Genomic DNA, 57,170 nt, shown 5'->3' on the forward strand with positions numbered 1-57,170 from the left:
ATGGCCCAGTTGGCACGGCACTCCCGGGCCGCCGAACAGCCGGTGGCACTGGACCGCATCACCGACCGGGAGCGGGAGGTTCTCCAGCTTGTGGGTGAAGGGTTGAACAATGCGGAAATTGCCGAGCGGCTGTTCATCACTCCACTCACGGCAAAGACGCACGTTTCGCGGATCATGGCGAAGCTTGTGGTCAGGGACAGGGTGCAGTTGGTGGTGCTGGCGTACGAATCCGGCCTGGTCCGGCCAGGCTGGACGGGCTGAGGCCGGTTACCGGGTGCAGCCGCCGGACTACCGGAGGAGTACGTGGCCCCGCACAGGTGACTCCCGCCGCCGGACGCGCCGGCAGGCGTCCCGGACGAGACTCGATACAAGGCCGAAACCACGGCCGGTCAAAGAGTCGGGAGATTGAACATGTTGCCTTCGCTTACCACCGCAATGTCCGCCGCAGCCTTGTCCGCGGCCGCGCAGGTGCCGGCCGATACGGTCGTCTACGGACCGTGGCACGGTGCCTTTTCCCCATGGTTCCTTTTGTTCCCTCTGTTCTGGCTCCTGGTCATCGCGCTGGTCATCTTCCTGGCCCGCAGGAGCTGGCGCAGGAACCAGCACTGGGCAGCCGGCCAGGGCGCCGAGGGAGTGCTGCGCGAGCGTTATGCCCGCGGCGAGGTGGACGAAACCGAGTTCCGGCAGCGCCTGGAGGTCTTGCGCAGCGGAGACCGACGGCAGAAGTGACCGGGCCGCTCCTGGGCTGTTCGCCGGGGGTGGAAGGGAGCCGGCGAAGGCCGCATCGTTTGAGACAATGGACGCATGCGATCTCTGGGTAACCCTTCCACTCCGTCCGCCCGCACCAGGGGCGGCTTTTCGATGTTCCGCATCAGCGGGCCGGGCCTGATGGTCCTGGTGACGGCGTTCGTCGTGGCCGTCCTCTTTGCGGCAAACCAGAACGACGTCGTGGGCTGGGTTGTTGCGGTCATCGCCGGCTTCTGGCTGGCGCTGGCTGCATTCGTGGTCTTCAGCATCCAAAGGGCCGCCAAGAAGGCCGGGGCGAAGTTTTCCGAGGCACAGAGCGCCTTCAACACGGCCACCGGCCGCGCCCCGGCGCCGGCGTCCGCTGATCATGGCGGAACCCGCGTGATCCACGAACGCTCCGAGGCGGATGAAGTGCGCGACCTCAAGCTCGACCACTCCTTCAAGATTGTCCAGGTGCAGGTCCGGGTGGTGGAGGAGGAGCGCGCCAAGGGTGCCGCCGCCAACCAGGACACCATCAACCGCGCCCTGGAGACCATCGAGATCACAGCCACCAATGCCCGGGACATGATCAAGTCCTCGGGCGGCAGCGGAGAGCCGGTCGCCGGAACCATCATCGACTAGAGTGGAGCGGGTGAGCTCGGCATTGAAGAAGGACCACCTTCGCATCGCATCCGTCAACGTGAACGGCCTTCGGGCTGCCTACAAAAACGGCATGGCCGCGTGGCTTGAGCCGCGGGAAGTGGACATTCTCTGCCTGCAGGAGGTGCGCGCCCCTGACGCGATCGTCCGGCAGCTGCTCGGGGATGACTGGCATATCCTGCACGCCGAGGCGGAAGCAAAGGGCCGTGCCGGCGTCGCCATCGCGTCCCGCCAGGAGCCCCTGGCCACCAGGAACGGCATTGGCGACGACTACTTTGCCACGGCCGGCCGCTGGGTTGAAGCCGACTTCCGTTTCCCGGACGCCGCCGGCAACCCCGTCCAACTCACGGTAGCCAGTGCGTATGTGCACTCGGGCGAGGTGGGGACGCCAAAGCAGGACGACAAGTTCCGTTTCCTCGACGCCATGAGCACCCGGCTCCCGGAGCTGACCAAGCACAGCGACCATGCCCTGGTGGTGGGAGACCTGAACGTCGCCCACACTCCGTTCGATATCCGCAACGCCAAGGGCAACGTGAAGAAGGCCGGTTTCCTGCCGGCGGAACGCGAACACTTCGATCGCTTCCTGGGTGAGGAGATCGGCTGGCACGACGTCCACCGCAACCTGGCCGGCGAGATGCACGGGCCCTACACCTGGTGGTCCCAGCGCGGAAAAGCCTTCGACAACGACACCGGTTGGCGCATCGACTACCACTTGGCCACCCCCGGGCTGGCGGCCGGCGCCCTGTCCGCCGTCGTTGACCGCGCAGCCTCCTGGGACACCCGCTTCTCCGATCACGCACCGCTGGTAGTGGACTACCAGCTCTAAGCCCGAAAGTTTTTCCATGACCAGCCAGACTTCCCAGACCGCCAAGAAGCGCATTCTCTCCGGAGCCAAGCCAACCGCCGATTCCCTGCACCTGGGCAACTACATCGGAGCCGTGCGCAACTGGGTGGACATGCAGGCAGAGTACGACGCCGTATTCTTCGTCCCGGACCTGCACGCCATCACGGTGGACTTCGAGCCCGGGGAACTCGCCAAGCGGACCCGCATTGTCGCGGCGCAGTACATCGCGGCCGGCATCGACCCGGACAAGAGCATCTTCTTTGTCCAGTCCCACGTCCCCGAGCACGCCCAGCTTGCCTGGGCACTGAACTGCATCACCGGCTTTGGTGAGGCATCGCGGATGACCCAGTTCAAGGACAAGACCCAGAAGTCCGGAGCAGATTCCGCCACGCTGGGCCTGTTCGCCTACCCCACCCTGATGGCCGCGGACATCCTGCTCTACCAGAGCGACCTCGTACCCGTGGGGGAGGACCAGCGTCAGCACCTTGAGTTGACCCGGAACCTGGCCCAGCGTTTCAACACGCGGTTTGGCCAGACCTTCACGGTGCCCGAGGCAACAATCGTCAAGGAGAGCGCCAAGATCTACGACCTCCAGAACCCCAGCGCCAAGATGTCCAAGACGGGGGAGTCGCCCAACGGCGCCATCCAGCTGCTGGAAGATCCCAAGATGGCGGCCAAGCGCATCAAGTCTGCGGTCACCGACGCCGGCACGGATATCCGTTTTGACGCCGAGGAAAAGCCCGGGGTGTCCAACCTGCTGACCATCTATTCCGCCCTCACCGGCAAGTCGGTCGCCGAGCTGGAAGCCGAGTACCAGGGAAAGATGTACGGCCACCTCAAGGTGGACCTCGCTGAGGTGGTGGTGGACTTCATCACCCCGATCCGCAACCGTACCAACGAGCTCATGGCTGATCCCGCCGAGCTCGACCGGTTGCTGGCCCTGGGCGCTGACCGTGCCCGCGAGATCGCGTCCGTCACCCTCGCGCGGGTGTACGAGCGCATGGGCTTCCTGCCCTCCCTCAGCCTCGCTGGAGTCCGCTAGCGCCATGTCTTCGAGAAACGCTACCGCCAGGGGAGGCGCGTCCTCCGCCAGCGAGGCGGAGCGGACCCTGGGTAACCGTTACGAAGACCAGTCGGGCCAGGACGCGGTGGCGGAGGACGACGCGGTCCGCACCGAAGACGTCAGCGTGGGCGTCATCCTGGGTTTCCCGGCCGAGATTGCCTCGGAGCTGCAGCGGTGGCGGGCGTCGTTCGGGGACCCGATGGCGGGAGTGATACCGGCACACATCACGCTGATCACCACCACGCCCACCCAGGATTGGGAGGCAACCCGCCGGCACGTCCGCGAGGTTGCCCGGTGCCAGAGGCCATTCATGGTCACTATCGCCGGGACGGGCACCTTCCGCCCGGTCTCGCCTGTTGTCTTCATCAAGGTCGAGGACGGGTTCGAGCACTGCGTGGATTTGCACCGCAAACTGCAGCAGGGTCCCCTGCACCGTGAGTTGCCCTTCTCCTACCATCCCCACGTCACGATTGCCCACGACGTCGCCCCGGAGAGCCTGGACGAGGCCGAAACGGCACTGAAAAACTATAAGGCAACCTTCCCCGTGGTTAGCATGGGACTCTATGAGCATGATGCCGACGGCATCTGGCAGCTACGGGAAGAGCTGGATTTTGGGACCGAAACTAACAACGACGCCGGCACCCCCTTCACGGACGCCGCCGCGGACACCGCAACGGACGCCGGCTGACCAGCAGCCCCTGCCTACCGAATCCGCCCGGCTGAAGCTGGACGTGATCCAGAAGCGCACGGAGTGGCACAAGGCGCGCCGATCCGGCGGCAAGGTCCCGGCCCTGCTGGCCTGGGTACAGTTGTTCACTGCCCGGCTGAACGTCCTGCGGCCCATGCGGGCGTTCAGGCACTACGGCCTCCATTACGGGCCGCTGATGAGCGCCGGCATCGGCTTCAACATGTTCTTCTCCATCACCGGCCTGCTGGCTACCGGCTTTTCCGTTGCGGGCCTGGTCCTCCGCGGCCAGCCGGTATTGCTGGACACCATCATCAGCAGCGTGGCCAGGAGCGCCCCGGGCCTGCTGAAGGTCAACGGCGGCGAAGGCCTGGTGGACCCCAAGGACCTGCTTGACCCCAGCGGACTCGGCTGGACGGCCGTGATCAGCGCCGTGGTCACGGTGGTTACCTCGCTCGGCTGGATCAACGGCCTCCGGGACGGACTCCGCGGCATCGTCGAGTTGCCTCCGCTGGTGGTCAATCCCATCCTGCTCAAGCTGCGGGACGCCGGGACCCTCCTGCTGCTGGGCGTAGCCCTGGTGATCAGTGCAGGCGCGTCGCTGGTGTTCGGCACCGCCGCCGGCTGGGTCGCGGATTTCCTGCATCTCAGCGATGCCCTCGCCGGCCCGCTGACCACGTCCGTCAAGATCGTGGTGCCGTTGGTCCTGAACTGGGTCACGGCGATGATCATGTTCCGGTTGGCTGCCGGGTTGAAGCTTTCCCGCCAGGCCCTACTCGAGGGCACCATCCTTGCTGCCGTGGGCACCACCGTCCTGCAGATCTTCAGCACGGAACTGCTGGGCGGTGCCAGCCGCAACCCCATCCTGGCACCGTTTGCCATCATCATCGGCCTGCTCATCTGGTTCAACCTGGTCAGCCAGGTCTATCTCGTTTCCGCGGGATGGTCAGCGGTGCGCGAGGCCGACCTCGCCTCCGATGGCAAACCCCGCAAGACGATCCTTGGCGCCCGCCGCGCGACACCCCAAACCTGACCCCGGCAAACGGGCTGCTAGGGCGACGCCAGCAGTCCTTCCCACCGCACCGTCCAGCCGGGCGGGAATCCGGGGGAGCGCCGGTCCGGCCCGTTGTCCCATCCGGCGGCCATCAATGCGGTGGCGGCGAGGAGGCCACCGTTGCCGGGCAGGTACAGCGGCAGGGAGTCAGTCTGGCGGTTGTGCCCGTTGGCCAGCACGGTATTCTTGCCCGCGTCCTGCAAAAGGGCGTCCACAGCGGCTTCCGGATCACCCAGGCGGGCAGCGGCCATGGCCATGACCGGGTAGTCCCAGCCCCAGGTGCTGTCCCAGTCCCAGCCAGCCAGGACATCGGCCAGCGTGGCCCGCATGGTGTCTGCATCAATGAGGTCCGTCCGGGGCAGGACCCCCAACGCACACAGCATTGATGGGTGGTCAGTCCTTATGGTGAACGGCTCCACGTCGATGGCGGCGTAGACGCCGTCCATCACCCGAGGCGGGACGAGTCCTCCGGCCACGTCCCGCCATGCCGCCACGGGTTCCAGGCCCAGCCGTTCCCGCCACGCGGCGGCAGTCCGGAGGCCCCACTGCCAGTACGCCAGCTCAAAGGTGGGATTGGTGACGGCCGCCCGGAGCGGGCCGTAGCTTTCCTGCGCCGGAATGAGGGGCGGCCCCAGTTCGAAGCCCCGCGCGGTGGGGTGGGCGAAGCTGGCCATGAACGCGGCCGACTCGAACACGATCTCCGCGAACTCCTCAAGGACGTCCTTGCAGGGATTGGCGCGGTAGACGAGTTCTGCCAGGTAGATGGGGTGCGGCTGCTGCCAGATCAGGAAGGTGCCGATCGGACTGGGGCTCTCCCGCCCGTCCGGGCCCACCTGCTTGGGCCAGCGGACGCCGTCGAACCCTTGCGCCCTCGCAGTCCGCCGCGATGTCTCCAGGATGGTGGCGTACCACCGCAGGGACGGCAGGAGGAGTTCGGCACGGTTCCAGAGGGCGAAGTGCGCAGCGTGCCACCAGTGCATCTCCAAATGGAACCGTCCGCGCCACGAATTGCAGACAAGTCCTGTTTCCTGGGGCGGGAGGGAACCCGCACAGTTGACGGCGGTCAGGTACTGGGAGAGGACAATGCGGCGCTCAAGCTCCTTGGCCCGGGCGTCCGCGGTCGCGTCCAGTTCCATGACCCCGCCCGTGGTCCAAAACCCTTCCCAATGGGTTGCAGAGGCAGCGGCGATGTTGCTGCCGGGGCCGTTGGCTCCCGGGAAAGGCCCGACGGCGGCACCGGCCTTTGCGTCTCCGTCCGGCAATTCAGCCGCCGGGAAAGCGACGTCCCGCGGGATGCAGTCACCGTCATCTGCCGGGATAAAGGCCACAGCCGCGTCAAGCGCAGCGGGACCTCCGGGGAGCGCGCTGATCCGGATGCGGTGCCTGCCCGTTTGTTCCACGACGAGTCCGCGGCCGGTGACCACCATCCGGTACCGGGAGTGGTCGAGTTCGCGGTGGACGGTCCAACTCGTCGAGCCGGGATGGATCACTGACGGGACAGCCTCCCCGAGGACGGTGGTGTGGGCCTCCGGACGGCTCCAGTCGGCGGCGTCGTGCCATGCCTCGGACCCGTAGGGAAAGTCAACGCAGATCACCAGCCCGTCGTGGAGGGCTGGTGATTCCACGTGGAAGCCCAGTTCATCGCGCCGCGGATGGCACGCGGTGAGGACGTTGACCGGCCGGCCGCCCAGGGTGAAGGCGCTGTGGACGGTGCCGGTCCACAAGTCGAGGGTCTGCCCGGTGCCGGCCACGTCCGCTCCGCTGATGGCCCGTTCGGTTGAGCCTGTTGCCAGCATGAAGCCGATGCGTCCCAGGTCCAGCCGGTGCGGGTTCGCCCGCAGCCATGTTTCGCCGGCGGAGGTGCCTGTCTCGCGGTCATTGACGATGTCTCCCACCATGTCCACATACGGCACCGGCCCGCGAGGGGAATCATAGGTAACGGTGGAGCCGGCGAGTCCGTAGGTTTCCTCTGTGGGGGTGGAATGCCAGCCCCATTGGGACTGGGTACCGAGGAGTGTCCCCGGAGGGAGGGCGTCGTCGCGTGCCCCCACCGGATACTCCGCCGGAAGAGACTGCACGCCGGTCAGGTCCATCGTGAAGGCAAACTCGCCGTTGCCTACTGACACCGGACTTCGCGGGTCCAGGGTCTGCTGGCTGACATTGTGCCGCCTGACCAGGGCCTTCCTGTCGATGGGCGCGTTGCTGCCTTGCGGGGCATCGGCCGGAACCGGGCGGGCGGTGCTGCCTTGGCTGTGCACGCTGAACGGCCTCCTGATGATTGGTGGATTGAAGCACGGGTGCAGGAAAAACCGCCTGGCCGGGAAGTTTCCGGAGCGGAAATTGCGCCGTGCAAGAAAGCGTTTTCCCACCCATTATCCTCTGGGTGCGGCGGCCCGCTGTCAACCGCCCTTTTGCATTCCGCGCTGCCAAAAACTATCGGAGCTGTAAGGAAACGCTGTGTTGAACATGTCCTGTGATGATGGGCTCTTGACGTCGGAAGCAGGGCTTTGATACGTTTCACGAAACCGCTTTCCCATCTCGGAAGAAGCTTGCCCAATGACGCGAAAAGTTATCCGAAGTCTTCGTAAATCAACTGCCATCCTGGCGGCCGTGGCACTCCTGGGTCTCACCTCCGCATGCTCCAGCACCCCATCGAACAAGGCCGAGGACGGGCCTGTTGAAATCCGGTTTTCCTGGTGGGGCAACGCGGGCCGTGCCGACCTGACCAACAAGGCCATTGCCGAATTCGAGAAGGCCAACCCGAACATCAAGGTCAAGCCGGAGTACGGGGACATCGGCGGATACTTCGACAAGCTCGCCACCCAGGTAGCCGCCAACGATGCTCCCGATGTCATCACCATGGGTGGCGCCTATCCGGCGGAGTACGCCAACCGGGGTGCCTTGCTGGATTTGTCCACGGTGAACGGCCCGCTGGATCTGTCCAGGATGGACCAGGGCGCATTGGAAAACGGCCAGGTCAAAGGCAAGCAATACGGGGTGTCCACCGGCGCCAACGCCCTGGCCATCGTCGTCAATCCGGCGGTGTTCGCAGCTGCGGGAGTGCCGCTGCCGGATGACGGCACCTGGAGCTGGGACGACTTCGCGAAAATCGCGGCGGATGTCACGGCACACAGTCCGAAGGGAACCTATGGAACCGCAACGGTGCTCACCCACGACTCCCTGGACGCCTTCGCCCGCCAGCGGGGTGAATCGCTGTACACCCAGGACGGGCAGTTGGGGCTGGGCAAGGAAACTGTCCAGGACTACTTTGACTACTCGCTGAAATTGAGCGGGACCGGGGCGGCTCCAAGCGCCTCCGAGACCGTCGAGAAGCTCAACGTCAGCACCGAGCAAACGCTCATGGGCATGGGTAAAGCTGCCATGATGCTCACCTGGAGCAACTCACTGTCCGCCCTCAGCAAGGCCTCCGGCGCCGACCTCAAGCTGCTCAAGCTCCCGGGCGAAACACCCACGCCCGGGATCTGGCTCCAGTCCTCGCAGTTCTACACCATCTCGGCCCGCAGCAAGCACACGGACGCTGCGGCAAAGCTTGTCAGCTTCCTGGTCAACGACCAATCGGCGGCCAAAATCATCCAGAGCGACAGGGGCGTTCCCAGCAACGCCGACATGCGCAGCGCCATCAAGGACATGCTCACACCACAGGGCAAGGTGGAGGCCGACTACATCAACCGGATCGGCAAGATGGACTTCGCCCCCACCTACATCGGACCCACAGGCTCAACCGCCGTCTCCGAGATCACTGCCCGGATCAACACCGATGTCCTGTTCAAGCGGCTGGCGCCGGACAAGGCGGCAGAGCAGTGGATCAGCGAGAGCAAGGCTGCCATCGGCAAGTAGAAGCAGGGCTGCCGGGGGTACGCCCTGGAACGGGGTGCGTTTCAGGCGTCGAGGTACTGATCGGCCCAGGCCGCGATGATCCGGGCCGCGCGGGCTGCCTGCCCCTTGCCGGTCAGCAGGTGGTCGCTTCCCTCGAGGGAGACAAAATTGCGGGGGTGCCGGGCGGTCTGGAAGATCGTGCTGGCGTTCTCAATCCCCACCGTGTTGTCGGTGGGGGAGTGCAGCACCATCAGCGGCTTGTGCAACTGGCGGATGCAGTCAGTCAGGTCGGCGTTCTCCAGGTCCTCCACGAAGTGACGGCGGATCTCCACCCGCTTCCCGCCCAGGTCTACCTCCGCGCTGCCCTCGCTGAGGATCCTGTCGAGGGCGGTATCAAAAACGTGTGCCACGTGCTTGGGGGAGAAGGGCGCGCCGACTGTCGCCACGGCGTCGAGCTCGGGAATCTCCCGCGCGGCCGCCAGCACGGCGGCACCGCCAAAGGAATGTCCCACCAGCAGCGAGATCTCTCTTCCCTCCGCGCGCATGAACTCCGCGGCCTTCACCGTATCAGCCACTTTGTGGCTGAACGAGCCTGCGGACCACTCGCCGCCGGAGCCGCCCAGGCCCAGGTTGTCGAACCGCAGCATACCGATGCCGCTGTCGGCCAGTGCCTTGCACATCCGGGAAGCGGAGGGGCTGTCCTTGCCCAGGGTGAAACCGTGCGAGAAAACTCCCCAGCCCTTGACGTCGCCCTCCGGGACGTCGATGATTCCGGACAGCGTCTCGCCGGTTGAGCCTGCAAAGGATACTTTTTCGGAGCGGGACAAGAAGATCCCCTTTCGTGCGTGCGGGCCTGGTTGCTGCGGTGATGATACGACGACGACGGCGCCCCCACCACGGATGGTGAGCGGCGCCGTCGGCTGTTACAAATGGTGCTGGACGTACCCTAGATCTTGCGGGCGAGGATGGCCTGCTTGACCTCGGCGATGGCCTGGGTGACCTGGATGCCGCGGGGGCACGCCTCGGAGCAGTTGAAGGTGGTGCGGCAGCGCCACACGCCTTCCTTGTCATTGAGGATCTCCAGGCGCATGTCGCCGGCGTCATCACGGGAATCAAAGATGAAGCGGTGGGCATTGACGATCGCGGCAGGGCCGAAGTACTGCCCGTCCGTCCAGAACACCGGGCAGGAGGACGTGCACGCAGCACACAGGATGCACTTTGTGGTGTCGTCAAAGCGCTCACGGTCCTCCGCGGACTGCAGTCGCTCCCGGGTGGGCTCGTGGCCCTTGTTGATCAGGAAGGGCATGACCTCGCGGTAGGACTGGAAGAAGGGCTCCATGTCCACGATCAGGTCCTTCTCCACCGGCAGGCCCTTGATGGGCTCCACCGTGATGGGCTTTGACGTGTCCAGGTCCTTCAGCAGCGTCTTGCACGCGAGGCGGTTGCGGCCGTTGATGCGCATGGCATCGGAGCCGCACACGCCGTGGGCGCAGGAGCGACGGAAGGAAAGGGTTCCGTCCGTCTCCCACTTCACCTTGTGGAGGGCGTCCAGGACACGGTCCGTGCCGTACATGGTGAGGTGGAAGTCGTCCCAGGTGGCTTCCTCGGAAACCTCCGGGTTGTACCGGCGGACCCGCAGGTGGACATCGAACGTGGGGATTTCCCCGCCTCCGCCTACGCCGGCGGGCAGTTCAACCTTTGAGGCTGGCTCAGCGATTTCAGCGGTCATCTTAGTACTTCCTCACCATCGGCTCGTAGCGGGTAAAGACAACCGGCTTGGTGGCGAGGCGGATGCCGGCGATTGATTCCGCCGATCCGTCGGCCGGCGCATGGTCATCCTTGTACGCCATGGAGTGCTTCATGAATTTCTCGTCGTCACGCTCGGGGAAGTCCTCGCGGAAGTGCCCGCCGCGGGATTCCTCGCGGTGCAGGGCGGCCACGGTCATGACCTTGGCCAGTTCCAGCAGGAAGCCGAGTTCAACGGCCTCGAGCAGGTCCAGATTAAAGCGCTTGCCCTTGTCCTGGACGTTGATGTGCTTGTACCGCTCCTCGAAGGAAGCGATGTCGCGCAACACCTGGTTCAGGGTATCCGCCGTGCGGAACACCTGCATGTTGGCGTCCATGGTGTCCTGCAGTTCCTTGCGGATCTGGGCCACCTTTTCCTCGCCGGTGCCGTTGCGGGCAATGTCCAGCAGTTCGGTGGTGTAGGCCAGCGGGTTCTCCGGCAGTTCCACGAAATCGGCGGTCTTGGCGTACTCTGCGGCGGCCACGCCGGCGCGCTTGCCGAACACGTTGATGTCCAGCAGGGAGTTGGTGCCCAGGCGGTTGGAGCCGTGGACGGACACGCAGGCCACTTCACCGGCAGCGTAGAGGCCCGGCACCACGGTGTCGTTGTCCTGCAGGACCTCTGTGGTGATGTTGGTGGGGATGCCGCCCATGGCGTAGTGGGCGGTGGGGAACACGGGAACGGGTTCCGTGTAGGGCTCCACGCCCAGGTAGGTCCGGGCGAACTCTGTGATGTCCGGGAGCTTGGCGTCGATGTGCGCCGGCTCCAGGTGGGTCAGGTCCAGGAGGACGTAATCCTTGTTCGGACCGCAGCCGCGGCCTTCACGGACCTCGTTGGCCATGGAGCGGGCCACGATGTCACGGGGAGCCAGGTCCTTGATAGTGGGAGCGTAACGCTCCATGAAGCGCTCACCCTCGGAGTTGCGCAGGATGGCACCTTCGCCACGGGCGGCTTCAGAGAGCAGGATGCCCAGGCCGGCAAGGCCGGTGGGGTGGAACTGGAAGAATTCCATGTCCTCCAGCGGGATGCCGCGGCGGAAGGCGATGCCCATGCCGTCGCCCGTGAGGGTGTGTGCATTGGAGGTGGTCTTGAAGACCTTGCCGGCGCCGCCGGAGGCGAACACCACGGACTTTGCCTGGAAGACGTGCAGTTCACCGGAGGCGAGATCGTAGGACACGACGCCGGCCACGCGCTTCTGCTTGAAGGGCGTGCCGTCCTCGCGGACAGCGTCCTCTTCGACCGTCAGCAGGTCCAGGACGTAGTACTCGTTGTAGAACTCAACGTTGTGCTTGACACAGTTTTGGTACAGGGTCTGCAGGATCATGTGGCCGGTGCGGTCTGCGGCGTAGCAGGCACGGCGGACAGGAGCCTTGCCGTGGTCGCGGGTGTGGCCGCCGAAGCGCCGCTGGTCGATGCGTCCCTCGGGCGTGCGGTTGAAGGGCAGGCCCATCTTCTCGAGGTCCAGCACAGCGTCGATGGCTTCCTTGGCCATGACCTCGGCAGCGTCCTGGTCAACCAGGTAGTCGCCGCCCTTGACGGTGTCGAACGTGTGCCATTCCCAGTTGTCTTCCTCGACATTGGCAAGGGCTGCACACATGCCACCCTGTGCCGCACCCGTGTGCGAGCGGGTGGGGTAGAGCTTGGTCAGTACTGCTGTGCGCGCGCGCTGACCGGACTCGATCGCGGCGCGCATGCCAGCGCCACCGGCACCGACGATGACGACGTCGTACTTATGGACCTGCATACCAGACGCTCTTTCTCTCAAAATTCGCTATCAAACAACGGGGCGGCTTTGCCTGCTCCGCAAAACAGGGCCCGCGGGTAAGCCCGCGGGCCCGGGGTTGTGCCTGAACTAGGCAGGGCAGAATCCGCCCGGAAGCGCAACGCCGTCCACCACGGGGCACGGGTTGAAGGTGAAGATCACCAAGGTGCCCAGGAGGATGATGACGACGGCGGCCGCGTACAGGACGGTCTTCAGCCAGCGGCGGGTCCCCGTCTTTTCGGCGTAGTCGTTAATGATGGTCCGCACACCGTTGGTGCCGTGCAGCATTGCCAGCCACAGCATCGCCAGGTCCCAGACCTGCCAGAACGGATCCGCCCACTTGCCGGCCACGAAACCGAAGTCGATGGCGTGGATGCCTTCGCCGACCATGAGGTTAACGAACAGGTGCCCGAAGATGAGGACCACCAGCACCACACCGGAAAGGCGCATGAACAGCCAGGCGATCATCTCGAAGTTGCCGCGCGAACCGCCGCTCCGGCGGTATTGGGGAGCTACCCGACCGCTGCGGGGGCTCTCGATCGTTGCAGTCATGGCTTAGTGACCTCCGAGGGCGAGGGACAGGTGGCGGATGGAGAACGCAAGCATGGTCACGATCCAGAGAGCCAGGACTGCCCACAGCATCTGGCGCTGGTACTTGGCGCCCTTCTTCCAGAAGTCGACCGCAATGATCCGCAGGCCGTTGAAGGCGTGGAACACGATGGCGGCGACAAGGCCGGTCTCGCCCAGCGCCATCAGCGGGTTCTTGTAGGCGCCGATCACTGCGGTGTAGGCCTCCGGCGACACACGCACCAACGAGGTGTCCAGGACGTGGACCAACAAGAAGAAAAAGATCACTACACCGGTAATGCGGTGTCCTACCCAGGACCACATGCCTTCACGGCCGCGGTACAAGGTGCCAGCTGGTTTTGTCGGCACTGATAAACCTCCCTGCACACAGCGGCGCTGGCATGAGATCCATGCGGGGGGAACGCCTGCTGCGAGAGCACTCGTAGCTCAGGCCTAAATCTAGGCTTCGCTTACAGCTTATTCAATTTAGGAGATTCTTGGAGACCAGCACTGGAGCGGTTTTTTGGCGAGAATGAGACGAACGCCACACGGATGCAGTCTATTGGGCTCTGCGATGACGGGCTGCAGCGGTGAACGGCTCATGACGGGGCGCAGCTGCCGGCCGCGGCCTGTCAGCTAAAGTAGCCGTGATGAGTACAGACAAAGTGACAAGCCCGGCCTCACCCCTTGACCGCTTCATTGCGGTGATTCCGGCAGGCGGAGTGGGGACCCGCCTCTGGCCCCTGTCACGAGCAGCAGCTCCAAAGTTCCTTCACGATCTCACCGGATCGGGCAGCACCTTGTTGCGCGCCACCTACGACCGGCTGCATCCGCTCGCGGGCCGCCGGGTGCTGGTGGTCACGGGCAAGGCGCACCGCGAAGCCGTGTGCCGCCAGCTTCCCGAGGTCCAGGACGCCGACCTCATCCTGGAATCGGAGCCCAAGGACTCGGCCGCGGCGATCGGCCTTGCCGCCGCCATCCTGCACGAGCGCGACCCCGACACCATCATGGGATCCTTCGCCGCCGACCAGGTCATCAGCCCCGACCACCTCTTCCAGGAAGCCGTCCGGGAGGCAATCCACACCGCCGCCGCCGGCAAGATCGTGACCATCGGCATCAAGCCCACGCACCCGTCAACCGGATTCGGCTACATCCGCTCCGGCAAGTCGCTGCACATCGACGGAGCGCCCAGCGCCCACGATGTGGTGGAGTTCGTCGAAAAGCCCGACGAAGTGGTGGCCCAGCAGTACGTGGACAGCGGTGACTACGTGTGGAACGCCGGCATGTTCGTGGCACCCGTGGCACTCATGCTCAAGCACCTTGAGGCCAACCAGCCGGAGCTGTTCAAGGGCCTGCAGGAAATCGCGCAAGCCTGGGACACGCCCGAGCGTGACGAAGTCACTGCCCGGATCTGGCCCACCCTGCCCAAGATCGCCATCGACTACGCAGTGGCCGAGCCCGCCGCCGAAGCCGGGGATGTCGCCGTCGTGCCCGGGACCTTCCGGTGGGACGACGTTGGCGACTTCGCCTCCGTTGGCCGCCTCAACAGCGCGAAGGAAGTGGACGACGTCACCGTCCTGGGCGAAGGCGCGCGGGTATTCACCGAGAACTCAAGCGGTGTTGTGGTCACGGATACCAAGCGCGTCATCGCGCTGATCGGCATCCAGGATGTTGTCATCGTGGACACGCCCGACGCCCTGCTGGTCACCACCATGGCCAATTCCCAGCGGGTCAAGGCAGCGGTCGATGCCCTCAAAGCCAGCGGCGACACGGACGTCCTGTGAGCGCTTCACCTGCCGGCGCATCGCGCGCCGGCAGGAGCACGTTGTAACGGGGCGTCAGTGAATGGCCCTTATCGGGGCCGCGATCGCTAGAGTAAAACAGTGCGCAATTACACTACTGAAGCCGAGCCCACCGCCCTGGTGGCTCCGTGGCTTGAACCGCTCCTGCCGGAACTGATCGAATTCCGGCGGGACCTGCATGCGCACCCGGAGCTGTCCTTCAAGGAGTTCCGCACCACCGACAAACTGGCTGAACGGCTCGAAGCCGCCGGGCTGAGCCCGCGCCGCCTGGAAGGCACCGGCCTCACCGTGGACGTCGGCGAAGGCCCCATCGCCACCGCGCTGCGCGGCGACATAGATGCGCTGCCCATCATCGAGGAGACCGGCCTGGCGTTCGCGTCCAGGAACCACGGTGTCACCCACGCCTGCGGCCACGACGTGCACACCACCACCATGCTTGGCATTGCCCTGGTATTGCAGCGGATGCACCAGGAATCGCCGCTTGGCGCAACAGTGCGGATCATCTTCCAGCCCGCCGAGGAAACCATGCCCGGCGGCGCACATGCGTGCATCGAGCAGGGCGTGCTGGAGGGCGTCCCGAGGATCCTTGCGCTGCATTGCGATCCCCGCATCGAGGTGGGCAAGGTCGGAACCCGGATCGGGGCCATCACGTCGGCCTCGGACACCATCAGGATTGAACTTTCCGGCCGCGGCGGCCACACGTCACGCCCGCACCTCACCGAGGACCTCGTCTTCGCCCTGGCCCAGATCGCCGTCAACGTGCCGGCTGTCCTGTCCCGCCGGGTTGATGTCCGCAGCGGAGTGTCCGTGGTGTGGGGCCAGATCACCGCCGGCTCGGCGCCCAACGCCATTCCCGGCTCGGGGTACATGGCAGGAACCATGCGCTGCCTGGACCGCGACGCCTGGCACGCCGCCGGCGAACTCCTCGACGAAGTGGTCCACCAGGTGGCGGCACCCTACGGAGTGGATGTCCACCTGGAGCACACCAGGGGAGTGCCGCCCGTGGTGAATTCCGAGCATGAAACGGCCATCATCGAGGCGGCCGCGCGGGCAGAGATCGGCGAGAGCGCCGTGGTGCTGACCCCGCAATCCATGGGCGGCGAGGACTTCGCCTGGTTCCTGGCGGAACTTCCCGGGGCCATGATGCGCCTGGGCACCAAGACGCCCGGTGGCGAGGACTATGACCTCCACCGCGGCGACTACATCCTGGACGAACGCTCGCTCGGCCTGGGTATCCGGGTGCTCACTGCGGCAGCGTTGAGGACCATCAGGGACCTCGAGCAGCCGCCCGCAGTGTAGCCGCCCGGCGGGCCGGCCACACCGGGGCGTCCAAGCCCTGCGGGCTGTCCATGCCGGGCCGCTACACCCTGCGGGCTGTCCATGCCCGCCGCCGGAAACGTTCCACGATCACGACGACGGCCAACGTGAGGGTGCTTTGGCTCCAGTTAAGTTGTGCACAATTGAATTGTGAGCTATGGTTTTGTCATGACCGAAGCTCCTCGCCTGGACCGCCAAGTGTGCTTTGCCTTGTATTCGGCCTCCCGGGCCGCCACCGCCGTGTACCGGCCCGTGCTGGACGAGCTGGGGCTCACCTACCCGCAGTATTTGGTGATGCTGGTGCTGTGGGAAAGCGAGCCACGCGGCGTCAAGGAACTGGGCGGGGAACTCGGACTCGACTCGGGGACCCTGTCGCCCCTGCTCAAGCGGCTGGAAGCACTGGGGCTCGTGGAACGCCGGCGGTCCGGCGAGGATGAACGCCGCGTGGCAATCCACCTCACACCGGCAGGGCGCGACCTCAGCGGCCCGGCCCGGGCCATCCCGCAGCGGCTGGCCGACGCCGCAGGGCTCTCGAACGGGGAGCTCGAACAACTGCGCGCCACCCTGGGCAAGCTCACGGCCGCACTGCACCAGTCGCTCTAAGCGGCGACACACTGCACCATCCCACCAACAGGACGGACACCTTTTCGTGAAGACCCTCTACACCGCTGAGGCGCTTGCCTCGGGCGAAGGCCGTGACGGCACAGCACGCAGCAACGACGGCAAGCTGGCAGTGGACCTGGCCAGCCCCGTGGAGCTGGGCGGCAGCGGCCGCGGCACCAACCCTGAACAGCTGTTCGCTGCCGGCTACGCCGCCTGCTTCCACTCCGCACTGCGCCTGGTAGGCCGCAAGGCAGGCGCCGACCTCACCGATTCGGCAGTGGCAGCGAAGGTCCACCTGGGACAGCTGGACGGCGGAACCGGCTTCGGGCTTGCCGCCGAACTGGAAATCGCCCTGCCGGCGCTGGACCTTTCCACCGCCGAAGAACTGGTGGCCAAAGCGCATGAAGTCTGCCCCTACTCGAACGCCACCCGGGGCAACATCAACGTTGACATCAAGATTTTGGAGTACGCAGCATGAGCACAGCACTTGCCACCACCACCCGTGAAATCCGGCTGGCCTCGCGCCCCGTGGGACGTCCCTCCAGCGACAACTTCGAACTCGCAGGGTCCCCGCTTCCCGCCCTTGAGGACGGCCAGATCCTGGTCCGGAACCTCTTCATGTCGGTGGACCCCTACATGCGGGGCCGGATGAATGACGTGAAGTCCTACTCCGCGCCGTTCGCCGTTGGCAAAGCGCTCGACGGCGGTGCGGTGGGCGAGGTGATCGCGTCCCGTTCGTCGGCACACAAGGAGGGTGACGTCGTCGTGCATTCCCTCGGCTGGCGGGAGCACGCCGTCGTTGACGGTGCTGCCACCACCCCGGCCCGCACGGACCTGGCACCGGCCTCCGCCTTCCTTGGCGCCCTGGGCATGACCGGGCTGACGGCGTACTCCGGCCTCTTGAAGGTCGCCGAATTCAAGCCGGGGGACGCTGTGTTCGTCTCCGGTGCCGCCGGTGCCGTGGGTTCCCTGGTGGGGCAGATCGCCAAGGCCATGGGGGCCTCCCGCGTGATCGGCTCGGCCGGCTCGCCTGCCAAGGTGGCACGGCTCCTCGAGCTTGGCTTTGACGCAGCCTTCGACTACCACGACGGTCCGGTGGTCGAGCAGCTGCAGAAGGCCGCAGGCCCCGCCGGCATCGACGTCTACTTCGACAATGTCGGCGGCGAACACCTCGAGGCCGCCCTGGCAGTCCTCAATGTGGGTGGCCGGGTGGCAATGTGCGGCGCCATCGCGCAGTACAACTCCACCGAACCCACCCCTGCGCCGCACAACCTGATGCAGGCCATCGGCAAGCAACTGACCCTGCGCGGTTTCCTGGTGGGCGGACAGCGGCAGCACGCGGCGGAGTTCGCGGAGAAAATGGCAGGCTGGCTGGCAGACGGTACCGTGCGCTACGACAAGACGATCGTGGACGGACTGGAGAACGCGCCGCAGGCATTCATGGATCTCCTGGACGGCGCGAACACCGGAAAAATGCTGGTCCGGCTGTAGTGCAGCAGTAGCCGCAACCAAAGAACCACAAGCAGTAGGGGCGCCTCCAATGGGGGCGCCCCTACTGCTTGGTAACAACTTGTAAACAATCTTCGGGGTCAGCTCCCGCCGTGCTATGGGGACGTGGCGCAGGCCACTAAAGTAAGTGCCATCAGTGCGCTCCTGCGCAGTGCTGCGTGCCCTCAGTGAAAACAGAATTTCAGCGCCGAAACGGACACTCATTGAATTCCAGCCCGTAGTGCCACTCGCATCATCCCTGGAGGAAAATTGAAGAAATCACTGCGTGCCGGCTTCAAGCGCGGTTCAATGGCCGGTGTGGCCACCCTCGGTGCGTCCGCCTTGCTGCTCACCGGTTGTGGTGCCGCCCCGTCCGCGTCCGGCCCCTCTGGTTCAGCTACCGCATCGGACTACACCGCATGCATGGTGTCCGACTCCGGTGGATTCGACGACAAGTCGTTCAACCAGTCCGGCTACGAGGGCCTGCAGAGCGCGGTCAAGGACCTCGGCATCCAGGAGAAGCACGTCCAGTCCAAGGCTGACACCGACTACGACCCCAACCTCCGCTCGATGGTCCAGCAGGGCTGCAAGCTCACCGTGACCGTCGGCTTCCTGCTCGGCGACGCCACCAAGTCCATCGCGACGGCCAACCCGAACAGCCACTTCGCCATCATCGACTACAACGACCCCACGTTCCCCAAGAACGTCAAGCCGATCGTCTATGACACGGCCCAGGCTGCATTCCTGGCCGGCTACCTGGCAGCAGGCACCTCCAAGACCGGGAAGGTCGCAACCTTCGGTGGCATCAACATCCCCACCGTCACCATCTTCATGGACGGCTTTGCCGACGGCGTGAAGTACTACAACGAGAAGAAGGGCAAGAGCGTCCAGCTCATCGGCTGGGACAAGGACAAGCAGGACGGCACCTTCGTCGGCGACTTCAAGCAGGTGGACAAGGGCAAGGTCCTGACCCAGGGCTTCCTTGACCAGGGCGCAGACATTGTCCTTCCCGTGGCCGGACCCGTCGGAGGCGGCGCGGGCAGCGCCATCCTCGACGCCAAGTCCAAGGGCAAGGACGCCAAGCTCATCTGGGTTGACTCCGATGGCTACCTGACTGCCCAGGACTACAAGTCAGTGATCCTCTCCTCCGTCCAGAAGACCATGGCCACCGCTGTGGAGACGGTCATCAAGGACGACAAGGACGGCAAGTTCGACGCATCGCCGTACATCGGAACCCTCGCAAACGGCGGCGTGGCCCTGGCTCCGTTCCACGACCTCGACTCCGCCGTGCCGGCAGACCTCAAGAGCGAACTGGACCAGCTCAAGAAGGACATCATCTCCGGCACCGTCAAGGTCGAGTCGAAGTCCAGCCCCACCAAGTAGCACCGAACCGCGGGGCGCGCTGCCCTTCCGCCGTTACCCCGGCCGGAGGGCAGCGCGTTCTGTTTTGCTGGCAACGTACGGTCGTCAGCACCATGCCCGCGGTCCCTTTTGCCGCCTGCCCGCCCTGCCCAGGAACCACCCGTGACACTAGGCTGGGACTACCCGCTGCCTCGCCGCCGACAGCGCGCCGGAGCAGATCCATACACACACAGATTGGTTGGGGTTTTGAAACTCGAACTGAGAGGGATCACGAAGCGATTCGGGTCCTTGGTAGCCAATGACCACATCGATTTGGTCGTCGAACCGGGGCAGGTGCACTGCCTCCTGGGAGAGAACGGCGCAGGGAAATCCACCCTGATGAACGTGCTCTACGGCCTGTACAATCCGACCGACGGTGAAATCCTGGTCGATGGCAAGCCCGTTGCTTTCAAGGACCCCGGCGAGGCGATGGCGGCCGGCATCGGGATGGTCCACCAGCACTTCATGCTCATCCCGGTCTTCAGCGTGGCCGAGAATGTGGCGCTGGGCAATGAGACCACCAAAGCCGCCGGCCTCCTCAACCTGGAAGCCACGCGCGAGAAGATCCGCCGCATCTCGGACCAGTACGGATTCGACGTAGACCCCGATGCCATGGTGGAGGACCTGCCCGTCGGCGTCCAGCAGCGGGTCGAGATCATCAAGGCACTCGTTCGTGATGCCGAGGTGCTCATCCTCGATGAACCCACCGCCGTGTTGACGCCGCAGGAGACCGACGAACTCCTGGACATCATCCGGCAGCTGAAACGGGACGGTAAGTCGATCGTCTTCATCTCCCACAAACTGCGGGAAGTCAAAGCCATCTCGGACACCATCACGGTCATCCGCCGCGGCAAGGTGGTGGGGCAGGCGGATCCCACAGCTTCCCCCACCGAGCTGGCGTCCGCCATGGTGGGCCGCACGGTGAGCCTGACACTCGAGAAGGCACCGGCCAAGACCGGTGAGGTGACCTTCAAGGTCCGCAACCTGACCGTGACGGACCACAACGGCCAGCACGTGGTCGATGACCTGTCGTTCGACATCGCCAAGGGCGAAGTCCTCGCCATCGCGGGAGTGCAAGGCAACGGCCAGACGGAGCTGACCGAGGCGATCCTTGGCGTGCAGCCGCACGTGGCCGGGTCCATCACGCTCGACGGCGAGGAACTGCTGGGCAAGAGCGTCAAGCATGTCCTCGGTGCGGGCGTGGGCTTCGTCCCCGAGGACCGCACCCTTGACGGCCTGGTGGGCACGTTCACCATCTCCGAGAACATGATCCTGGACCTCTACGACAAGGCGCCCTTCGCCCGTGGCGTGGGGATGAAACCGGGGGTGATCGCAGAGAACGCGGCCAGGAAGGTCGAGGAATTCGACGTCCGCACGCCCTCCGTGTCCGCCGCGGTGGGCACCCTCTCCGGCGGCAACCAGCAGAAGGTGGTCCTGGCCCGGGAGCTCTCCCGTCCGCTCCGGCTGTTCATCGCTTCGCAGCCCACACGCGGGCTTGACGTCGGCTCGATCGAGTTCGTCCACAAGCGCGTCATCGCCGAACGTGACCACGGAACGCCGGTCATGATCGTGTCCACGGAACTTGACGAAGTCCTGCAGCTGGCAGACCGGATCGCGGTGCTCTACCGCGGCCGGCTGGTGGGGATCGTACCCGCCACCACGTCCCGCGATGTGCTGGGGCTGATGATGGCCGGTGTCCCGGCCGCGGAAGCCGAAGCCAGCGCCTCCGCGCATGCCTCCGGCGCCACGACAACAGCGACGGTATCGGAGCCTGCCGGCCACGAAGGAGAATCCCATGTCTGAAAAGACAACCCCGGAACCGCAGGCCACAGGCCACACCAGCGCCCCTGAGCCCCCCGGGACCCAGGAGCCCGGCGGCACCACCTCCGAGGCTGTCGCCGCCGACGTCGTCCTGGACACCGCCGGCGGCCAGATGCCGCCGTCCGCCGTTCCGGCAGCCACCCAGCGGCGCGGCCGGGACCATGACCGGGACGGCAGTGGATCCGTCCTGCACCAGATCTTCACAGGCAACGCCATGGTCTCCTTCCTCTCCGTGCTGCTGGCCATCGTGCTCGGCGGCATCCTGATGGCAGTGACCAATCCGAAGGTCGCCGTCACCGCCGGCTACTTCTTCGCCCAGCCCGGAGACCTCCTGACCGAGGTCATCCGTCCCTACACCGCCCTGGTGCAGGGATCCATCTTCAACTGGGCCGGCGCCGACCTCGCCGCCCAGCTGTACCCGATCACCGAGACCCTCACTGTCGCAACCCCGCTGATCTGCGCCGGGCTCGGCGTCGCGCTGGCGTTCCGCGCCGGCCTGTTCAACATCGGTGCCCAAGGGCAGATCATCTTCGGCGCGCTCTTCGGCGCCTACGTCGGCTTCGCCTGGCACCTGCCCATCGGCCTGCACCTGCTGGTCGTCATCCTGGCCGGCCTGGTCGGCGGCGCGGTCTGGGGCGGCGTCGTAGGCCTGCTGAAGGCTCGGACCGGCGCACACGAGGTGATCGTGACCATCATGCTGAACTACATCGCCAACTTCCTGCTGCTGTTCCTGCTCACCACTCCGGCCTTCCAGCGCAAGGGTTCCACCAACCCGATCTCCCCTTTCCTTGACTCCACGGCATTGTTCCCCGAACTGCTCGGACCGCAATTCCGCCTGCACGCCGGCTTCCTGGTCGCGATCGCCGCCACCGCCTTCGTCTGGTGGCTGCTGAACCGCTCCACGATCGGTTTTGAATTCCGCGCCGTTGGAGCGAACCCCAGCGCTGCCCGCACCGCCGGCATCAACGTCGCCCGCAGCACCATCCTGGTGATGGCGATCGCCGGTGCCCTGGCGGGCCTGGCCGGCGTTGCCCAGGTGTCCGGCACGGAAAAGTACCTCTCCGGCGGTGTGGCCGCCTCCATCGGTTTTGATGCCATCACGGTCGCACTGCTGGGACGCTCCACGCCGTGGGGAACCTTCTTCGCGGGCCTGTTGTTCGGCGCCTTCCGCGCCGGTGGAGTGGCCATGCAGGCCCAGACACAGACGCCCATCGACATCGTGCTCGTCATCCAGTCCCTGATCGTGCTGTTCATCGCAGCACCGCCGCTGGTCCGTGCGATATTCGGACTCAACCCCCGTAAGAAGAAGACCACCACAAGTGGGACCGCAGGTTCGCGTACCGGCGGCGTCAAGAGCGGAGCGGCAGCATGAGCGCCACCACACAATCTCCGGCCGGCAAACAGCCCGGCACCGGGAAGGGAACCGGCAAGACATCCGGAGCCAGCCGCGCCGGAGGCCACGCAGGCACAACCGAACTGGTGAGCTGGAAGGCCGGCGTTGGCCTGGGCCTGCTCGCCATCCTGGGCACCGTGCTGTTCGGGTTCCTCGCCAACTCAAAATCTGCAGGTTTCCGGATCGCCGAAGCCCGCGACCCGAACGCTTCCTCCACCGCAGCGTGGATCACCCTCGCCGTGGCGCTGGCTGCCGCCGCCTATGTCGGCTACCGCTGGATCAGCCAGCGGCGGGAGGGCGGGGGAGTGGACCGCTGGATTCCAGCCACCACCATCGCCGCCGTCGCCGTCCTGGGCCTGGCCGCCCTGGGCGTCGCCAGGGTGGAAAAAATTACTGTGCCTTCGATGGCGCTGGGCTGGAGCTGTGCGGTCCTGCTGCTCGCACTGGCCGGGTACGCCTGTTTCCTGACCGTGCAGCGGCGGCGCACCCCCGGATGGCTGGGCGGCATCTTCGCGGTGGTCTTCCTGGTCGGATTCATGATCTGGATCGTCGCCGGCGGCCGTGACCCCGAACCCTCCATTTCCCTCGGCGGCCTCATGGCCGGCGCCGTGACCCTGGCAGTACCCCTGGTGTTCGGCTCACTGTCCGGCGTGCTGTGCGAACGGGCCGGGGTGGTCAACATCGCCATCGAAGGCCAGCTCCTGCTCGGTGCGTTCTCCGCCGCCGTCGTTGCCACCGTGACCGGGAATGTCTATGTGGGGCTCATCTCGGCGGCAGTCGCCGGTGCGCTGGTATCCCTCGTCCTGGCCGTGGTGAGCATCAAGTACCTCGTCAACCAGATCATCGTCGGCGTGGTCCTCAACGTCCTGATCAGCGGGCTCACCAGCTTCCTGTTCTCCACCCTGCTCACGGCGGACCCGGAACACCTCAACAAGCCCGGCCGGCTGCAGGCAGTGGATATTCCGTTCCTCGCCGACATCCCGATTGTCGGACCCATCCTGTTTCGCCAGTCCCTGGTGGGCTACCTCATGTACGTGGCCGTCATCGTCGTCTACGTCGGGCTGTTCCACACCAAGTGGGGCCTGCGCGTGCGTGCCGTCGGCGAACACCCGCAAGCGGCGGACACCGTGGGCATCAACGTCAACCGCACCCGCTTCATCAACGTCCTCATGGGCGGCGCGATCGCCGGAATCGGTGGTTCCTTTTTCACCCTGGTGTCGGTGGATGCGTTCAGCAAGGACATGTCCGGCGGCCGCGGCTACATCGCCCTCGCGGCCATGATCTTCGGCCGCTGGAACCCAATCGGGGCGTTCCTGGCCGCGCTGCTGTTCGGCTTCGCCGACAACCTGCAGAGCATCATCACCATCATCGGCTCGCCGGTGCCCAGCCAGTTCATGGCGATGCTGCCCTACGCCCTGACCGTGATCGCCGTCGCCGGGCTGGTGGGACGGTCCCGGCCGCCCGCGGCCGACGGCATACCGTACGTCAAAGGGTGACGGCCATGGATAAGGCAGCCGCCGCTCAGGGACAGAGCGTGGACTGGGAAGTGCTGGAGTCCGCCGCCGTCGCCGCCATGAAGAACGCCTACGCGCCGTATTCCAAATTCGCAGTGGGGGCTGCCGCCCTCACCACGGACGGCCGGATCGTCAGCGGCTGCAATGTGGAGAACGCCAGCTACGGGCTCACCCTGTGCGCCGAATGCGCCCTGGTAGGCAACCTGCACATGACCGGCGGCGGCCTGCTGCGCGCCTTCTACTGCGTCGACGCGGACGGTACGGTCCTGATGCCGTGCGGCCGCTGCCGGCAGCTGCTCTACGAATTCCGCGCCCCGGACATGGAACTCATGACCACCCAAGGCATCAGGACGATGGACCAGGTGCTGCCCGACGCATTTGGCCCCCAACATCTGGAGGAGACCCGGTGACCCAAACCACCAGCAACACCGAGGCGTTCGATGCCGTGGACATCATCCGCATCAAGCGTGACAAAGGCATCCTGAGCCCCGAACAGATCGACTGGACCATCGACGCCTACACGCGTGGAGCCATTGCCGACGAACAGATGGCGGCCCTGAACATGGCCATCCTGCTCAACGGCATGGACCGGGCGGAAATTGCCCGCTGGACCGCCGCGATGATCGCGTCCGGGGAGCGAATGGATTTCTCCAGCCTCAGGCGTCCCGACGGCGGCCTGAAGTACACCACGGACAAGCACTCCACCGGCGGGGTGGGGGACAAGATCACGTTGCCGCTGGCCCCCCTTGTGGCCGTTTTCGGCGTCGCCGTCCCGCAGCTTTCCGGCCGCGGCCTGGGCCACACGGGCGGCACCCTGGACAAGCTCGAGTCGATTCCCGGGTGGCGCGCAAGCCTGACCAACGACGAGATCCTGGCCCAGCTCCAGGACGTCGGGGCGGTGATCTGTGCCGCCGGTGCAGGCCTGGCACCCGCGGACAAGAAGCTCTACGCGCTCCGTGACGTGACCGGCACCGTGGAAGCCATCCCGCTCATCGCCTCGTCCATCATGAGCAAGAAGATCGCCGAGGGCACCGGCTCGCTGGTCCTTGACGTCAAGGTGGGCAGCGGCGCGTTCATGAAGGATGAGTCCCGGGCCCGGGAGCTGGCCGAGACCATGGTGGCCCTGGGCAAGGACGCCGGCGTCAACACGGTGGCCCTGCTGACCAACATGGACACGCCACTGGGACTCACTGCCGGCAACGCCATCGAAGTTGAGGAATCCGTGGAGGTACTTGCCGGCGGCGGCCCGGAAGACGTGGTGGAGTTGACCGTCCGGCTCGCCGAAGAGATGCTCGCCGCTGCGGGAGTGCACGACGCCGACCCCGCCGCCGCGCTCAAGGACGGCCGCGCCATGGACGTTTGGAACCGGATGATCTCCGCCCAGGGAGGCGATCCGCAGGCCGCCCTGCCCGTGGCCAGGGAATCCGACGTGCTCTACTCGCCCGCGGACGGAGTACTGGTGGAACTCGACGCCCTGGCTGTCGGTGTGGCCGCCTGGCGGCTGGGGGCCGGCCGTGCCCGCAAGGAGGATGCCGTCCAGGCCGGGGCCGGGGTGCGGATGCACGCCAAACCGGGCGCCACCGTACGGGCGGGGGAGCCTCTGATGACACTGCTAACCGACACGCCGGACCGGTTCGCCAGGGCCCGGGAAGCACTCGAACACGCGGTGGTCATCGCACCGGAGGGTTCGCGGCCTGCCCAGCAGCTGATTATCGACCGCATAGCATAGGGACCAATGCAGGCCATCAACGACTTCATCCTCGCCGCAGCCGGACAGCCCTGGGTGCTGGTCCTGGTGCTGGCGTGCTGCATCATTGACGGCTTCTTCCCGCCCGTCCCCAGCGAATCCGTGGTGGTGGGCCTCGCCGCCGTCGCCGCCACCGCGGATGTTCCCAATCCCCTGTTCCTAGCGGGGGTGGCTGCCGCGGGCGCCTTCGTTGGCGACAACATTGCCTACCTTCTGGGCCGCCGGGTGGGTACCACCCGCTGGGCCTGGATGCGCGGACCGCGCATGCAGACCGCCTTCCGCTGGGCGGGCCGGGAACTGCGCAAGCGGCCGGCGTCGCTGATCCTGGTGGCCCGGTTCGTTCCGATCGGCCGGGTGGCGGTCAACCTGACGGCCGGTGTTACCCACTATCCGCACCTGCGGTTCGTTGGCCTGACGATCCTCTCGGCCACCCTGTGGGCCGGATACTCCGTGACGATCGGACTGTTTTTCGGCCAATGGTTCGAGGACAACCACGTCCTGGGCGCTGCGATCGCCATCGTTTGTGCGGTCGCCCTGGGCATCCTGATGGACCTGGTGATCAACAAATTGCGGGGTAAACCCAACGTGGTGGAACGGATCCGGGAACCCGGGACCTGAGCCCCGCGTTTAACGGAAAATTCCGGGCACCGGGGCGTAGCGGACTGCGTCCCCCGCATGGGACACTTAGGAACGATTTCCGCTTTGGCTGCGGCGCTTTGGCTGTGCCATTTTTTTACAGGAGCAACACCGCGTGGAGTTTATTAATGAGGCCGTGCTCCATGCAGCGGGCCAGTGGTGGATTTACCCCGTGCTGCTGGTGTTCTTCTTCGTGGACGGCTTCGCCATGGTGGTCCCCAGTGAGACTCTCATCGTGGCACTGGCGGCATTCTCGCGGCACAGCGGCGAACCCAATCTCTGGATCCTTGGCCTGACGGCCCTGATTGGTGCCATTTGCGGCGACAACATGGCTTATATGCTCGGCCGGAAAATCGGACTGGACCGGTGGGGGTGGATGCGCCGGCCCAAGGTTCGGAAAGTCTTCGCCTGGGCCCGCTACGAGCTGGAGAAGCGTGGCGCGGTGCTGATCTTCACCGCCCGTTACATCCCCTGGGGACGGGTGGCCGTCAACTACGTGGCCGGCAGCACCGGGTTCTCGCACCGCAGGTTCTTCGTCTTCGACGCCTTTGCCTGCGTGACGTGGGTGGGCTACTCCCTGGGCATCGGGGTCCTGGCCAGTTCGTTCCCCTGGCTGCACCACAACCCCCTCCTGAGCGCCGGCATCGCGGTCGTGTTCGCGATTGTCCTGGGCGTCGTCATTGACCATGCCCTGCGCTGGTGGCACAAACGGCTGGGCCGCCACGATGAACCCGAGGCAGACGCCGAAGCCGGCGGATGGACCGAAAACGCTTCCGGCCAGGATGGACGGCCCGGCACCCGGCCCCTCACGGTGCCCTCGGCGGATGCGGGTCCCGCCGCCAAGTAGCGGCTGGCTTTGAACCCCGCCCCACCCTAAGGTGGGAACGTGACTGAGCCCATTCTTGACGCCGCCCCCGCCATCGATTTCGACCTGAAGAGCCTGCCCAAGGTTTCCCTTCACGACCATCTGGACGGGGGACTCCGTCCGGCCACCATCATCGAACTGGCGGAAGCCGTTGGGCACACGCTTCCCTCGACGGACCCGGTTGCCCTGGGCGAGTGGTTCCGCGAATCCGCAGACTCCGGCTCCCTGGTCCGCTACCTGGAAACCTTCGACCACACCGTGGCCGTGATGCAGACTTATGATGGCCTGTTCCGCGTGGCAAAGGAATTCGTTGAAGACCTGGCAGATGACGGCGTGGTGTACGGCGAGGTCCGCTGGGCGCCGGAGCAGCACCTGCAGAAGGGGCTTAGCCTGGATGAGGCCGTGGAAGCGGTCCAGGATGGGCTGGAGGCAGGCGTGGAGGCCGTCTCAGAGACCGGCCGGGAGATCCAGGTGGGCCAGCTGATCACCGCCATGCGCCACGCCGACCGCGGCCAGGAGATTGCCGAACTCGCCGTGCGACACCGCAACCAAGGCGCAGTCGGTTTTGACATCGCAGGCGCGGAAGACGGCTTCCTGCCCAGCCGGTTCAAGGACGCGTTCACTTACCTGGCCCAGCACAACTTCCCCGCCACGGTGCACGCCGGCGAGGCCGCCGGGCTGGAAAGCATCCAGTCCGCGCTGGTTGACGGCCGGGCCCTCCGCCTGGGACACGGCGTCCGGATCGCCGAGGACATCATGGTGGAATTCGACGATGACGACGAGGCCGGAGACACCGTCGGCCTGGTCACCCTGGGCGATCTCTCCAGCTGGGTCCGCGACCGCGGCATCGCCCTGGAAATCTGCCCGTCCTCCAACCTCCAGACCGGAGCGATCGCCGGATTTGGCGAGGGCATCGAAAGCCACCCGCTGGACATGCTGTACCAGCTGGGCTTCAACGTCACCATCAACACCGACAACCGCCTGATGAGCGGCGTCACCCTGACCGATGAGTTCAACCTGCTGGTGGAGACGTTCGACTACGACCTCGACGACCTCCTGGAGCTCACCCTCAACGCCGCCGAGGCATCCTTCCTGCCCCTGGAGGAAAAGGAAGCGCTGGTGGAGTACATCAACGACGCCTACGCCAACCTTGGCTGACCAGCAACCCGCGGCCGGCAGCTCTGCCACGGCCGAGCTGCTGGACAAGATGGCGCAGCTGCGCGAGCACTGTCCCTGGATGGGGGCCCTGACGCACGCCTCGCTGGTGGAGTACCTCCTGGAGGAGGCCTATGAGGTGGCCGAGACCATCGAGGAGGGCCACCCCGACGCCGAACTCCAGGGCGAGCTGGGTGACGTCCTGCTCCAGGTCGTGCTGCACGCCCGGCTTGCCGAGGAGCGCGGCGCGTTCACGTTCGACGACGTTGCGCGCGGCCTGGGTGCCAAAATGATCCGCCGCAACCCGCACGTCTTCCGGCCCGACGGTTCCCTGCAGGACAGCTTCCCTGCCACGGTGGCGGAGATCGAGCAGACGTGGGACGCCGTCAAACGGGCCGAACGCCCGGAACGGCGCCATGCCTTCGAGGGCATCCCCGCCACCCTTCCGGCGCTGGCCAAGGCGCAAAAATCGCTGGACCGCGCCGCCCGTGCAGGCCTGGGGCTTCCCGGCGGGGTCCCCGTCCCCGAAAGCGAGGACGAACTCGGAACGCTGCTGCTCGCCGTCGTGCGTTCCGCCCGGGACCGCGGCATGGACGCCGAGCGTGCCCTGCGTGCCGCCGTCCGCCGCTACCAAGGCGACCAAGCTCCATCATGACGTCCGCGCTTTGACCGGTTTGAGTAACCCGGAGCACTCTCGACTACGCTAGTCCCTGACGAGTACGTCGAGTTTTCTGCCTGATTCCCCCCGTTAATCGCCCATAAGGAGCAAATTCATGGCGCTTATCGATGCCATCCACGCCCGCGAGATCCTTGATTCCCGCGGCAACCCCACCGTTGAAGTTGAAGTCCTGCTGTCGGACGGCCAGATCGGCCGCGCCGCAGTTCCCTCCGGTGCTTCCACCGGTGAGCACGAGGCCGTCGAACTGCGCGACGGCGACAAGGGCCGCTACCTCGGCAAGGGCGTGCAGAAGGCCGTCGACGCCGTGATCGACCAGATCGCCCCCGCCCTGACCGGCTTTGACGCCACCGACCAGCGCAGCATCGACCAGGCCATGCTGGACCTGGACGGCACCCCCAACAAGGGCAAGCTCGGCGCCAACGCCATCCTGGGCGTCTCCCTGGCGGTCGCCAACGCAGCCGCGGCCTCCGCCGACCTGCCCCTCTACAAGTACCTGGGCGGCCCGAACGCGCACGTCCTGCCCGTCCCGCTGATGAACATCCTCAACGGTGGCTCGCACGCCGACTCCGACGTCGACATCCAGGAATTCATGATCGCCCCCATCGGCGCCGAGACCTTCTCCGAAGGCCTGCGCTGGGGCGTCGAGGTCTACCACAACCTCAAGTCCGTCCTGAAGGAAAAGGGCCTGTCCACCGGCCTGGGCGACGAGGGCGGCTTCGCCCCGAACCTGCCGTCCAACCGCGCTGCCCTGGACCTGATCCAGGAAGCCATCAAGAACGCCGGCTACACCCCGGGCAAGGACATCGCCCTGGCCCTGGACGTCGCATCCTCGGAGTTCTTCAAGGACGGCGCCTACCAGTTCGAAGGCAAGTCCCTGTCCGCCGGCGAGATGAGCGCCTACTACGCCGAACTCGTGGCCGACTACCCGCTGGTTTCCATCGAGGACCCGCTGGACGAGAACGACTGGGAAGGCTGGAAGACCCTCACCGACGCCATCGGCGACAAGGTCCAGCTGGTGGGCGACGACCTCTTCGTCACCAACCCCTCTATCCTGCAGCGCGGCATCGACACCAAGACGGCCAACTCCGTGCTGGTCAAGGTCAACCAGATCGGCTCCCTGACCGAAACCCTGGACGCCGTCAGCCTGGCCCAGCGCGCCGGTTACACCACCATCACCTCGCACCGCTCCGGCGAAACCGAGGACACCACCATCGCCGACATCGCGGTGGCCACCAACGCCGGCCAGATCAAGACCGGCGCACCTGCCCGTTCCGAGCGCGTTGCCAAGTACAACCAGCTGCTGCGCATCGAAGAGGAACTCGACGACGCCGCACGTTACGCCGGACGCAGCGCGTTCCCGCGTTTCAAGGGCTAGTAACCGGCTAAACCCATCGGCGGTGGCTATGGTTGGAAGACCATAGCCACCGCCGTTGTTTTCCGCAGCAATGGTCCAGGCAGTGTTTGTCCAGCACAGATAGTGGCGGCCCAGGGAGGCTGCGTTTCAGGAGTGTCATGGCTACCCGCCGCCCCAAAGTTCCCAAGGTCGCCCCCGCCCGTCCGGCAAAGGACACGGCCGACGACGGTACCTCCGGCGGGGCCGAGGTCATCCGGGCGGATTTCCGCCCGGGCAACGGCGCTGCCGCGGCTGACGCGTCTTCCGGGCAGGACAACCGCGGCCGCGGAACTGCGGGCCGGCCGGGCGGAAAGGCGGGAGGGGCAACCACCCCCAAGCCGTCCGCAGGACGCAAGGGCAGCAGTTCCGTTGACGGCACCAACGGCCGGGCCAGTGACGAGGACCAGCACCCCGTCCCCGCCAAGGCCTTCTCCGGCCGCATGCTCGCCCTGGCCGTCGTGATGGTGGCCATCACCATTATGCTGGCGCCTACCGTGAAGATCTTTTTCGACAAGAAGGCCGAAATTGACGCGCTGAATGCCGATATCGCCGCCCGTCAGGCCGAAGGTGACGCCCTCCGGCAACAGGTTTCGCGGTGGCAGGACCCTAACTACGTCAAGCAGCAGGCCCGCGACCGCATTAACATGGTTATGCCGGGCGAAACCGGCTACTGGGTTTTTGGCAGCGATGAGCCGGCCGGAGAAAGCAGTAGCCCCGCCAGCGCAACAGCACAAGACCCCGCCGATCTGCCGTGGGTGGATTCCCTGTGGGAGTCCATCAGACGCGCGGCCACAGACTGAACCGCACAGGAAGGACGGCCCGCGACAATGGAACACAGCACGGCAGCCGCCCGGGACGAATCCCGCCAACCGACAGAACACGACCTTGACGTACTGAGCAGGCAGCTGGGACGTCCCGTCCGCGACGTCGTGGAAATTCCGGCGCGGTGCGTTTGCGGCAACCCGCTCGTGGCAGCGACCGCCCCCCGCCTCAGCAACGGAACCCCGTTCCCCACCACCTTCTACCTGACGCACCCGGTGATCACCTCAGCGGTTTCCCGGCTGGAAGCCGCAGGCGTCATGAATGAAATGAACGACCAACTCGCCGGGGATCCCGGGCTCGCGGACGCCTACCGCTCGGCGCATGAAGAATACCTCGCCGCCCGGAACGCGATCGGAGAACGTTCAGGCATCGGCCCGGTGCCTGAAATCGATGGCGTCTCCGCCGGGGGAATGCCCGTACGCGTCAAGTGCCTGCACGTCCTGGTGGGCCACTCCCTGGCGTCCGGCCCCGGCGTCAACCCGCTCGGTGACCAGGCCATTGGAATGATCAGCGAGTGGTGGACGACGGACAAGTGCTACTGCGACGGCGCCTGGGACACCACCGGCGAGGCGCCTTCGCGGGACCTCAGCCGCCATGGTCCCCAAGGCCTGCCGGACATCGTTGGCCGCCCCGCGCCCGTGCGGAAGACTGCCCGCATCGCCGGGGTGGCGGAGTGACGCGCGTCGCCGCAATCGACTGCGGCACCAACTCCATCCGGCTCCTGATCGCCGACATTGACCGCAGCAACGGCAACACGGCCCTGACCGATGTCGTTCGGGAAATGCGCGTGGTCCGGCTGGGCCAGGGAGTGGATGCCACCGGCGAACTGGCTCCGGAGGCCCTTGAACGCACCTTCGCCGCAACGGCTGACTATGCCCGCCTGATCCGTGAGCACGGTGCGGAACGGACCCGGTTCGTCGCTACCTCAGCAAGCCGGGACGCACGCAACAGGGACGTCTTCGTGGACGGCATCCGGGACCTCCTGGGAGTCGAACCCGAGGTCATTTCCGGCGACGAGGAAGCAGCCTTGTCCTTCGCCGGCGCCAGCAGCGTGCTGCCCATCCTCGACGGCCATGAAGTACTCGTGGTGGACCTCGGCGGCGGAAGCACCGAATTTGTCCTCGGCACCGCCTCGGGGGTCACAGCAGCCAAATCCGTGGATATCGGCTGCGTTCGCCTCACTGAGCGGCACCTGCGTGACGATCCGCCCACGGCCGAACAAGTCGCGGCCGCCGAGGCCGACGTTGACGCCGCCATAGCCCGCGCCGGACGCGACGTGCCGCTGGAACGTGCCACCGCCGTCGTCGGTGTGGCCGGATCCGTCACCACCATCACCGCGCACGCCCTCCGCCTGCCCGAATACTCCCCGGACGCCATCCACGGCGCCCAGCTTCCTATTGAGGACGTCAGGGCCGCTGCCGGCGACCTGCTGGCGATGACCCGGGCCCGCCGGGCGGCCCTGCCGTACATGCACCCGGGGCGGGTGGATGTCATTGGCGCCGGGGGACTGGTGTGGCGCCGCATCCTGGAACGGATGGGCACGCTGACCGGCGGCAGGGTCACCGCCGCCACCGCGAGCGAGCACGACATCCTTGACGGCATCGCCCTGAGCATCGGGTAGTCCCATGCAATCCACCCCAGCTCCGACGCCGCCGGCGCGCCGGGCCGCCGCGGCCCTCACGGCTGTCCTGCTGGCCGCCTGCTGCCTGTGCGCCGGCCTTTTTACCGCCCCCGCCGCCAAGGCCGACGATTGGCGCGATAAAGAGTACTGGCTGGCAGATTCCGGCATCACCAAGGCCTGGGAGGTGTCCAAGGGCGCCGGCGTCAAGATTGCCGTCATCGACAGCGGCATTGACGCCCAGCACCCGGACCTCAAGGGTGCCGTCACCGGCGGCTATGACGCGTCCGGCTCGGGCCAGCCGGACGGCCAGAAGAGCGTCGGCTCCAAGCCTGAACACGGCACGCTGGTGGCCACCATGCTGGCGGGCCGCGGCCACCAGCCGGCCAGTGCCTCACCCAGCCCCAGCCCCGGGCCTGCGGGCACGCCGCCTGACGGCGTCATGGGCGTGGCGCCGGAAGCGCAGCTCCTTTCCGTTTCCACGTGGCTGGGTTCACCGAACCCCTCAGGCAAAAGTGACCAGGACCAGATTCCCGAAGCCGTCCGTTGGGCAGTGGATAACGGCGCCAAGGTAATCAACATTTCGCTCGGCAGCACAACACCCCAGTGGCCGCAAAGCTGGGACGCTGCGTTCCTTTACGCCGAACAAAAGGATGTGGTCATCGTGGCCGCAGCCGGCAACCGGGTGGGCGGCAACACGCAGGTGGGCGCCCCCGCAACCATCCCGGGCGTCCTCACAGTCGCCGGCCTGGACCGCAAGAACACAGCCAGCGTGGATGCGTCGTCCCAGGGGATCAGCATTGGTGTGGCCGCCCCTGCGGAGAACCTGGTAGGCGGACTCCCCGGCGGGAGCTACGCCGACTGGGCCGGAACCTCCGGCTCCACTCCGATCGTTTCCGGGGTGGCTGCACTGATTCGCTCCAAGTGGCCGGACATGAGTGCCGAGCAGGTCATCAACAGGATTGTCTCGACGGCGAAGGATGCCGGCGCGCCCGGCAAGGACCCGCTGTACGGCTACGGGATCCTCAACGCCGAGGCCGCGCTCAAGGCCGACGTCCCGGAAACCACGGTTAACCCGCTGGGTACCATCGCCGAATGGATCCGGGTCCACCGGCGCGGCAACGCAGCCCCGGCAACCCAGGTTCCTTCCGCCGCCCCGGTGCCCAGCGCGGCACCCACCCTGCCGGAGGCAACCGTCCCCGCTGCCAAGGCGCCGTCCCAGCGCGACAGTGCCATCGGCGCCGCCGTCGTCATCGGTTTCGCCGTCCTTTTCGTGGCGATCATCGCGGCGGCCGCGTTCCAGCTGAGGAGGGCTTCGCGCAACCCGGCCCTGGCCCGGGAAGACCCGGATACCGGAGTGGTGCAACAGGTCAATTTGCCTCGGGAATCACACGTTACGGACCAGCGACCTAGTTAGTGAAGATTTTCACAAACTACGCTATCCTTAAACTATGGCAACCACCCCACAGCTCCAGGATCGTCCCAGGGTACTCGTCGTCGGCGGCGGGTACGTCGGCCTGTACGTAGCACTGAAACTGCAGAAGAAGATCGCGAATGCCGGTGGCATCGTCACCGTCGTTGATCCCCTGCCCTACATGACTTACCAGCCCTTCCTCCCGGAAGTGGCCGGCGGCAACATCGAAGCCCGCCACGCGGTGGTGTCCCACCGCCAGCACCTCAAGCAGACGGAACTGATCCAGGGGCGCGTCACCTCGATCGACCACGTCAACCGCACAGCTGTGGTGGCACCTGCCGACGGCGGCGAGAACTTTGAGGTTCCCTACTTCGACGTCGTCCTCGCAGCCGGCGCCATCACCCGCACGTTCCCCATCAAGGGCCTGGCGGACAAGGGCATCGGCCTGAAGACCATCGAAGAAGCGGTTGCCCTGCGCAACAAGCTGCTGGAGCGCATCGAGGTTGCCTCCACCATGACGGACCCCGCTGCACGCGCCAAGGCCCTCACGTTTGTGGTGGTCGGCGGCGGCTTCGCCGGGATCGAATGCATCACCGAGATGGAAGACCTCGCCCGCGCCGCCGTGCGCAACAACCCGCGCGTCAAGCAGGAGGAAGTCCGCTTCGTCCTGGTTGAAGCCATGGGCCGCATCATGCCCGAGGTCACCGCCAAGCAGGCCGACTGGGTAGTCGAGCACCTCCGCAGCCGCGGCATCGAGGTCCTGCTGAACACGTCCCTGGACAGCGCCGAGGGCAGCCTGAAGCTCATCAACCTGCCGGACAAGACCCCCGCGCAGGAATTCGAAGCCGACACCCTGGTGTGGACTGCAGGCGTGCAGGCCAACCCCATGGTCCGTTCCACCGACTTCCCGCTCGAGCCGCGCGGCCGCGTCCGCGTCCTGCCGGACCTGCGCATCGCCGGCGACGAAGGCATCGTGGAGAACGCCTGGGCGGCCGGCGACATCGCCGCTGTTCCGGACCTTACCGGCAAGGGCCTCCCGGACGGCACCTGCGTCCCGAATGCCCAGCACGCCCTCCGCCAGGCCAAGCGCCTCGCGAAGAACCTCTGGGCGTCACGTTGGGAAAAGCCGCTGGGGGACTACAAGCACAAGAACCTTGGTGCTGTGGCCGGCTTCGGCGAATGGAAGGGTGTTGCCAACATCAACCTCCTGGGCCGGATCGGCCTCAAGGGCGGGCTCGCCTGGCTGGCACACCGCGGCTACCACGGTATGGCCATGCCCACTGTCGAGCGCAAGTTCCGCGTCATCCTGAACTGGATCATCAGCTTCTTCGCCGGCCGCGACACTACGCAGCTGCTGGACCTGGACAACCCCCGCGGCGCCTTCGTCGCGGCGGCCACCCCGGCTCCCAAGCCTGCGGCTGCGCCCGCCGCCGTCCCGGCCGCCGGCTCCGGTTCATCAGCCACGCCCGCTCCCAAGGAAACGGTAGCCGCCAACGCCAAGTAGCGCGCCCATCCGCTTCACCGCGTCCGACGGCGGCCTTCCCCTTCCCGGGGCCGGCCGCCGTCGGCGTTTCCCGGCAACGAGCCGTGGGCAGGTACCATTGACCCGGCGCCCCAGTAGCCCAATTGGCAGAGGCAACGGACTTAAAATCCGCGTGTTGTGGGTTCGAGTCCCACCTGGGGTACAACTGCCATGGACGGCAACTGATGCCTTCGCGCCTGAAAGCCGCCTGCGATGCAGGCGGCTTTCGCCATTTAATTCCGCATAGGCAACGACTGTTATAAGGCTGTGACCTCAGTCACTTAGATTCGTTGCCCTCCATGCACTAGCTTGAACCTAAATCAGGAATACCTGGTCCCATTTTCGGGCGCCGCAGCGTCCCATTGATCCGCACGCGCATCGCATGGCCCTGTTTCGGAAGGCAGACAAATGTACCGAAAGAAAGTCCTCACCTCGTTGGCAGCAGCAGCCACATTCAGCATGCTGCTGTCGGCCTGCGCCAACCAGGCGGGCCCCGGCACCACCGAAAGCTCCGGCTCCTCCAATAAAGTGAACATTCCCGCGATTTCGAAAGTGGATGTTCCCTCCGGTGCGGTCAAGCCTGCCGGCGACGGCAAGGCAACCTGCCCGGCCACCACCACGCTGGCCTACGCCGGCGCACAGACCGGTCCCAATGCCCAGCTGGGCGTTAACATCTTCAACGGCATCCAGCTCGCCATCGACCAGCACAACAAGGCCAACCCGGGCTGCCAGGTCCAGTTCAAGAAGTTCGATACCGAAGGCGACCCCAACAAGGCCACCGGCCCGGTGACCCAGCTGGTGAGCGAGTCCGACATCCTCGGCGTCATCGGCCTGCCGTTCTCCGGTGAGTCCAAGGCAACGGGCAACATCTTCGAGCAGAAGGGCCTGGTCCACATCACCCCGTCGGCCACCAACCCCACCCTGACCGAAAACGGCTGGACCACCTTCTTCCGCGGCCTCGGCAACGACGCCGTCCAGGGCCCGGCCGCCGCGAAGTTCCTCACCGGGAAGCTCGGCGCCAAGAAGGTCTACCTCGTCCAGGATGACTCCGACTACGGCATCGGCCTGGGAACCTCCACCTCCGCGGGCCTGGGCAGCGCCCTGGCCGGAACGGAGAAGGTAACCACGGGGCAGAAGGACTTCTCCGCAGTCATCTCCAAGATCATGAACGCCAAAGCCGACGCGGTGTTCTACGCCGGCTACTATGCCGAGGGCGCGCCGTTCGACCAGCAGCTGGTCGGGAAGGGCTTCACCGGAACGTTCGTAGCTCCTGACGGTGTCAAGGATGACCAGTTCATCAAGCAGGCCGGCGACGCGTCCAGCAACGCCTACTTCACCTGCCCCTGCCTCCCGGGTGAACTCATCCCGGACTTCGCCTCGGCTTACAAGGACGTCTCCAAGGGTGCAGAGCCCGGAACGTACTCCATCGAAGGCTACGACGCCGCAACGGTCCTCCTGTCCGGCATCGACGCAGGCAAGCAAAGCCGCGCAGACCTGCTGTCCTGGGTCAAGGCCTATGACAAGGACGGCTTCAGCAAGCACTACAAGTGGGACGCAAAGGGCGAACTCCAGGCCCCGACCGTCTACGGCTACAAGGTGGAAAACGGGAAGATCGTTCCGATCGGCCCCATCGGGGAGTAGCAACCCGGCGGGAAAAGGCTGTGGGGGCCAGCACTGCAGGCCCCCACAGCCTTTTCTTCGCTCGGCAACAACCCAGGACCAAGCTACGTCACTAGACACAAGTCCCACGGCCGGGCCCACAAGGCCGCGTGCAACTGGATCAGGATGTTCCCCATGCTTCCCTCTCTCGTCCCACTGCTCCCGACTGAAAATGACTGGATCACTTTCGACATACCGTCCCTCGCCCAGAACTTCTGGAGCGCCACCTTTGACGGCCTGACATTCGGTGCCATCTACGCACTCGTAGCGCTCGGCTACACCCTCGTTTACGGCGTGCTGAACCTGATCAACTTCGCCCACTCAGAAGTGTTCATCGTTGGCTGCTACGCCGTCTTCTTCACCCTGAGCAGCCTCGGCTTCGGTCCTTCGGTTCCCCGCCTGGACATCTGGGCCATCATCCTGAACCTGCTGCTGGCATTGGTCCTTGCCATGCTCGCCTCGGCAGTCACGGCCTTCCTGCTTGAGCGGATCGCCTATAAACCCCTCCGGCAACGAAACGCCCCGCGCCTGGTCTTCCTGATCACCGCCATCGGCGCTTCCTTCACCATCCAGTACCTCATCTACCTGTGGCGTGGTCCCAGCCCCGAACTTGCCCTGACTATGTTCCGGCCCACCCCCATCTTTGATGTCTTCGGCACCATCGTCGATTCCCAGCAATTGGTGATCATCATCGCGGCGGTCATCATGATGATCGGCATCGACCGGTTCATCAGTAAGTCCCGCACCGGCCGCGGCATCAGGGCAGTAGCCCAGGACCCGGACACTGCGACATTGATGGGCGTCAACAAAGAGCGCATCATTATTACCACCTTCATCATCGGGGGCCTGCTCGCAGGAGCCGCCGCATTGTTCTACGTCATGAAAATCCCTTCCGGTGTCCAGTACAGCGGCGGATTCGTCCTCGGCATCAAGGCCTTCGCGGCAGCCGTGCTCGGCGGCATCGGCAACGTCCGCGGCGCCCTGCTGGGTGGACTGCTGCTCGGCCTGATCGGCAACTACGGCCAGATCCTGCTCGGGAACTCGCAGTGGACCGACGTCGTGGCATTCGTGGTGCTGGTGCTGGTGCTGCTGCTGCGGCCCGAAGGCATCCTGGGAACCTCCCTTGGAAGGAGCAAAGCATGAGCATGACGGACGGACCCACGCCGCTGCAGACGGCGGCCGCCGCGCAGGCGGCAGAGGACCGCGAAGCCTCGTCGAAGGCCGCAGGCAAAAGCGATCTCCGCCAGCGCGGGAGACGCAAGTCCGGGTACTTCTCCGACCGGTGGCATGCACTGTCCCGCCAACAGCAGTGGGCCTTCCTGGTCATCGTCGTCGCGCTGGCCTACATGCTCCCGCTGCTCAACCCGCCCATCATCACCACGGAGCCGGGCAACAATTTCGCCCTGGCGTGCTTCGACATGGCACGCTTCGCCCTCATCGCGGTAGGCCTCAACGTCGTGGTGGGATACGCGGGCCTGCTGGACCTTGGGTATGTGGCCTTCTTCGCCGTCGGCTCCTACTGCGCGGCGATGCTGACCAGCCCGGACTCGCCCTTCCTGCACATCCCGTACCTGTGGACGATTCCGATCGCCATGGCGGTCACCATGTTCTTCGGCGTGGTGCTGGGTGTCCCAACCCTCCGCCTGCGGGGCGACTACCTGGCCATCGTGACGCTCGGGTTCGGTGAAATCGTCCGCATCCTGGCCACGATCATTCCCGCGATGAAGGGCCAGGTCGGTTTCCAGAACGTCGGCCATCCGCCGGGTACCGAAGCTGACGGAACGCCGATCTTTTCCAACTCGAACGGTGTGCCCTGGTACTGGCTGACGCTGACCATCATCATCATCGTCACCCTCCTGGTGGGCAACCTGGAGCGCAGCCGGGTTGGCCGCGCGTGGATCGCCATCCGCGAGGATGAGGACGCAGCGGAAATCATGGGCGTTCCCACCTTCAAGTACAAGGTGTGGGCGTTCGCCATCGGCGCCGCGATCGGCGGCCTTTCAGGCGCGCTCTTCGCCGGGCAGGTGGGGTTCGTCAACAACCAGAAGTTCGACGTCACCACCTCTATCCTCTTCCTGGCCGCCGTCGTGCTCGGCGGCGCAGGCAACAAGGTTGGTGCCATCCTGGGCGGGGCGCTGGTCAGTTACATCCCGTTGAGGTTCACGGCTATCGCCGAATACAAGTACCTGATTTTCGGGATCGCCCTGGTCCTGATCATGATCTTCCGCTCGCAGGGGCTGCTCCCGGCACGGCAGCGCCTGCTCGCCTACGGCCGGACAGCCATCAATAAGGTCACGGCCCGGGACAGCACGCAACCCAAAGACACCGACAACCCAACAGCGGGCCCCGGGACCCGCACGGCCGGAGAGAGGGGAGCAGAGGCATGAGTTCCGAGGAACGGCAGGCCGGCTCCAGCAGCGTTGAGGAGCAACCGGACAACGGCGGCCCGGCTGCTGTTGCACCCGAAATCGACATCGAAGCCCTGGCCGAAGCAGGGGTGGACCAGGAACTGGCCGAAAAAGTTGCACCGGACCGCGATATCGCCGTCGCGGTAGGCGACAACATCGTGGAGGTCCAGAACCTCACCATCAAGTTCGGCGGCCTCGTGGCGCTGGACAATATCAGCTTCAACATCAAGCGCGGCGAGATCCTGGGACTCATCGGTCCCAACGGGGCCGGGAAAACCACGTGCTTCAATGCCATGACCGGCGTCTACAAGCCCACCAGCGGGAAAGTGGTGTTGGAGGGACAGGTCCTGAACGGCATCAAGCAGCACAAGATCACCCGCCTGGGCCTGTCCCGCACGTTCCAGAACATCCGGCTCTTCGGCGAGATGACTGCGCTGGAGAATGTCGTGGTGGGCCTCGACGCGCGGCACCGTACCAGCGTCGGCGGGGCACTCTTGCGCCTGCCTACCCACATCAAGGAGGAAAAGTCCGCCATCGAGCGCGGCATGGCCCTGCTGGACTTCGTGGGCATCAGCAGCCACGCCCACGTCCTGTCCCGGCAGCTGCCCTACGGCTTCCAGCGCCGGCTGGAGATCGCCCGGGCACTGGCCACCGACCCGAAGGTGCTGTGCCTCGACGAGCCTGCAGCAGGCTTCAACCCGGCCGAGAAAGAGGAGCTGATGGCGCTCATCCGCACCATCAGGGATGAGGGCTACACCGTACTGCTGATCGAGCACGACATGAAGCTCGTGATGGGTGTGACAGACCGCATCGTGGTGCTGGAATTCGGGAAGAAGATCGCGGACGGACTGCCTCGCGAGATCCGCGAAGACCCGAGGGTCATTGCCGCCTACCTAGGAGAGCCCGAAGATGACGTTGCTTGAACTCGAGGACGTTTCCGTCCACTACGGCCGCATCCAGGCGCTGCGGAACATCTCCTTCACGGTGGACGAAGGCGAAGTGGTGGCCTTGATTGGCGCCAACGGTGCCGGCAAGACCACCACCATGCGTACCATCTCCGGCCTGTTGAACTGCTCCGAGGGGAAGATCAACTTTGCAGGCCAGGACATCACCAAGATGAAGGCGCACATCCGGGTGGTGCACGGGATTTCCCAAGCGCCCGAGGGCCGCGGGATCTTCCCGGGCATGACGGTCATGGAAAACCTTGACATGGGCACCTTCGGACGCAAGGACAGAAGCGGCGTATCAAAGGACCTGGACCGCGTCTTCGACCTGTTCCCGCGGCTGAAGGAGCGCGAGAAGCAGTTCGGCGGAACGATGTCAGGGGGCGAGCAACAGATGCTGGCCATTGGACGGGCCCTGATGTCCAACCCGAAGCTGCTGTTGCTGGACGAGCCGTCCATGGGCCTCGCACCGCAGTTCATCCGGCAGATCTTCAAGATCATCAAGGAAATCAACAACCAGGGCACCACGGTCCTGATGGTGGAGCAGAACGCCAACCAGGCCCTGGCCGGAGCGCACCGGGCCTTCGTCCTGGAGACCGGCGAGATCACGCACAGCGGCACCGGCAAGCAGTTGCTGGAGGATCCCTCCATCAAGGAGGCATACCTGGGCGTGGGATAGCGGCCCGGCGGGGCCCGGTCTTCCGGGCGGCAACGGTCACGGTTCGGTTGCAACCGGGCCCCGCGGGAACTTTCATCACTGCCGCCACGTGGGAATTGATAGCGTAACGAACAGCTCATCACCCACACCCACATGGAGGAATTCCGCAATGGCACTTGGCGGCAACCCGATCTTCAACGGAAAGAGTTTCCGTGGCGCCACCCAGGCGCAGCCTGTCCCGCAGGCTCCCTACGGCGCTCCGTACGGCCAGGCACCGTATGGGCAGCAGGCGTACGGCCAGCAGGGGTGGAGCACACAGTCCCAGGGCATGACGGACGAACAACTGCGGCAGATGTACAACCAGCCGTCGGCCGGGCCCGCGGACACCGGCCGGATGACGTTCGACGACGTCATCATGAAGACCGCCGCCTGCCTCGGCGCAGTGCTGGTGGGCGCAGCCATCACCCTCACCGTCGGGTTGCCGCTCGCGTCCATGCTGATGATCGTCGGCGCCCTCGGCGGCTTCGTGCTGGCCCTGGTCAACACCTTCAAGAAGCAGCCCTCACCGGCCCTGATCCTCGCCTACGCGGCCCTGGAGGGACTCTTCCTCGGCGGCCTCACCCGCATCCTGGACACCCAGTACCCGGGTGTCGGCCTGCAGGCAGTGATCGGCACGCTCTCGGTATTCGCCGTGACCCTGGTCCTCTTTAAGAGCGGCAAGGTTCGTGCCACACCCCGGGCCATGCGTTTCTTCATGATCGCCATCATCGGCTACGCCGTGTTCTCCCTGATCAACATGGTGCTGGTCTGGACCGGCGCCGTACAGACGCCCTTCGGCCTGCGCACCAGCGTTGAAATCTTCGGCATCCCGCTCGGCGTTTTCATCGGCCTGCTGGCCATCGGCCTTGCCGCGTTCTCGCTGATCATGGACTTCACCAGCATTGAAGCCGGCGTCCGCAGCGGGGCCCCGCAGCGCTTCTCCTGGACGGCCGCCTTCGGCCTGACGGTCACGCTCGTCTGGCTGTACGTGGAGATCATCCGCCTGCTGGCCATCCTGCGCGGCGACGACTAGGCACCCCGGCAACTGCCGCCGTCGTAAACCAAAAGGCCGTGGGCCCCACCAAGCGGTGGGGCCCACGGCCTTTTAGCGGGCTGACCAGTCAGGCAGCCGGGGACGCTCCTAGGAAATACGCAGGGCTCCGGCGGCAGGGGAGACGGTGAAGATGTCCGGTGCCTTGAAACCGGCATCGGAGAAGGCTTTGGCGACGGCGGCCCGCACCTGCTGCTCCAAATCCACGGGGGTCAGTGCGATCGCTGCACCGCCGAACCCGCCTCCGGTCATGCGGGCGCCGAGGGCCCCGTTCGCCCGGGACGTGTCCACGGCCAGGTCCAGCTCCGGGCACGAAATTTCAAAATCATCGCGCATGGACGCGTGGCTGGCGTCCAGCAAGGGACCGATGGCGCTCGGGCCGGGGCCGTCCAGGAGTTCGACGGTCTGCAGCACCCTGTCGTTCTCGGTCACGACGTGCCGCACCCGCCTGAACGTCACTTCGTCCAGCAGCCCGCCGGCCTCTTCCAGGTCGCCCACCTGGACGTCCCGCAGCGCCTTGACCCCGAGGACCTCCGCCCCGAGCTCACAGGACGCGCGCCGTGAGGCGTAGCCGCCGTCGGCATGGGAATGGGACACCTTGGTGTCGATGACCAGCAGCACCAGGCCGGCGGGTTCCGTCTCAAACGGAACCAGCACAGCTTTCTGGTCCCGGCAGTCCAGGAACACCGCCTGGCCTTTGGCGCCGCGCAGCGACGCGGACTGGTCCATGATCCCGGTGGGAGCCCCCACGAAATCGTTCTCCGCGCGCTGCGTTGCCAGCACCATCTCCTCGGCCCCCAGCCCGGCTCCGGTGAGGTCGTTGAGGGCAGAGATCACGGCGCATTCGATGGCGTGCGACGACGACAGGCCGGCACCCAGCGGCACGGTAGAGTCCAGGAGCAGGTCCAGGCCGGGGACGTCGATGCCCTGCTCCCGCAGGGCCCACATGACACCCAACGGGTATTTGGGCCAGCCCTTGGCCGTTCCAGGCTCCAGGGAGTCGAGCGAGGTGGTGACGACGCCCTGGTCACCGTACGTGGACAGCAGCCGTACGGTCCGGTCCCGGCGGACCGCGACGGCCACACGGGCGGTGCGGTCGATGGCGAAGGGAAGGACGAACCCTTCGTTGTAGTCGGTATGTTCGCCGATGAGGTTTACCCGGCCCGGCGCCTGCCATACGCCGTCGGGAGCACTGCCGAAGGCCTGGGTGAAGCGGGCGGCGAGATCTTCGACGGAAACCGGGGCTGGGCCGGACTGGTCCTGGCTGCTCACGCGGAAGCTCCTTCTGCTGCGGCCGCCAAGGCAGACGGCTCCGACGACGACGGAACGGAAACTTTGCGCAGGCGCTCCGCCACGCTTTCCGGCGTGGTGTCGTTAATGAATGCGCCCATCGCTGCCTCCGAGCCGGCGAGGTATTTCAGCTTATCCGCTGCCCTGCGCGGGGAGGTCAGCTGCAGGTGCAGGTAGCCGGCCGGGCGGAGGTCATCGTCCAAGGGCGCCTGGTGCCAGGCGGAGATGTACGGAGTTGGTGTGGGGTAGAGGGCGTCCACCCGCTTGAGCAGGTCGAGGTACACCTGCGCCAGCTCGTCCTTCTCCTCCCCGTTCAAGGCAGCGAGGTCGGGTACGTGGCGATGCGGGACCAGATGGATTTCCAGTGGCCACCGCGCGGCGAAGGGCACGTAGGCGCTGAAATGGGTGCCTTCCATTACTATCCGGCTGCCGTCCTCCCGCTCGGCGCGCAGCAGCGAGCCCGTCAGGGTTTCGTTCCCGTCCTTGGCGTCGTAATACTTCCGGGCCGCGGCCCCCAGGACGCCGGAGCGCGGCGTGACATACGGGTAGGCATAGATCTGCCCGTGCGGGTGATGCAGTGTCACGCCGATATCGGCACCCCGGTTCTCAAAGGGGAACACCTGCTTGATGCCGGCCATGGCGCTGAGCGCGGCGGTGCGCTGTGCCCACGCCTCGATCACCGTGCGGGACCGCTCCTGGCTCAGTCCGCTGAACGAACCGGTGTGTTCCGGGGTGAAGGACACCACCTCGCAGCGGCCGTAGGCAGGACCTTTCGTTCCCCACTCGGGATCCGCCGGAATGGGCCCCAATGCCGGGCCGAGGGAGGGGAAGCGGTTTTCGAAGACCACAACGTCATAATCGGCGGCCGGAATCTCGGACGCGTTGGAGTCAGTGGTGGGGCAGATGGGGCATTGGTCCGCGGGAGGCAAGTGCGTTCGTGTCTGCCGGTGGGCGGCAACCGCCACCCATTCTCCGGTCAGCGCGTCGAACCGCAGCTCGCCCGGCTCGCCCCGCGGCGGCAGGCCGCGATGGTCCGTGGTGAGCTCCACGGTACGGGGAGCGTTGGTGCCCGCATCGTCAAAATAGATCAATTCCCGACCGTCGGAGAGCGTGGTGGTGGTCATCCCTGTCATACAAAAAGCTTCTCACAAACGCTCAATAAAGAATAGTTAACAACAAAAAGTAACAGTGACGCTCATGCAAGCCTGCTCCGACCGTTGTACGGTAGGCCCATGACTGCCACTTCCGAATCCGAAAACCACGGTTCCGCGTCCCGTCCGTCCTGCGCTAGCGGCCGCCAATATGAGCTGCGCCGCGGCGACGCCGTGGCCGTGGTCACCGAGCTCGCTGCCGGCCTGCGCTCCTACCACCGTGGCGGTGTCCTGCTCACGGAAACCTACGGCGATGACCAGATCGCGCCCGGTGCCACCGGCATTACGCTGGCGCCCTGGGCCAACCGGGTGGAGGACGGGACCTGGTTCCTGGACGGGAAGAAGCAGCAGCTGGACATCACCGAGGTGTCCCGCAACAATGCCAGCCACGGACTCCTCCGGAACACCGGCTACTCCCCGGTGGGGGAGTCGGAATATTCGGTGGAACTGGAAGCCACCATTTTTCCCCAGCACGGCTATCCTTTCCAGGCCCGGCACCGGGTGGTGTATCGGCTGACCGAGGACCTGGGCCTCCACGTCCGGCAGACGCTCATCAACGATTCCGCGGCACCAGCCCCGTTCGTCCTGGGCGCGCACCCCTACCTGCGGGTGGGCGACACTCCGGTTGAGGACTTAGTGCTGACGGTCGCCGCGGACACCCGGCTGGTGGCCGACGACCGCCTGATCCCGCGAAGCACGGCACCGGTGGAGGGGGATACCGATTTCCGTTCCGGCAGCGCCATTGCCAACCTCGCGGTGGATGTTGCCCTGACCGGCCTGCACTATGACGGGGGCAGGGCACGGCACACCCTGGCCGCCGCCGACGGCGCAGAGGTGTCGCTTTGGCAGGATGAAGCCTGCCGCTACGTCCATGTTTTTGTCAGCACCGAGTACCCCGGACGGACCCGCGCCGTGGCCGTGGAACCGATGACCGGACCGGCAAACGCTTTCAATTCCGGAGACGGGCTGCGCTGGCTGCCACCGGGCGAATCCTTCAGCATCGAATGGGGGATCGACTACGTCCCGGCCCAGGCCGCTGCGCCGGTTTCCCATTAGCGCACGGCTGCGGAAGTATTGGGTTATGACGCCACATGAGGACGCCGTGAGCCAGGCAAGCCGACCTTCTGCCACCGCCGCCCCACTGAGGGTGCTGACGGACCGTGAACTCGACAAGGACATTCCCTACGGCGTTCGCATTGCGGCATCCTGGTCCTGGCGCCTGGGCCTGATCCTGCTGATGGCAGGAACCCTCGTCTGGCTGCTCAGCAAAATTACGCTCCTGATCATTCCGATCATGGTGGCCGCGCTCCTCGCGGGGCTCCTGAGCCCCGTCACCCACTGGCTGAAGCGGCGACGGCTGCCCGCCGGCCTCGCCGTCGCCGTGACCGTCCTGGGCTTCATCGGGGTCATTGCCGGTGCCCTGGCCCTGGTGGGCCGCCAGCTCGCCGTCGGATTCGGTGAGCTCTGGTCCCAGGCCCTCGAGGGTGTACGGCAGGTCCAGGACTGGCTGTCCACCGGCCCCTTGCACCTCACCGGCGCCCAGGTGGACCAGTACGTCAAGGACGCCAGTGACGCGCTGCAGAACAACAGCAGCAGCATCCTCAGCGGTGCGCTCTCGTTCGGCAGTACTGCCGGACACTTTGCAGCCGGGATGCTCCTGTCACTGTTCATCCTGATCTTCTTCCTCCTGGAAGGAGACCGGATCTGGGCATTCCTGGTCAGGCTGCTGCCGCGGAAAGCGCGGGCCGCGACCTTCGGTGCCGGCCGCAAGGGCTGGGAGTCAATGGTCAGCTATGCGCGCATCCAGATGTTCGTCGCTGCCGTCGACGCGATCGGGATCGGCGTCGGCGCGGCCATCCTCGGTGTCCCGCTGGCGCTTCCGCTCGGCGTGCTCGTCTTCCTCGGCTCGTTCATCCCCGTGGTGGGCGCCCTGGTGACGGGCGCCGTCGCCGTCCTGCTCGCCCTCGTGGCCAACGGCCCGGTCAATGCACTGGTCATGCTGGGAATCGTCCTGCTGGTCCAGCAGCTTGAGGGCCACATCCTGCAGCCCCTGGTCATGGGCAAGGCAGTCTCGCTGCACCCGGTGGCTGTGATCCTCAGCGTTGCGGCGGGCTCCTATCTCGCCGGAATCCCCGGGGCGCTGTTCTCGGTACCTATCCTGGCCGTAGCAAACTCGGCGGTTCGCTACATTGCCGCCAGAACGTGGGAACATGAACAGGTGCCGGTCATCGCCGGGAAGCCCATCACGGCCCGAGCGGGCGGGGACAACACCATCGAGGACGTTGAACCGCCGGCTGCATCCGCTGCGGGGCTTGAGGCGGCCGGCGCAACAGCCGAACACCGCGATGCCCGCACCGCCTCCCGAGAGGGCACCGGAGCCGAATCCAGAGGAGAATAGTCCGTGAAGATCCTTGAAACCCTTCCCGTCACACTGGACGATGTCCTTGAGGCGCAGAAGCTGCTTGACGGGATTATTGCGCGCACCCCCGTGGAATCGTCCCGGGCTCTGGGAAACATGGTGGGCGGTGACGTCTACTTCAAATGCGAAAACCTGCAGCGTGCCGGGTCATTCAAGGTGCGCGGGGCCTACGTCCGCATGGCGCGGCTCTCCGCGGAGGAAAAGAAGCGCGGCGTGGTGGCAGCATCCGCCGGCAACCACGCCCAGGGCGTTGCCGTTGCCGCCAAGAGCCTTGGTATCAAAGCCCGTATCTACATGCCCCTGGGCGTCGCTCTGCCCAAGCTCGCAGCCACCCGCAGCCACGGCGCCGAGGTGATCCTGCACGGCCACAACGTTGACGAAGCTCTCGCCGAAGCCCAGCGCTACAGCAATGAGACCGGCATGGTCTTTGTCCACCCGTTCGACAACGTGGACGTCGTCGCAGGGCAGGGGACCGTCGGCCTCGAAATCCTGGAGCAGGTGCCCAACGTTGACACCGTCCTCATGGGAGTGGGTGGCGGTGGACTCCTCGCGGGCGTCGCCGTCGCCATCAAGGCCCGTGCCAGGGAACTCGGACGCGAGATCCGCATCATCGGCGTCCAGGCGGAGAACGCCGCCGCCTACCCGCCCTCGCTTGCCGCCGATGCGCTGGTGCCCCTGAAGAAGGTTTCCACCATTGCGGACGGCATCGCCGTGGGCCGCCCGGGACAGCTGCCCTTCAGCATCATCCGCGAACTGGTGGATGACGTGGTTACCGTCAGCGAAGACTCCCTGGCCCGCGCCCTGATCTTCCTGCTGGAACGGGCCAAGATGGTGGTGGAACCCGCCGGGGCGGTGGGTGTGGCAGCCCTCATGGACGGCAAGATCGAGAACCCGGGAACCACCGTGGCCGTCCTCTCCGGCGGCAACATCGATCCCATGTTGATGCTCAAGGTCATCCAGCGCGGCCTCTCCGCCGCCGGCCGCTACATGACCGTGCGAATGATGCTTGACGACCGTCCGGGTTCGTTGGCAACCATTGCGCGCATCATCGCCGAAAACGATGCGAACGTCACCGGCCTGGACCACACCAGGGTGGGTGGTTCCATCAGCATGGGCGACGTCTCCATCACGGTGAACCTTGAAACCAAGGGTCACCAGCACGGTGAGCAGGTCCTCAGCGCACTCCGCGCTGAAGGTTTCCAGCCGATCGTCGTGCATTAGGACCGCCCATGGCCGGACCTGCTGGTAACGGATCCTTCCCGGGGCGCCAGACCCTGGCGGCGCGCGCCAAGGGCGGCCTGGCAGTGCTGGGTGGTTTCCTGGCCCTGCTGTTCGTGATCGAGGTGGCCAACACGCTGATGACGGGCGCGCTGGTCAGGACGTTCGGCCTGCGGCCCAGGAGCGCCGACGGGCTGCTGGACATCTTAACCTTCCCGCTGCTGCACGCCAACCTGAACCATCTGCTCTCCAACAGCCTGCCACTGGTCATCTTTGGGTTCCTGGTGTTCCTGTCCGGGCTGCGCGTCTTCCTCACCGCTTTGGCCTTCAGCTGGCTTGGCAGCGGCCTGACGGTCTGGCTGATCGGCGACGGCGTCACAGTGGGGGCATCAGGCCTGGTCTTTGGGCTCTTCTCGTTCCTCCTGGTGCGCGGGTTCTTCAACCGGAGCTGGCGGCAGATCCTGCTCGCGGTAGTCCTCTTCATGGGCTACGGGAGCATCCTGTTGGGCGCCCTGCCGTTCGTGGCCGGCTACGTGAGCTGGCAGGCCCACCTGGGCGGTGCAGCCGGTGGCGTCGCCGCGGCGCTCCTGCTGCGTCCACGTATTCCAGCAGCCGTGGAGTCCTGAACGCAGGACCGGGTTGCCGCCAAGGGAGGGGACGGCAGTTAAAGTACAGCGGCGGCCGTCCCCGGAGGGCGGCCGCCGCTGTACGCCGGGTTCATGGCTGGCAGACCAAGGCTAGGCAGCGTAGGGCTTGGCGGAGAGGATCTCCACCTTGATGTCCTTGCCGTTCGGCGCGACGTAGCTGAGGGTGTCGCCTTCCTTGTGACCCACGATGGCGGCCCCAAGCGGCGATTTTTCGCTGAAGACATCCAGATCGGAGTCTCCGGCGATTTCACGGGAGCCCAGGAGGAACGTCTCTTCGTCTCCCGCGATCTTGGCCACCACGATCATGCCGGGCTCCACGATGCCGTCGTCGGCAGGCGCTTCACCCACGTGGGCGTCCCGAAGCAGCGCCGTCAGCTGGCGGATGCGGGCTTCAATCTTGCCCTGCTCCTCCTTGGCTGCGTGGTAGCCGCCGTTTTCCTTGAGGTCGCCCTCTTGCCGCGCTGCTTCAATCTTCTGGACGATCTCCGCCCGGCCTGCGCCGGAAAGGTGGTCCAGCTCTGCCTTCAGGCGGTCAAAAGCTTCCTGGGTGAGCCAGGCTGCAGAAGCGCTGTTGGTGGTAGACACGGACTTCTCCTCTAGTGGTCCTACATGCAAAAGACCCCGCCATGGTGGCCACTTGTGGAGCAGCAACCAGCTCAGCGGGGTAAAGGTATCTATCCAGTGTAGTCAATCCCTTGGAGATAACCCAACCTGGACGAGTCGCCGGTCACATCCCTTATTGCGTCTGGCTGGGAATCCAGCAGCTGTCCACCAGGCCCGATACGGACTCCGACTCCGTCAAGACGGTGACGCGCTGGGCGACTGTCCTGCCGCCGTCGGCCGTTCCATCCGCCGCTGACGGCGGGATGTCAACCACCTTCCAGCCCACTACTGCGAACTTCGAATCCAGCGCCTTGACCGCGCATTTCACGGCGTTCCCAGGTTCCCGGGTGACCTGGAAGTCCACCTCGGCGACGGTGGCGTCGGTGGTGCTGTAGCCAATGTCCTTGTAGGTCACCCCGGACAGGGAATTTGATGTTGAAACCCACGCAAGGAATCCAATTCCGACCGCCAGGGCGATTCCGATGGCGGTCCGGGTGGCGGCAGGAGTGAACCGGCGCTTTTTAGCACCATAGCGATTGGCTAGGCTAGTGTTTGCGGGCGCGGGTTGGGCCGGCTGGTCCGGGGAAGTCACCAGACCAGTTTAGTGCCCTTTCCGGCGGCGTTCTGCGGTGGCTGCGGCCGCCGGTGAGCGAACACCACCCGCCACATCGTCCTTAGGCTGCGACAAGCCGCGAAACAAGAATAAGGAGCCGTCCTTTCCATGACAGCGTCCAGCAATTCCCAGGTGCCGCTCCGGCTGCTCGCAGTCCATGCCCACCCTGACGACGAGTCCAGCAAGGGCGCTGCGACCATGGCCATGTACGCAGCCGCCGGCGTGGACGTCATGGTGGCAACCTGCACGGACGGGTCGCGCGGCGACATCCAGAACCCGGCAGTGGAAGGCGAACCACACCCGAAGCGGGACATGGCAGGTGCCCGCAGGCTGGAAATGGCCAATGCTGCCTCCATCCTCGGCATCCGGCAGGCGTGGCTTGGATTCGTCGACTCGGGTCTGCCCGAAGGTGATCCGCTTCCGCCGCTTCCGGCCGGTTCCTTCGCCTCGCTGCCCCTGGAGCGGGCCGCGGCGCCGCTGGTGCGGCTGGTCCGTTCGTTCAAGCCGCACGTCATCCTCAGCTACGACGAAAACGGCGGCTACCCGCACCCGGACCACATCATGGCCCACCGCGTGGCGGTGGAAGCTTTTGAAGCCGCGGGCGATCCCGGACGCTACCCGGAGGCGGGGGAGGCCTGGGAGCCGAGCAAGCTCTACTATGACCGCGCCTTCAGCCCGGAACGGTTCCGTGCGCTGCACTTTGCACTGGAAGAGGCGGGCCTGCAGTCCCCGTATGCCGAGCGTTTGGCTGCGTGGCTGGAGTCCGACGCCGAGGGCCACACGCCGCCGCCGGCGCCGCACCCCACCACCACGCAGATTGACTGCGGCGACTACTTCGAAGTGCGGGACGACGCCCTGCGCGCCCACCGGACGCAGGTGGACCCGCTGGGGTTCTTCTTTGCCGTCTCGCCTGACATGCAGCGCCGGACCTGGCCCTGGGAGGACTACTCCCTGATCCATTCAAGGGTGCCGTCCGAGCTCCCGGAGAAGGATCTGTTCGCCGGGCTAAGATAGTCAGAGCAGGCTATTTCTATCCAGCGTAGAAGTCGGGTACGGCGCCAAGGCCCGTGCTGTCCGCTTCCTGCTGCATCCGTTCCACCAGAAGGTATCAACCGTGCATTCTCTGCTCCTCCGCCTCGCCACCACGCCGACTCCGCTGCCCACTCCGACACTTCGGGACGGGATCTCCGAGGACCAGGTAACCCCGGGCCTGCTGGGGTTCATCATGACGGCCTTCTTCGTGGTGGCCACGGCCCTGCTGATCGTCGACATGGTGCGCCGGATCCGCCGGGTGCGCTACCGCGCCCAGGTAGAGGAAGAACGCATGGCGGCCGCAACCGCGGCAGACGTGGAGGCCACTGACGCCCAGGACGGGCTCGACGACGGCCCGCACCCGGCAGCGCCCGACTCCAACGGAAGCGGGATCCAGGGGCCGAGGGAGTAAACCGGCGTCAGGCGAGGACCGCCAGGGCGATGGCAGCGAAGTGGGCTGCGAAGGCGAACACCGTCAGCGCATGGAACAGTTCGTGGAAGCCGAAGTGGTGGTAGCTGAAGTTTGGCTTCTTTAGGGCGTAGAAGACAGCGCCCGTGATGTACAGGACCCCGCCCACGCAGATCAAGACTGCTGAGGCAGGGCTGGCCTGGAAGAACTGCGGCAGGTAGAACAGGGCGCCACAACCCAGCGCAATGTAGATGGGCACGTACAGCCAGCGGGGTGCATCGGTCCACAACAACCGGAACAGCACGCCAAGAATGGCCCCGGCCCAGATGACCCACAGGAGTATCACCGCCTGCGGGCGTTCCAGCAGCGTCGAGGCAAGCGGCGTGTAGGTGCCCGCGATGACCAGCATGATGTTGGTGTGGTCCAGCCGTTTGAGGACCAGCTTGACGCGCGGGGACCAATTGCCGCGGTGGTAGACGGCGCTGACGCCGAACAGCAGCACGCCGGTGGCGGCGAAGACGGCAGACGTAATCTTCCGGTCGGCGGTGGGGGCCAGGACAACGAGGACGATGCCCGCGGCGAGGGCGAGCGGGGCCGTGACCGTGTGGATCCAACCCCGCCATTTCGGCTTGATCATCAGCAGTTCAGCAAGCCGGACGGCGGCATCATCCACTGCGTTGGGCCCCGTGCCTTCGGCGGGGTTGCGGTCCTCCGGGCTGGATGGCTGGGAAGCCTGCGGGGAGTTGCTGTTCATTGCCCCAGAATAACTTACGCATCGGTAAGTTACTCGACGGTAACTTGCTGTGGTCCCGGCCACCGCCGCTCCGGAACGTCCCGGAGCGGTTCGGGCGGTAGCCTAGGATGTGGATGTACGTACGGCAGGAAAGTCAGGTGAGTGGACGCGTGGAGTTGCCCGGGTTCCTCTATGGCTACTACGAACGCCGGCTGCTCAAGGACCTCCCGCGCGACCGCATTCCCCGCCACATCGGCGTCATGGTGGACGGCAACCGGCGCTGGGCCAAGCAGTTCAACGCCCCCACCAGCCAAGGCCACCAGGCGGGGGCGGACAAGATCCACGAGTTCCTCGGCTGGTGCCAGGAACTCGGCGTCAAGGTGGTCACTCTGTACATGCTGTCCACGGACAACATGAACCGGTCCAGCGAAGAACTGGACCTCCTGATGGGCATCATCGCCAACACGCTGGACCGGCTCGATGACGACGCCAATATTTCCGTTCACGCGATGGGCGCGCCCGAACTACTTCCTGACTACCTGGCCGAGCGGCTCAACAAGCTGACTGCCAGGACCCCGGTGCGGGAGAAGATCCACGTCAACGTGGCGGTCGGGTACGGGGGCCGACGGGAAATTGTCGACGCCGTCCGCGAACTCCTGCACGACGCCGTCGCCAAGGGCATGGACATCTCCAAACTCGCCGATGACCTGTGCGTCGATGACATCTCGCGCTTCCTCTACACCCGTGGCCAGCCTGACCCAGACCTGGTGATCAGGACGTCGGGGGAGCAGCGGCTCTCCGGCTTCCTCATGTGGCAGAGCGCCTACAGCGAGTTCTACTTCTGCGAGGCCCTGTGGCCTGCCTTCCGCAAGGTCGATTTCCTCCGTGCCCTGCGTGACTACGCCGGCCGGCAGCGGCGCTTCGGCGCCTGAGAACATCCCCGGTTCACAACGAGTTAATCCACGCGCAACGGGAATCGCCGCGTAATGGTTGCGGAAACAAGCCCGGGTGGATTTACGTTATACCCATCAGCAGGCAAAACCGCCGGCTGATCGGGGAGGCCAGTACATGGAGCGAAACATCGCACCGGTTGTATGGGAGGCCGGACCCGGCCTCGTGGCCGAGCCGCCTCACCAATAACAATTCCGGGCTGGTGCCCGGGGCTGGAGTCGATGTGGCTACTTCTGAACAACTGCCCGAGGTCCTGGCTGGACAGGGCGGAAAAGCTACCTCTCGCGCCGAGCGCGTCACTTTTGAAACCGGCGCAGCAACTGATGCTGCGGCCGGTTTCGCTGTCTCCGGAAGGGAAGCTGACATCCACACCTTCGTTATCGACACATCCGTCCTGCTCTCGGATCCGCGGGCACTGCTGCGGTTTGCCGAGCACGAGGTGGTGGTGCCAATCGTTGTCATCACCGAACTTGAGGCAAAACGGCACGATCCCGAACTCGGCTACTTCGCCCGAAAGGCCCTGCGGCTCCTGGACGACCTCCGGGTCAAGCACGGCGGACTGAACCAGGCCATTCCCATTGGTGACGACGGCGGCACCCTCGTGGTGGAGCTCAACCACATCTCGGCGGAGGTCCTGCCGCTGGGGTTCCGCAGCGGTGACAACGACAGCCGGATCCTTGCCGTCGCCAAGAACTTGGCCAACGAGGGCCGCAACGTCACGGTCGTCTCCAAAGACCTCCCCATGCGGGTCAAGGCCTCCGCCATGGGGCTCACCGCTGACGAGTACCGCAACGAGTTGGTCAAGGACTCCGGCTGGACCGGCGTCGCAGAAGTCGAAGCCGACGAACAGGAAATCTCCACCCTGTACGGGCACGAGCCGGTGTTCATCCCCGCCGCGGCGGAACTGCCGGTCAACACCGGGTTGGTCCTGCTCTCCAACCGCGGCTCGGCCCTTGGCCGGGTGGGGGCGGACAAGCAGGTGCGCCTGGTGAAGGGCGATCGCGACGTGTTCGGCCTCCATGGCAGGTCCGCCGAGCAGCGGCTGGCCATCGACATGCTGATGGATCCCGGCGTCGGCATCGTGTCCATTGGCGGACGGGCCGGCACCGGAAAATCGGCGCTCGCCCTCTGTGCCGGCCTCGAAGCCGTGCTCGAACGCCGCGAACACCGGAAGGTGATCGTGTTCCGGCCCCTGTACGCCGTGGGCGGCCAGGAGCTTGGCTACCTGCCCGGCTCGGAATCCGAAAAGATGAACCCTTGGGCTCAAGCCGTCTTCGACACGCTCGGGGCCTTGGTCAGCCAGGAAGTGGTGGAGGAAGTCATGGACCGCGGCATGCTGGAAGTCATGCCCCTCACCCACATCCGCGGCCGCTCCCTGCACGACGCCTTCGTGATCGTGGACGAGGCACAGTCGCTGGAGAAGAACGTCCTGCTGACCGTCATGAGCCGGATGGGCCAGAACTCCAAGATCGTCCTCACCCATGACGTCGCCCAGCGGGACAACCTCCGCGTCGGGCGCCACGACGGAATCGCCGCCGTCGTCGAAACCCTGAAGGGACACCCGCTCTTCGGCCACATCACCCTGACCCGCTCCGAACGCTCGCCCATCGCAGCCCTGGTAACAGAACTCCTCGAGGGCTAGCTCACTTATGCGTAGGGCCGTGGCCGGGTTCGCCGGGCCACGGCCCTTCTCCGTCGCTTAGACACAACGCATAGGGCGCCATCCGGTCGCTGAGCGACCTCCCGGCGCCGATGCGCCGCGATGCGCTCCTACGAGAAGGGCCGTAACCCGGCTTGTCGTCAGGTCACCTTCAGGAACTTTGCCGCTGCTTCGTGGCCCTCTACCTTCAGCTTCCACTCGGGGCAGATGAAGGTCTCCGGGGTGAGGCGGACGTGCTGGAGGGTTTCGACTTTGGTGCCCCAGGCTTTGCGGGTGATCCCGTTCAGTTCGTAGCCGAGGGAGCGCGAAACGCCCAGGGAGGCGTCGTTCCAGGCGGCGGCCTCGGATTCTGCGACCTCTGCGCCAAGCCAGTCAAAGGCCCAGAGGACGACGGCGGCACGCATCTCTTTGCCCAGGCCGCGGCCCTGGACGGACTGCTGCAGCCAGGAGCCGGTGCTGACGGCCTTGAGCTGAGAAAAGTCCTTGGCGCCAATGTCCTGGCAGCCGACAAAGCGGCCCTCGTGCCAGATGCCAAGGAGCAAGGTCCAGTTTTCGGCGGAGCATTCAGCCCTGCACCGCCAGTACCAGCGGGCCATGTTCGGGCCCAGTTCGTCCTCCGGAAGCTCTGTCCAGGGCATACTGAACGGGTTGCGGCCCGGCTCATGGATGCCGCTGCGCGCCGCTGCCACGGCCGCGGGGATGTCCTGGTCGGTGATGGGGCGGAGCTCCAAGCGGGGCGTCGTGAGCTTAAGGCCGAACAGTGGCCAGATGGAGCTCATGGAAGTCATCCGGGAAGCCTAGCTGATCGCTGCCGCCGGAACCTGTCACGCTCACGCGGGGAGGTCCCAGCTGATATGCCGCCGGACGTCCGTGAGGTTCATGGACTGGGCCAGGAAAAGGTCATCGAGCATGTATTCGTCCACCGCAATGATCCGGATCCAGTGCCCGTAATCCTCGGTCCCTGGTTCCAGTGACTGGCTGGCGACGCAGACCCCCGTGCCAACGTCCACGCGGAGGCGCGTGCGCCCGGTAAGGCACAGCGGAGCAGCGGCATCCCCTGGATGGTAGGCGGCGTTCGGGACCACCACCGCTTCGAGGACGGGCCTGCCCTCGTGCTCGGCAGGCCGGACGTCCTTGATGTCCAGCGCATTGCTGCCCGGGAACTCGATCGGCACTGGAGCGTTGCCGGCGAGTTCAACGGGGTCCAGTGCGGCGGAGAAGCGGCCGTTGCCGAAACCCGGTTCGCCGTAGGCGGCCTCGGGCCGTCGGCGGACCTGTCCGGCGTCGTCATACACGGGGGTGACCAGATGGGGCGGCAGGAGCCAGGACTTGCGGGTGGCGCTGACGTAGAAGTCACTACGGGAATCATTGATTCCCGTGGTGCTGTGCAGCACCAGGCCATCCGGACTTTCCAGTCGCAGCGCCCCGGGCCGCCGCAGCCACGCCCGGACGAACGGCGCACCGGGCGCGGGCGCGGACTCGAACGCCTGGTCCCAGTACTCGAACCTCAG

56 protein-coding genes and 1 tRNA gene (2 of these 57 running past the window's edge) are annotated in these 57,170 nt (G+C 65.7%); 44 read left to right on the forward strand and 13 right to left on the reverse strand.

What is annotated here, in order from left to right; translation table 11 throughout:
• The 7 genes from AB4Y79_RS11030 to AB4Y79_RS11060 form a co-directional block, all read left to right on the forward strand.
• Window positions 1–261 carry the end of a response regulator gene (locus AB4Y79_RS11030; RefSeq protein ID WP_441861442.1) on the forward strand. The gene continues 405 nt to the left of window position 1, outside the view, so the window shows 261 of its 666 coding nt (coding positions 406–666); the start codon falls outside the window, past its left edge; the stop codon is at window positions 259–261.
• Window positions 262–411: 150 nt separating this feature from the next.
• The gene (locus tag AB4Y79_RS11035) at window positions 412–729 is read left to right on the forward strand and encodes an SHOCT domain-containing protein (RefSeq protein ID WP_441861445.1); all 318 of its coding nucleotides are present in this window, start codon (window positions 412–414) and stop codon (window positions 727–729) included.
• Between the two features lie 75 nt (window positions 730–804).
• The gene (locus AB4Y79_RS11040) at window positions 805–1,368 is read left to right on the forward strand and encodes a hypothetical protein (protein ID WP_441861448.1); all 564 of its coding nucleotides are present in this window, start codon (window positions 805–807) and stop codon (window positions 1,366–1,368) included.
• A 10-nt stretch (window positions 1,369–1,378) separates the two neighbouring features.
• Window positions 1,379–2,212 carry an exodeoxyribonuclease III gene (locus AB4Y79_RS11045; protein ID WP_441861450.1) on the forward strand — a complete coding sequence of 278 codons (834 nt, stop codon included), beginning with the start codon at window positions 1,379–1,381 and terminating at the stop codon, window positions 2,210–2,212.
• A 16-nt stretch (window positions 2,213–2,228) separates the two neighbouring features.
• Window positions 2,229–3,272 carry a tryptophan--tRNA ligase gene (gene trpS, locus AB4Y79_RS11050; protein WP_441861453.1) on the forward strand — a complete coding sequence of 348 codons (1,044 nt, stop codon included), beginning with the start codon at window positions 2,229–2,231 and terminating at the stop codon, window positions 3,270–3,272.
• A gap of 4 nt (window positions 3,273–3,276) precedes the next feature.
• Window positions 3,277–3,981 carry a 2'-5' RNA ligase family protein gene (locus AB4Y79_RS11055; RefSeq protein WP_441861456.1) on the forward strand — a complete coding sequence of 235 codons (705 nt, stop codon included), beginning with the start codon at window positions 3,277–3,279 and terminating at the stop codon, window positions 3,979–3,981.
• A 121-nt stretch (window positions 3,982–4,102) separates the two neighbouring features.
• Window positions 4,103–5,011, forward strand: a complete 909-nt coding sequence (locus tag AB4Y79_RS11060; RefSeq protein ID WP_441861797.1) for a YihY/virulence factor BrkB family protein — start codon at window positions 4,103–4,105, stop codon at window positions 5,009–5,011.
• Window positions 5,012–5,028: 17 nt separating this feature from the next.
• On the opposite strand, the gene AB4Y79_RS11065 is transcribed toward AB4Y79_RS11060, so the two are convergent.
• On the reverse strand, window positions 5,029–7,290 hold the full coding sequence (locus AB4Y79_RS11065) for a hypothetical protein (RefSeq protein ID WP_441861459.1): 2,262 nt from the start codon (window positions 7,288–7,290) through the stop codon (window positions 5,029–5,031).
• Between the two features lie 298 nt (window positions 7,291–7,588).
• Between AB4Y79_RS11065 and AB4Y79_RS11070 the strand changes: the two genes are divergently transcribed.
• Window positions 7,589–8,890, forward strand: coding sequence for an ABC transporter substrate-binding protein (locus AB4Y79_RS11070; protein ID WP_441861462.1), 1,302 nt, complete (start codon window positions 7,589–7,591; stop codon window positions 8,888–8,890).
• A 41-nt stretch (window positions 8,891–8,931) separates the two neighbouring features.
• Here the strand turns inward: AB4Y79_RS11070 and AB4Y79_RS11075 are convergent, their stop codons facing one another.
• The 5 genes from AB4Y79_RS11075 to sdhC form a co-directional block, all read right to left on the reverse strand.
• Window positions 8,932–9,696, reverse strand: coding sequence for an alpha/beta hydrolase family protein (locus tag AB4Y79_RS11075; RefSeq protein ID WP_441861465.1), 765 nt, complete (start codon window positions 9,694–9,696; stop codon window positions 8,932–8,934).
• Window positions 9,697–9,815: 119 nt separating this feature from the next.
• The gene (locus tag AB4Y79_RS11080; RefSeq protein ID WP_018761929.1) at window positions 9,816–10,598 is read right to left on the reverse strand and encodes a succinate dehydrogenase iron-sulfur subunit; all 783 of its coding nucleotides are present in this window, start codon (window positions 10,596–10,598) and stop codon (window positions 9,816–9,818) included.
• A 1-nt stretch (window position 10,599) separates the two neighbouring features.
• A complete protein-coding gene (gene sdhA, locus AB4Y79_RS11085) occupies window positions 10,600–12,399 on the reverse strand; it encodes a succinate dehydrogenase flavoprotein subunit (protein ID WP_308931674.1) in 1,800 nt (599 codons plus the stop codon).
• Window positions 12,400–12,507: 108 nt separating this feature from the next.
• A complete protein-coding gene (locus AB4Y79_RS11090; protein ID WP_441861469.1) occupies window positions 12,508–12,969 on the reverse strand; it encodes a succinate dehydrogenase hydrophobic membrane anchor subunit in 462 nt (153 codons plus the stop codon).
• Window positions 12,970–12,972: 3 nt separating this feature from the next.
• The gene (gene sdhC, locus AB4Y79_RS11095) at window positions 12,973–13,353 is read right to left on the reverse strand and encodes a succinate dehydrogenase, cytochrome b556 subunit (RefSeq protein ID WP_081624141.1); all 381 of its coding nucleotides are present in this window, start codon (window positions 13,351–13,353) and stop codon (window positions 12,973–12,975) included.
• Between the two features lie 281 nt (window positions 13,354–13,634).
• On the opposite strand from sdhC, the gene AB4Y79_RS11100 reads away from it, so the two are divergent.
• The 28 genes from AB4Y79_RS11100 (at window position 13,635) to AB4Y79_RS11235 (ending at window position 42,915) form a co-directional block, all read left to right on the forward strand.
• The gene (locus AB4Y79_RS11100; RefSeq protein ID WP_441861473.1) at window positions 13,635–14,768 is read left to right on the forward strand and encodes a mannose-1-phosphate guanylyltransferase; all 1,134 of its coding nucleotides are present in this window, start codon (window positions 13,635–13,637) and stop codon (window positions 14,766–14,768) included.
• Between the two features lie 99 nt (window positions 14,769–14,867).
• Window positions 14,868–16,085, forward strand: coding sequence for an amidohydrolase (locus AB4Y79_RS11105; RefSeq protein ID WP_308931672.1), 1,218 nt, complete (start codon window positions 14,868–14,870; stop codon window positions 16,083–16,085).
• Window positions 16,086–16,271: 186 nt separating this feature from the next.
• Complete coding sequence (locus AB4Y79_RS11110) at window positions 16,272–16,706, forward strand: MarR family winged helix-turn-helix transcriptional regulator (protein ID WP_441861476.1); 435 nt, start codon at window positions 16,272–16,274, stop codon at window positions 16,704–16,706.
• A gap of 46 nt (window positions 16,707–16,752) precedes the next feature.
• Entirely contained in the window at window positions 16,753–17,184 is a 432-nt protein-coding gene (locus AB4Y79_RS11115; protein WP_387457224.1) for an organic hydroperoxide resistance protein, read from the forward strand.
• Window positions 17,181–18,197, forward strand: coding sequence for an NADP-dependent oxidoreductase (locus tag AB4Y79_RS11120; protein WP_441861480.1), 1,017 nt, complete (start codon window positions 17,181–17,183; stop codon window positions 18,195–18,197). The genes AB4Y79_RS11115 and AB4Y79_RS11120 overlap by 4 nt, the downstream gene beginning before the upstream one ends.
• Window positions 18,198–18,464: 267 nt before the next feature.
• Complete coding sequence (locus AB4Y79_RS11125) at window positions 18,465–19,577, forward strand: BMP family lipoprotein (protein ID WP_441861483.1); 1,113 nt, start codon at window positions 18,465–18,467, stop codon at window positions 19,575–19,577.
• Window positions 19,578–19,802: 225 nt separating this feature from the next.
• Complete coding sequence (locus tag AB4Y79_RS11130; RefSeq protein ID WP_441861486.1) at window positions 19,803–21,398, forward strand: ABC transporter ATP-binding protein; 1,596 nt, start codon at window positions 19,803–19,805, stop codon at window positions 21,396–21,398.
• Window positions 21,391–22,788, forward strand: a complete 1,398-nt coding sequence (locus AB4Y79_RS11135; protein ID WP_441861490.1) for an ABC transporter permease — start codon at window positions 21,391–21,393, stop codon at window positions 22,786–22,788. Before AB4Y79_RS11130 ends, AB4Y79_RS11135 begins: the two co-directional genes overlap by 8 nt.
• A complete protein-coding gene (locus AB4Y79_RS11140) occupies window positions 22,785–24,305 on the forward strand; it encodes an ABC transporter permease (RefSeq protein ID WP_441861493.1) in 1,521 nt (506 codons plus the stop codon). Before AB4Y79_RS11135 ends, AB4Y79_RS11140 begins: the two co-directional genes overlap by 4 nt.
• Window positions 24,306–24,310: 5 nt before the next feature.
• A complete protein-coding gene (locus AB4Y79_RS11145; protein WP_441861496.1) occupies window positions 24,311–24,733 on the forward strand; it encodes a cytidine deaminase in 423 nt (140 codons plus the stop codon).
• Entirely contained in the window at window positions 24,730–26,052 is a 1,323-nt protein-coding gene (locus tag AB4Y79_RS11150; protein WP_441861499.1) for a thymidine phosphorylase, read from the forward strand. The genes AB4Y79_RS11145 and AB4Y79_RS11150 overlap by 4 nt, the downstream gene beginning before the upstream one ends.
• 6 nt (window positions 26,053–26,058) lie before the next feature.
• On the forward strand, window positions 26,059–26,688 hold the full coding sequence (locus AB4Y79_RS11155; RefSeq protein WP_441861502.1) for a DedA family protein: 630 nt from the start codon (window positions 26,059–26,061) through the stop codon (window positions 26,686–26,688).
• Between the two features lie 133 nt (window positions 26,689–26,821).
• Window positions 26,822–27,553, forward strand: a complete 732-nt coding sequence (locus AB4Y79_RS11160; protein ID WP_441861505.1) for a DedA family protein — start codon at window positions 26,822–26,824, stop codon at window positions 27,551–27,553.
• A 39-nt stretch (window positions 27,554–27,592) separates the two neighbouring features.
• A complete protein-coding gene (locus AB4Y79_RS11165) occupies window positions 27,593–28,729 on the forward strand; it encodes an adenosine deaminase (protein WP_285244809.1) in 1,137 nt (378 codons plus the stop codon).
• Between the two features lie 79 nt (window positions 28,730–28,808).
• Complete coding sequence (locus AB4Y79_RS11170; protein ID WP_441861800.1) at window positions 28,809–29,381, forward strand: MazG nucleotide pyrophosphohydrolase domain-containing protein; 573 nt, start codon at window positions 28,809–28,811, stop codon at window positions 29,379–29,381.
• Window positions 29,382–29,499: 118 nt separating this feature from the next.
• Entirely contained in the window at window positions 29,500–30,780 is a 1,281-nt protein-coding gene (gene eno, locus AB4Y79_RS11175) for a phosphopyruvate hydratase (protein WP_441861508.1), read from the forward strand.
• Window positions 30,781–30,917: 137 nt separating this feature from the next.
• A complete protein-coding gene (locus AB4Y79_RS11180) occupies window positions 30,918–31,598 on the forward strand; it encodes an FtsB family cell division protein (RefSeq protein ID WP_441861511.1) in 681 nt (226 codons plus the stop codon).
• A 27-nt stretch (window positions 31,599–31,625) separates the two neighbouring features.
• Window positions 31,626–32,297 (forward strand): DUF501 domain-containing protein, encoded by a 672-nt coding sequence (locus tag AB4Y79_RS11185; RefSeq protein ID WP_441861514.1) that lies wholly within the window; start codon window positions 31,626–31,628, stop codon window positions 32,295–32,297.
• Window positions 32,294–33,241, forward strand: a complete 948-nt coding sequence (locus AB4Y79_RS11190) for a Ppx/GppA phosphatase family protein (protein ID WP_441861517.1) — start codon at window positions 32,294–32,296, stop codon at window positions 33,239–33,241. Before AB4Y79_RS11185 ends, AB4Y79_RS11190 begins: the two co-directional genes overlap by 4 nt.
• A gap of 4 nt (window positions 33,242–33,245) precedes the next feature.
• Window positions 33,246–34,655 (forward strand): S8 family serine peptidase, encoded by a 1,410-nt coding sequence (locus tag AB4Y79_RS11195; RefSeq protein WP_441861519.1) that lies wholly within the window; start codon window positions 33,246–33,248, stop codon window positions 34,653–34,655.
• A 34-nt stretch (window positions 34,656–34,689) separates the two neighbouring features.
• Window positions 34,690–36,156 carry an NAD(P)/FAD-dependent oxidoreductase gene (locus AB4Y79_RS11200; protein ID WP_441861522.1) on the forward strand — a complete coding sequence of 489 codons (1,467 nt, stop codon included), beginning with the start codon at window positions 34,690–34,692 and terminating at the stop codon, window positions 36,154–36,156.
• Window positions 36,157–36,263: 107 nt separating this feature from the next.
• Window positions 36,264–36,337 (forward strand) — tRNA-Leu (locus AB4Y79_RS11205).
• Between the two features lie 245 nt (window positions 36,338–36,582).
• On the forward strand, window positions 36,583–37,815 hold the full coding sequence (locus AB4Y79_RS11210) for a branched-chain amino acid ABC transporter substrate-binding protein (protein WP_441861525.1): 1,233 nt from the start codon (window positions 36,583–36,585) through the stop codon (window positions 37,813–37,815).
• 153 nt (window positions 37,816–37,968) lie between these two features.
• Window positions 37,969–38,976 carry a branched-chain amino acid ABC transporter permease gene (locus AB4Y79_RS11215; RefSeq protein ID WP_441861528.1) on the forward strand — a complete coding sequence of 336 codons (1,008 nt, stop codon included), beginning with the start codon at window positions 37,969–37,971 and terminating at the stop codon, window positions 38,974–38,976.
• Window positions 38,973–40,220, forward strand: a complete 1,248-nt coding sequence (locus AB4Y79_RS11220; RefSeq protein WP_441861531.1) for a branched-chain amino acid ABC transporter permease — start codon at window positions 38,973–38,975, stop codon at window positions 40,218–40,220. The genes AB4Y79_RS11215 and AB4Y79_RS11220 overlap by 4 nt, the downstream gene beginning before the upstream one ends.
• Window positions 40,217–41,164, forward strand: a complete 948-nt coding sequence (locus AB4Y79_RS11225) for an ATP-binding cassette domain-containing protein (protein WP_441861534.1) — start codon at window positions 40,217–40,219, stop codon at window positions 41,162–41,164. The genes AB4Y79_RS11220 and AB4Y79_RS11225 overlap by 4 nt, the downstream gene beginning before the upstream one ends.
• The gene (locus tag AB4Y79_RS11230) at window positions 41,151–41,864 is read left to right on the forward strand and encodes an ABC transporter ATP-binding protein (RefSeq protein WP_441861537.1); all 714 of its coding nucleotides are present in this window, start codon (window positions 41,151–41,153) and stop codon (window positions 41,862–41,864) included. Before AB4Y79_RS11225 ends, AB4Y79_RS11230 begins: the two co-directional genes overlap by 14 nt.
• Window positions 41,865–42,012: 148 nt before the next feature.
• A complete protein-coding gene (locus AB4Y79_RS11235) occupies window positions 42,013–42,915 on the forward strand; it encodes a Bax inhibitor-1/YccA family protein (protein WP_441861540.1) in 903 nt (300 codons plus the stop codon).
• A gap of 108 nt (window positions 42,916–43,023) precedes the next feature.
• Here the strand turns inward: AB4Y79_RS11235 and galK are convergent, their stop codons facing one another.
• Together galK and galT are read right to left on the reverse strand one after the other, a co-directional pair.
• Window positions 43,024–44,205, reverse strand: a complete 1,182-nt coding sequence (galK, locus tag AB4Y79_RS11240) for a galactokinase (RefSeq protein ID WP_441861542.1) — start codon at window positions 44,203–44,205, stop codon at window positions 43,024–43,026.
• The gene (galT, locus tag AB4Y79_RS11245) at window positions 44,202–45,356 is read right to left on the reverse strand and encodes a galactose-1-phosphate uridylyltransferase (protein WP_441861545.1); all 1,155 of its coding nucleotides are present in this window, start codon (window positions 45,354–45,356) and stop codon (window positions 44,202–44,204) included. Before galT ends, galK begins: the two co-directional genes overlap by 4 nt.
• A 99-nt stretch (window positions 45,357–45,455) precedes the next feature.
• On the opposite strand from galT, the gene AB4Y79_RS11250 reads away from it, so the two are divergent.
• Genes AB4Y79_RS11250 through AB4Y79_RS11265 form a run of 4 tightly spaced genes read left to right on the forward strand, consistent with a single transcriptional unit; the run spans window position 45,456 to window position 49,637 of the window.
• Entirely contained in the window at window positions 45,456–46,430 is a 975-nt protein-coding gene (locus AB4Y79_RS11250; protein ID WP_441861548.1) for an aldose 1-epimerase family protein, read from the forward strand.
• 25 nt (window positions 46,431–46,455) lie between these two features.
• Entirely contained in the window at window positions 46,456–47,772 is a 1,317-nt protein-coding gene (locus AB4Y79_RS11255; RefSeq protein WP_441861551.1) for an AI-2E family transporter, read from the forward strand.
• 3 nt (window positions 47,773–47,775) lie between these two features.
• Entirely contained in the window at window positions 47,776–49,014 is a 1,239-nt protein-coding gene (gene ilvA, locus AB4Y79_RS11260; RefSeq protein ID WP_441861554.1) for a threonine ammonia-lyase, read from the forward strand.
• Window positions 49,015–49,022: 8 nt separating this feature from the next.
• Window positions 49,023–49,637, forward strand: a complete 615-nt coding sequence (locus tag AB4Y79_RS11265) for a rhomboid family intramembrane serine protease (protein ID WP_441861557.1) — start codon at window positions 49,023–49,025, stop codon at window positions 49,635–49,637.
• 111 nt (window positions 49,638–49,748) lie between these two features.
• On the opposite strand, the gene greA is transcribed toward AB4Y79_RS11265, so the two are convergent.
• Window positions 49,749–50,243, reverse strand: a complete 495-nt coding sequence (gene greA / locus AB4Y79_RS11270) for a transcription elongation factor GreA (protein WP_308931642.1) — start codon at window positions 50,241–50,243, stop codon at window positions 49,749–49,751.
• Between the two features lie 151 nt (window positions 50,244–50,394).
• Window positions 50,395–50,853, reverse strand: coding sequence for a DUF4307 domain-containing protein (locus AB4Y79_RS11275; protein ID WP_441861561.1), 459 nt, complete (start codon window positions 50,851–50,853; stop codon window positions 50,395–50,397).
• 129 nt (window positions 50,854–50,982) lie between these two features.
• Here AB4Y79_RS11275 and mca point away from each other — a divergent pair, with 129 nt between their 5' ends.
• On the forward strand, window positions 50,983–51,888 hold the full coding sequence (gene mca / locus AB4Y79_RS11280; protein WP_441861564.1) for a mycothiol conjugate amidase Mca: 906 nt from the start codon (window positions 50,983–50,985) through the stop codon (window positions 51,886–51,888).
• 100 nt (window positions 51,889–51,988) lie between these two features.
• Window positions 51,989–52,318: a hypothetical protein gene (locus tag AB4Y79_RS11285; protein ID WP_441861567.1), complete on the forward strand. Its 330-nt coding sequence runs from the start codon at window positions 51,989–51,991 to the stop codon at window positions 52,316–52,318.
• A gap of 7 nt (window positions 52,319–52,325) precedes the next feature.
• Here AB4Y79_RS11285 and trhA read toward each other — a convergent pair whose 3' ends face one another.
• Complete coding sequence (gene trhA, locus AB4Y79_RS11290; RefSeq protein ID WP_441861570.1) at window positions 52,326–53,069, reverse strand: PAQR family membrane homeostasis protein TrhA; 744 nt, start codon at window positions 53,067–53,069, stop codon at window positions 52,326–52,328.
• A gap of 149 nt (window positions 53,070–53,218) precedes the next feature.
• Between trhA and AB4Y79_RS11295 the strand changes: the two genes are divergently transcribed.
• Both AB4Y79_RS11295 and AB4Y79_RS11300 read left to right on the forward strand, forming a co-directional pair.
• Window positions 53,219–53,980: an isoprenyl transferase gene (locus AB4Y79_RS11295; protein WP_018761888.1), complete on the forward strand. Its 762-nt coding sequence runs from the start codon at window positions 53,219–53,221 to the stop codon at window positions 53,978–53,980.
• A gap of 242 nt (window positions 53,981–54,222) precedes the next feature.
• Window positions 54,223–55,641, forward strand: coding sequence for a PhoH family protein (locus tag AB4Y79_RS11300; protein ID WP_441861572.1), 1,419 nt, complete (start codon window positions 54,223–54,225; stop codon window positions 55,639–55,641).
• A gap of 158 nt (window positions 55,642–55,799) precedes the next feature.
• On the opposite strand, the gene AB4Y79_RS11305 is transcribed toward AB4Y79_RS11300, so the two are convergent.
• Window positions 55,800–56,447 (reverse strand): GNAT family N-acetyltransferase, encoded by a 648-nt coding sequence (locus AB4Y79_RS11305; protein ID WP_441861575.1) that lies wholly within the window; start codon window positions 56,445–56,447, stop codon window positions 55,800–55,802.
• A gap of 42 nt (window positions 56,448–56,489) precedes the next feature.
• Window positions 56,490–57,170: the 3' portion of a hypothetical protein gene (locus AB4Y79_RS11310; RefSeq protein ID WP_441861578.1), read on the reverse strand. Its footprint extends 114 nt past the window's final position; the window shows 681 of its 795 coding nt (coding positions 115–795); its start codon lies off the right edge, out of view; the stop codon is at window positions 56,490–56,492.

Origin of the sequence: Pseudarthrobacter sp. YAF2 (assembly GCF_052113345.1) — a bacterium.
Classification (GTDB): Bacteria; Actinomycetota; Actinomycetes; order Actinomycetales; family Micrococcaceae; genus Arthrobacter.

Bases quoted from the DNA above. Each gene is read 5' to 3' on its own strand.
- AB4Y79_RS11035 (WP_441861445.1), top strand. From the start codon at position 412: ATGTTGCCTTCGCTTACCACCGCAATGTCCGCCGCAGCCTTGTCCGCG.
- AB4Y79_RS11040 (WP_441861448.1), top strand. From the start codon at position 805: ATGCGATCTCTGGGTAACCCTTCCACTCCGTCCGCCCGCACCAGGGGC.
- trpS (WP_441861453.1), top strand. From the start codon at position 2,229: ATGACCAGCCAGACTTCCCAGACCGCCAAGAAGCGCATTCTCTCCGGA.
- AB4Y79_RS11055 (WP_441861456.1), top strand. From the start codon at position 3,277: ATGTCTTCGAGAAACGCTACCGCCAGGGGAGGCGCGTCCTCCGCCAGC.
- AB4Y79_RS11070 (WP_441861462.1), top strand. From the start codon at position 7,589: ATGACGCGAAAAGTTATCCGAAGTCTTCGTAAATCAACTGCCATCCTG.
- AB4Y79_RS11080 (WP_018761929.1), bottom strand. From the start codon at position 10,598: ATGACCGCTGAAATCGCTGAGCCAGCCTCAAAGGTTGAACTGCCCGCC.
- sdhA (WP_308931674.1), bottom strand. From the start codon at position 12,399: ATGCAGGTCCATAAGTACGACGTCGTCATCGTCGGTGCCGGTGGCGCT.
- AB4Y79_RS11090 (WP_441861469.1), bottom strand. From the start codon at position 12,969: ATGACTGCAACGATCGAGAGCCCCCGCAGCGGTCGGGTAGCTCCCCAA.
- AB4Y79_RS11100 (WP_441861473.1), top strand. From the start codon at position 13,635: ATGAGTACAGACAAAGTGACAAGCCCGGCCTCACCCCTTGACCGCTTC.
- AB4Y79_RS11110 (WP_441861476.1), top strand. From the start codon at position 16,272: ATGACCGAAGCTCCTCGCCTGGACCGCCAAGTGTGCTTTGCCTTGTAT.
- AB4Y79_RS11120 (WP_441861480.1), top strand. From the start codon at position 17,181: ATGAGCACAGCACTTGCCACCACCACCCGTGAAATCCGGCTGGCCTCG.
- AB4Y79_RS11135 (WP_441861490.1), top strand. From the start codon at position 21,391: ATGTCTGAAAAGACAACCCCGGAACCGCAGGCCACAGGCCACACCAGC.
- AB4Y79_RS11140 (WP_441861493.1), top strand. From the start codon at position 22,785: ATGAGCGCCACCACACAATCTCCGGCCGGCAAACAGCCCGGCACCGGG.
- AB4Y79_RS11145 (WP_441861496.1), top strand. From the start codon at position 24,311: ATGGATAAGGCAGCCGCCGCTCAGGGACAGAGCGTGGACTGGGAAGTG.
- AB4Y79_RS11155 (WP_441861502.1), top strand. From the start codon at position 26,059: ATGCAGGCCATCAACGACTTCATCCTCGCCGCAGCCGGACAGCCCTGG.
- AB4Y79_RS11170 (WP_441861800.1), top strand. From the start codon at position 28,809: ATGGGGGCCCTGACGCACGCCTCGCTGGTGGAGTACCTCCTGGAGGAG.
- eno (WP_441861508.1), top strand. From the start codon at position 29,500: ATGGCGCTTATCGATGCCATCCACGCCCGCGAGATCCTTGATTCCCGC.
- AB4Y79_RS11180 (WP_441861511.1), top strand. From the start codon at position 30,918: ATGGCTACCCGCCGCCCCAAAGTTCCCAAGGTCGCCCCCGCCCGTCCG.
- AB4Y79_RS11185 (WP_441861514.1), top strand. From the start codon at position 31,626: ATGGAACACAGCACGGCAGCCGCCCGGGACGAATCCCGCCAACCGACA.
- AB4Y79_RS11195 (WP_441861519.1), top strand. From the start codon at position 33,246: ATGCAATCCACCCCAGCTCCGACGCCGCCGGCGCGCCGGGCCGCCGCG.
- AB4Y79_RS11200 (WP_441861522.1), top strand. From the start codon at position 34,690: ATGGCAACCACCCCACAGCTCCAGGATCGTCCCAGGGTACTCGTCGTC.
- AB4Y79_RS11210 (WP_441861525.1), top strand. From the start codon at position 36,583: ATGTACCGAAAGAAAGTCCTCACCTCGTTGGCAGCAGCAGCCACATTC.
- AB4Y79_RS11215 (WP_441861528.1), top strand. From the start codon at position 37,969: ATGCTTCCCTCTCTCGTCCCACTGCTCCCGACTGAAAATGACTGGATC.
- AB4Y79_RS11220 (WP_441861531.1), top strand. From the start codon at position 38,973: ATGAGCATGACGGACGGACCCACGCCGCTGCAGACGGCGGCCGCCGCG.
- AB4Y79_RS11225 (WP_441861534.1), top strand. From the start codon at position 40,217: ATGAGTTCCGAGGAACGGCAGGCCGGCTCCAGCAGCGTTGAGGAGCAA.
- AB4Y79_RS11230 (WP_441861537.1), top strand. From the start codon at position 41,151: ATGACGTTGCTTGAACTCGAGGACGTTTCCGTCCACTACGGCCGCATC.
- AB4Y79_RS11235 (WP_441861540.1), top strand. From the start codon at position 42,013: ATGGCACTTGGCGGCAACCCGATCTTCAACGGAAAGAGTTTCCGTGGC.
- galT (WP_441861545.1), bottom strand. From the start codon at position 45,356: ATGACAGGGATGACCACCACCACGCTCTCCGACGGTCGGGAATTGATC.
- AB4Y79_RS11250 (WP_441861548.1), top strand. From the start codon at position 45,456: ATGACTGCCACTTCCGAATCCGAAAACCACGGTTCCGCGTCCCGTCCG.
- AB4Y79_RS11255 (WP_441861551.1), top strand. From the start codon at position 46,456: ATGACGCCACATGAGGACGCCGTGAGCCAGGCAAGCCGACCTTCTGCC.
- AB4Y79_RS11265 (WP_441861557.1), top strand. From the start codon at position 49,023: ATGGCCGGACCTGCTGGTAACGGATCCTTCCCGGGGCGCCAGACCCTG.
- mca (WP_441861564.1), top strand. From the start codon at position 50,983: ATGACAGCGTCCAGCAATTCCCAGGTGCCGCTCCGGCTGCTCGCAGTC.
- trhA (WP_441861570.1), bottom strand. From the start codon at position 53,069: ATGAACAGCAACTCCCCGCAGGCTTCCCAGCCATCCAGCCCGGAGGAC.
- AB4Y79_RS11305 (WP_441861575.1), bottom strand. From the start codon at position 56,447: ATGACTTCCATGAGCTCCATCTGGCCACTGTTCGGCCTTAAGCTCACG.